Source organism: Kineosporia sp. R_H_3, assembly GCF_002198675.1.
Lineage (GTDB): Bacteria > Actinomycetota > Actinomycetes > Actinomycetales > Kineosporiaceae > R-H-3.
Map to the genome: position 1 here is coordinate 1 of NZ_MWLL01000129.1, position 42,999 is coordinate 42,999.

Below are 42,999 nucleotides of genomic sequence, written 5' to 3' on the forward strand. Positions count from 1 at the left end.
CTTCGTCGTCGTGACCACCGAGCTGACGGTCTTGACGACCGTCGTCACCGCGGCGGTCGTCCTCGGCGCGGTCGCGTTCGTCGTGCTCGGCGGCGGCGGTGACGACCTCACGGCGACCGGTGCCACGGCGGCCCGCTCGACGCGCAGCGCGACGGCGACCGGGACGGCGGTCCCGACGACCGGCACCGTCCGCCCCGCCAACCGCAACCCGTTCTCGGGCAAGGCCGCGGCCGCCGGCACCGGCTCGGCCGGGACGACGGCGACCACGACGACGACGCCCGCCGCGGTGACGACGGTCGTCAAGACCGTCAGCTCGGTGGTCACGACGACGAAGACGTCGACCCGGACGACGACGAGGACGCGGACGAAGACCGCGACGGCCACCGTCACCGAGACGCCGACCTACGTGTACCTGCTGTCGCTGACCGGCGCGGCGGGCGACGCGGTCTTCGTCGTCAACGGCGAGGAGCAGGCGGCGGCCTCCCCGAACGACACGGTCGTGACCGACCTGGAGTACACCGGGACCTCGAGCGCCACCTGCGCGAAGGTGTCCTGGAAGTCCGGCGCTGCCCAGACGATCTGCGTCGGGGCGGGCACCCGCGTCGACGCCTGACCCGGTGGGCGTGGGAGGATCGCTCCCATGCTTCGCTGGCTCACGGCGGGGGAGTCCCACGGCCCCGCACTCGTCGGCGTCCTCGAAGGTCTGCCCGCCGGTGTGCGGGTGACCAGCGACGACGTCCAGGCTGCGCTCGAGCGCCGCCGCCTCGGCCACGGCCGCGGCGCGCGCATGAAGTTCGAGCAGGACGCCGTCCGGTTCCTCGGCGGGCTGCGGCACGGCCTGACCCAGGGCGGCCCGGTCGCGGTCGAGGTCGGGAACACCGAGTGGCCCAAGTGGGAGACGGTCATGTCGGCCGACCCGGTGCCGCAGGACGTCCTCGACGCGCAGGCCCGCAACGCCCCGCTGACCCGGCCCCGGCCGGGTCACGCCGACCTCGTCGGCATGCAGAAGTACGGCTTCGACGACGCCCGCCCGGTGCTCGAGCGGGCCAGCGCCCGCGAGACCGCGGCCCGGGTGGCGCTCGGCGCGGTGGCCTCGGCGTTCCTCGAGCAGGCCGCCGGCGTCCGGCTCGTCAGCCACACCGTGGGGATCGGCCCGGTCGAGGTGCCCGAGGGCAGCGACCTGCCCGGCCCGGACGACGTCAAGGCGCTCGACGCCGACCCGGTGCGCTGCCACGACGCCGCGACGAGCGCCGCGATGGTCGCCGAGATCGACGCGTGCCGCAAGGACGGCGACACCGTCGGCGGGATCGTCGAGGTCGTCGCCTACGGGCTGCCGCCGGGCCTGGGCAGCCACGTGCACTGGGACCGCCGCCTCGACGCCCGGCTCGCCGGCGCCCTCATGGGCGTCCAGGCGATCAAGGGCGTGGAGGTCGGGGACGGCTTCACGACCGCCCGGCGCCGCGGGTCCGCCGCGCACGACGAGATCGAGCGCGTGGACGGCGTCCTGCGGCGCCGGACCGGCCGCGCCGGCGGCACCGAGGGCGGCATGAGCACGGGTGACGTGCTCCGCGTGCGCGCCGCGATGAAGCCGATCTCGACCGTCCCGCGCGCGCTCGACACCGTCGACGTCGCGACCGGCGAGGCCGCCGTCGCGATCAACCAGCGCTCCGACGTGTGCGCCGTCCCGGCCGCCGGGGTCGTCGCGGAGGCGATGGTCGCGCTCGTACTCGCCGACGCCGTCCTGGAGAAGTTCGGCGGCGACAGCGTCGCCGAGACCGCCCGCAACGTCCGCTCCTACCTCGACGCGCTGCCGGACCTGCTCCGCAGCGAGGGCTCGTGAGCGGCGCGGCACCGGACGACGCCGCAGCGGTGCGCCCCGCCGTCGTGCTCGTCGGGCCGATGGGGTCGGGCAAGTCGACGGTGGGCCGGCTCGTCGCCGGTCGTCTCGGGCTCGCCCTGCGGGACACCGACGCCGACGTCGAGACGGTCGCCGGCAAGTCGGTCTCCGACGTGTTCGTCGACGACGGCGAGCCGGTGTTCCGGGACCTCGAGCGGGCCGCCGTCGCGACCGCGCTCCGCGAGCACCCCGGGGTGCTCGCGCTCGGCGGCGGCGCCGTCATGGACCCGCTCACCGAGGAGGCCCTGCGCGGCCACACCGTCGTCTTCCTCGACGTCCAGGTCACCGACGCGGCCCGCCGGATCGGCCTCAACCGGGACCGGCCGCTGCTCCTCGGGAACCCGCGCGCGCAGTGGCTGCGGATCATGGAGCGCCGGCGGCCGGTCTACGAGCGGGTCGCGACCGCCGTCGTCGCGACCGACGGGCGCAGCCCCGACGAGGTCGCGGACGCCGTCCTCGACGCGCTCGGCCTGCGGGCGGACGCGTGAGCGCCGCGACCCGGCTGCGCGTCGGCCCCGGGTCCGCGGGCGACCCGGCCGGCCCGAACGCCTACGACGTCGTCGTCGGGCACGACCTGCTCGGCGCGCTGCCGGGCCTGCTCGCGGGCGCGCAGCGGGTGCTCGTCGTCCATCCCGCGGGCCTGCGCGCACGCGGCGAGGCGGTCCGGGCGGACCTGCTCGCGGCCGGCTTCGAGGCCTACGTCACCGAGGTCCCGGACGGCGAGGCGGCCAAGACCGCGGACGTCCTCGCCGACTGCTGGGGCGTCCTCGGGCGGGCCGGCTTCACCCGGACCGACGCGGTCGTCGGCGTCGGCGGGGGAGCGGTGACCGACCTCGCGGGCTTCGTCGCGTCGACGTGGCTGCGCGGGGTGCGGGTCGTCCAGGTGCCGACGACGCTGCTCGCGATGGTGGACGCGGCGGTGGGCGGCAAGACCGGCATCAACACCGCCGAGGGCAAGAACCTCGTCGGCGCGTTCCACCCGCCGGCCGGTGTGCTCTGCGACCTGTCGGCGCTGTCGACGCTGCCGCCGGACGACCTCGTCGCCGGCCTCGCCGAGGTCGTCAAGACCGGTTTCATCGCCGACCCGCGGATCCTCGACCTCGTCGAGGCCGACCGCGACGCCGCGACGTCCTGGGACTCCCCGGTGCTGCGCGAGCTCGTCGAGCGCAGCGTCGCCGTCAAGGCCCGCGTCGTCACCGAGGACCTCAAGGAGTCCCACCTGCGGGAGATCCTCAACTACGGCCACACGTTCGCCCACGCCGTCGAGCAGGTCGAGGGGTACACGTGGCGGCACGGCGCGGCGGTGAGCCTGGGCATGGTGTTCGCCGCCGAGCTCGGGCGGCTCGCCGGGAGCACCCCGCCGGCCCTCGTCGACCGGCACCGCGAGGTGCTCGGCACCCTCGGGCTGCCGCTGACCTACCCGGCGGGCCGCTGGGAGACCCTGCTCGACGTCATGCGCCGGGACAAGAAGACCCGCGGCGACCTGCTGCGCTTCGTCGTCCTCGAGGACGTCGGCCGGCCCGCCCGGCTCGAGGGCCCCGGCCCGGACCTGCTCGTCGGGGCGTACGCGGCCGTCAGCGCGTAGCCGGCACCTCGACCCGCCCGGCCGAGGTCGGCGGCCGGGGGACCGCGGCGAACGGCGACCGGGCGAACCACCCGGGCAGCGCGCGCCGGACGCCGGACGGCGCCTCGACGTCCACCGTGCCGGACCGCACGAGGGCGGGCCACGACAGGTCGCCGTTCCACCAGCGCGTGACGCCGCGCAGCGACCCGGTGACGGACGCGGCGACCGGGTGCCCCGGGTCGGCGTCGCAGACGTCCACGTCGTCCGGGCTGATGACGAGCCACCAGTCCCGGTCGACGACGCCGGGGTCGGTGAACCGGAACCGGACGACGGTCCGGCGCGACGGCACCGCCGCGAGGTCGACGTTGCGGTGCATGTCCCACAGCAGCAGCTTCGGGTCCAGGTCCGCGTCGCCGATCTCGCCGATCCAGCGCGTGCCCCAGGCGCCGAGCGCCTCGACGACGGGGCGCAGCTCCCGGCCCGCGTCGGTGAGCACGTAGCGGACGTCCGCGCCGTCCTCGACCCGGCGGACGACGCCCGCCCGGGCGAGCTGCTGCAGCCGCCGGGAGAGCAGCGTCGGCGACATCCGGGGCAGCCCGCGCCGCAGGTCGTTGAACCGCTCGCTGCCGGTCACGAGCTCTCGGACGAGCAGGAGCGTCCAGCGCTCGTCGAGGAGCTCCATCGCCTTCGCCACCGGGCAGAACTGGTGATAGGGGGCACCCATCGCTCCACGGTACAGATCGAGGTACAGATCGTGTACTAGGTGCGGTACCGACCGGTTCGTACGGTGGCCGTATGTCCACCAACACCGCGCAGCAGAGCGCACAGCAGACGGCACAGCAGACCGCGTACCACGTCGGCGACGACGCCGACCGGGCCCTCAAGGCCCGTCACGCCGCGATGTGGGCGCTCGGGGACTTCCCGTCCGTCGCCCACCGCGTCATCCCGCACCTCGGCGCCGACCTCGTCGAGGCCGCCGGCGTCCGCGCCGGGCAGCGCGTCCTCGACGTCGGCGCCAGCGCCGGCAACGCGGCGATCCCGGCCGCCGTCCGCGGCGCGACCGTCGTCGCGTCCGACCTCACGCCCGAGCTCCTCGACGCGGGCCGGGCCGAGGCGGCCGCGCTCGGCGCCGACGTCGCGGCCCGCCTCGACTGGCAGGTCGCCGACGCCGAGGCGCTGCCCTACGGCGACGGCGACTTCGACGTCGTCCTGTCGAGCGTCGGCGTCATGTTCGCCCCGCACCACCGGGACGCCGCCGCCGAGCTGCTGCGGGTCACCCGCCCCGGCGGCACGGTCGCCCTGGCGAACTGGACGCCGCAGGGCTTCATCGGGCGGCTCTTCACCGCCATGAAGCCGTTCGCGGCCCCGCCGCCGCCCGGCGCGCAGCCGCCGCCGCTGTGGGGGGACGAGGACCACGTGCGGTCCCTGCTCGGCGCCGGGGTGACCTCCCTGCACCTCGAGCGGCGCCAGGTGGTCGTCGAGGGCTTCACCTCGGGTGTGCAGTGGCGCGACCTCTTCAAGGCCGCCTACGGGCCGACGGTGGCCGCCTACGCGGCCCTGGTGGACCGGCCGGACGACGTCGCGGCCCTGGACGCCGCCCTGGCGGCCCTCGGGGACGACGCCCTCGCCGACGGCGTCATGGAGTGGGAGTACCTGCTCGTCGTGGCGGAACGGGGCCGTTAGGCTCGGCGGCCGTGAGCAGCCCGCGCGTCCTCGTCCTCAACGGCCCCAACCTCGGCCGGCTCGGCACCCGGGAGCCGGAGGTCTACGGCCACGAGACCATCGAGGACCTCGCGGAGCGCTGCCGGGGCGTGGCCGCCGAGCTGGGCCTGGCCGCGGACGTCCGGCAGACCGACGACGAGGCCACGCTCGTCGGCTGGCTGCACGAGGCCGTCGACACCCGCTCGCACGTCGTGCTCAACCCGGCGGCGTTCACGCACTACAGCTACGCCGTCCGCGACGCCTGCGCGCAGGTCACGAGCGCCGGCCTGACGCTCGTCGAGGTGCACCTGTCGAACCCCGCGGCGCGCGAGACCTTCCGCCACACGAGCGTCGTCGCCGGGGTCTCGACGGGCACCGTCGCGGGGTTCGGCCTCGGCTCCTACGACCTCGCGCTGCGCGCCGTCGCCGCGCGCGCCCGGTAGGATCTGACGGTCCGCCAGACCCCTGGCACAGACCCTTGACACCTCCGACGGGTGCACGCGTGCCCGCGACACCGATGAAGGCAGAACCGTGGCCACCACCAACGACCTGAAGAACGGCCTCGTGCTCAACCTCGACGGCAACCTCTGGGCCGTCGTCGAGTTCCAGCACGTCAAGCCCGGCAAGGGCGGCGCGTTCGTCCGCACGAAGCTGAAGAACGTCCTGTCCGGCAAGGTCGTCGACAAGACGTTCAACGCGGGCACGAAGGTCGACACCGCCACCGTCGACAAGCGGGACATGCAGTACCTGTACAAGGACGGCACCGACTACGTGTTCATGGACACGAACACGTTCGACCAGCTGCTCGTCCCGGAGACCACGGTCGGGGACGCCGCGCACTTCCTCCTGGAGAACATGGAGGCCATGGTCGCGACGCACGACGGGATCCCGCTGTACGTCGAGATGCCGACCTCGGTCGTCCTGGAGATCACCTACACCGAGCCGGGCCTGCAGGGCGACCGCTCGACGGGCGGCACCAAGCCGGCGACGGTCGAGACCGGCTACGAGATCCAGGTGCCGCTCTTCCTCGAGACGGGCACGAAGGTCAAGGTCGACACCCGCGACGGCAGCTACCTCGGCCGGGTGAACTGAGCTCTTGGGCGCCCGGAGCAAGGCCCGCAAGCGGGCCCTCGACATCCTCTTCGAGGCCGACCAGCGCGGGCTCGCGGCCCTCGACGTGCTGCGCGAGCGGCGCGAGGCCGCCGAGCCCCCGGTCGGGGACTACTCGGCGCAGATCGTCGAGGGTGTCGTGGCCGAGCGCGAGCGGATCGACGAGCTGCTCTCGACCTACTCGCACGGCTGGACCCTCGAGCGGATGCCCGGCGTCGACCGCTGCGTGCTGCGGATCGGCGCCTGGGAGCTGCTCTACAACGACGACGTCCCGGACGCCGTCGCGATCGACGAGGCCGTCGAGCTCGCCCGGTCGCTGTCGACCGACGAGTCGCCGTCCTTCGTGAACGGCCTGCTCGGCCGGCTGCTCACCGTGGCGGGACGCCCCGCCTGACACCGGTGGGCAGACCCCGGCGGGGGCGCCCGGACAAGCTGACGGCCCGGACGGCCCCCGCGCAGGCGGGGCGTCCGGGCCGTTCCGCTGCTGTCAGTCCTCGGCGGCGACGGCGCGTCGCGCGTCGGCGTTGAGGACGCCCCACGCGATGAGCTGCTCGGCGAGGACGGCCGGCGGCACGTCGTAGATCACGGCGAGCGTGCGGAGGTCGTCCGTGCGGATGGAGAGCACCTTGCCGTTGTAGTCGCCGCGCTGGCCCTGGATCGTCGCGGCGTACCGCGCGAGGGGACCGGCCTTCTCGGCGGGCACGGACTGCAGGCGCTCGAGGTCGAGGACCAGCTTCGGCGGCGGCTCGCTGCTGCCTGTCGGGGCTGCGTCGGGCAGGAGCGCCTGCACCGGCACGCCGTAGAAGTCGGCGAGTTCGGCGAGCCGCTGGACGGTCACGGCGCGGTCACCTCGCTCGTAGGAGCCGACGACGACCGCCTTCCAGCGGCCCTCGGACTTCTCCTCGACACCGTGCAAGGACAGACCCTGCTGGGTGCGGATCGCGCGGAGTCGGGCGCCAAGTGCCCGGGCGTAGTCGGAGGCCATGCGCTGATGGTCACGGAGAGTTACGTTTCTCGTCAAGCAGGATCGCCGAACTCGTCGTGATCTCCACCCGAACGGCGTAGATTTTCTTCGGTTCTGCCCCGATATGTCGCCCACCGAATGGTGGACACCACCCGACCACTCTTGACCGGTCGCGGCGCGGCGTGGCCCGGTTGCGGGGTCACGCTACGGGCCCGCGGGCCCCCTGCTAGCCTCGACGGTGCAGGACGCCGGACGCTCTCGGGGCAACCCGCGGACCCCCGCCCGACCTGCGACGACCGCCCCCTTTAACGACCCGTCCCGAGAGGCGGGGAAGGAGGTCGGCTGCGTGACCGCGCGCCGAACCGTGCTCGAAGCCGCTGAGATCCGCCGGGCGCTGACCCGGATCGCCCACGAGGTCCTCGAACGCAACAAAGGTGCCGACGACCTCGTCCTCCTCGGGATCCCGACACGCGGGGTGACCCTCGCGACGCGGCTCGGCCGCCGGCTCACCGAGATCGAGGGCCGCCCCGTCCCCGTCGGCTCGCTCGACGCGACGATGTACCGCGACGACCTGCGCCGCCAGCCGGTCCGGACGATCGCCCCCACCGAGCTGCCCGACGGCGGCATCGACGACAAGGTCGTCGTGCTCGTCGACGACGTGCTCTTCTCCGGGCGGACCATCCGGGCCGCGCTCGACGCGCTCTCCGACCTCGGGCGGCCGCGCGCCGTCCGGCTCGCGGTCCTCGTCGACCGCGGCCATCGCGAGCTGCCGATCCGGGCGGACCACGTCGGCAAGAACCTCCCGACGTCGCTGTCCGAGCGGGTCCGGGTCGCGCTCGAGGAGGTCGACGGCACCGACGAGGTGCGGATCGAGTCGGACGCCGCGGAGGTGTCCGCGTGAGGCACCTGCTGTCGGCGGCCGACCTCGACCGGGCGCAGGCCGTGACCGTCCTCGACGTCGCCGAGCAGATGGCCGCCACGCAGCGGCGCGAGATCAAGAAGCTCCCGACGCTGCGCGGACGGACCGTCGTCAACCTCTTCTTCGAGGACTCCACCCGGACCCGGATCTCCTTCGAGGCGGCGGCCAAGCGGCTCTCGGCGGACGTCATCAACTTCTCCGCCAAGGGCTCCAGCGTCTCCAAGGGCGAGTCGCTCAAGGACACCGCGCTCACCCTCGAGGCGATGGGCGCGGACGCCGTCGTCGTCCGGCACCCGGCGTCCGGCGCACCGCACCGGCTCGCGCACGCCGGCTGGACCCGGGGCGCCGTCGTCAACGCCGGCGACGGCACCCACGAGCACCCCACGCAGGCGCTCCTCGACGCGTTCACGATGCGTCGCCACCTCGTCGAGAACGCGACGGGAGCCGACCTCGCGGGACGCCGGGTCGCCGTCGTCGGCGACGTCCTGCACAGCCGGGTCGCGCGCTCGAACGTGCTGCTGCTCAACACCCTCGGCGCGCACGTCGTCCTCGTCGCACCGCCGACCCTGCTGCCGGTCGGGGTCGAGGGGTGGCCGTGCGAGGTCTCGTACGACCTCGACGCGACGCTCGCGGGCGCCCACGGCGACCTCGACGCCGTGATGATGCTGCGGGTCCAGGCCGAGCGGATGAACGCGTCGTACTTCCCGAGCGTGCGCGAGTACTCGCGCCGCTACGGGCTCGACGCCCGTCGCGTCGGGCTGCTGCCCGACCACACGGTCGTCATGCACCCCGGGCCGATGAACCGCGGCCTGGAGATCTCCGCGGACGCCGCCGACTCGCCGCGCTCGACGATCGTCGAGCAGGTGACGAACGGCGTCGCCGTCCGGATGGCCGTGCTCTACCTGCTGCTCGCCGGGGCGCGCGACCTCGCGCCCGCCGGCCCGCCCGCCGACGAAGTCGCTCTCACCGAAGGGGTCCTCCCGTGACCAGCACGACGGCCGGCACGACCTGGTTGGTCCGGCGCTCGCGTGTCCTCGGCGGCCAGCCGACCGACGTCCTCGTCGAGAACGGCGTCGTCGCCGAGATCGGCCCGGGCCTGTCCGCCGCCGGCGCGAGCGTGCTCGACGCCGATGGCCTGGTCCTCCTGCCGGGGCTCGTCGACCTGCACACCCACCTGCGCGAGCCGGGCCGGGAGGACGCCGAGACCGTCGAGACCGGCTCCCAGGCGGCCGCCCGCGGCGGCTTCACCGCCGTCCACGCGATGGCGAACACCGACCCCGTCGCGGACACCGCGGGCGTCGTCGAGCAGGTCTGGCGGCTCGGCAGGCGATCCGGCTGGGTCGACGTCCGCCCGGTCGGCGCCGTGACGGTGGGCCTGGCGGGGGAGCGGCTCGCCGAGCTCGGCGCGATGGCCGACTCCGCGGCCGGGGTCCGGGTCTTCTCGGACGACGGGAAGTGCGTGAGCGACGCGGTCCTCATGCGCCGCGCCCTGGAGTACGTCAAGGCGTTCGACGGGGTCGTCGCCCAGCACGCGCAGGAGCCGAGGCTCACCGACGGCGCGCAGATGCACGAGGGCGCGGTCTCCGCGGTCCTCGGGCTGCGCGGCTGGCCGGCGGTCGCCGAGGAGGCGATCATCGCCCGCGACGTCCTGCTCGCCGGGCACGTCGGCTCCCGGCTGCACGTGTGCCACCTGTCGACGGCCGGCTCGGTCGAGATCGTCCGGTGGGCCAAGGGCCGCGGCATCGACGTCACCGCCGAGGTCACGCCGCACCACCTGCTCCTCACCGACGAGGAGGTCCGCAGCTACGACCCGGTCTTCAAGGTGAACCCGCCGCTGCGCACCGCCGAGGACGTCATGGCGCTGCGCGAGGCCCTCGCCGACGGCACGATCGACATCGTCGCGACCGACCACGCCCCGCACCCGGTCGAGGACAAGGACTGCGAGTGGGCAGCGGCCGCCATGGGGATGACCGGGCTGGAGACGGCGCTGTCCGTCGTCCAGCACACGATGGTCGAGACCGGGCTGCTCGACTGGGCCGGTGTCGCGCAGCGGATGTCCGCGGCCCCGGCCCGGATCGGCCGGGTGGCCGACCAGGGCCGCCCGCTCGTCGTCGGCGAGCCCGCCCACCTCACGCTCGTCGACCCGGCCGCCCGCTGGACCGTCGAGCCGCACACGATGGCGACGATGGGCCGCAACTCGCCGTTCCGCGGCCGTGAGCTGCCCGGCCAGGTCGTCGCGACCTTCTACGCCGGCCACCCGACCGTCCTCGACGGCAAGCTCGCCGCGCCGCGCCCGAGCACGACCCCCGGGAGGGACGCATGACCGCCACGACCGACGCGACGACCGGCGCCACGACCGGAACGACCACGGGCCCCGCCCCGGCGGTGCTCGTCCTCGAGGACGGCCGCACGTGGCGCGGCCAGGCCTACGGGGCCGTCGGCGCCACGGTCGGGGAGGCGGTCTTCTCGACCGGCATGACCGGCTACCAGGAGACCCTCACCGACCCGTCGTACCACCGGCAGGTCGTCGTCATGACGGCGCCGCACATCGGCAACACCGGCGTCAACGACGAGGACGGCGAGTCCCGCCGGATCTGGGTCGCGGGCTACGTCGTCCGCGACCCCGCCCGGCGGGCGTCCAGCTGGCGCTCCCGCCGCGAGCTCGTCGACGAGCTCGCCGCCCAGGGCGTCGTCGGGATCAGCGGCGTGGACACCCGCGCGATCACCCGGCACCTGCGCGAGCGCGGCGCGATGCGGGTCGGCGTCTTCTCCGGCGCCGCCGCGCAGCGGTCCGACGACGCGCTGCTCGCCGAGGTCCGGGGCGCCCCGCAGATGACCGGCGCCGACCTGGCCGGCGAGGTCTCGACCGACGCCGCCTACGTCGTCCCGGCGATCGGCACGAAGCGCTTCACGGTCGCCGCGGTCGACCTCGGCATCAAGTCGATGACCCCGCACCGGATGGCGCAGCGCGGCATGGAGGTGCACGTCCTGCCCTCGACCGCGACGATCGAGGACCTCCTCGCGACCGGCGCCGACGGGGTGTTCTTCTCCAACGGCCCCGGTGACCCGGGCGCCGCGACGCACCCCGTCGAGCTGCTCCGCGAGGTGCTCGGCCGCCGGATCCCCTTCTTCGGCATCTGCTTCGGCAACCAGATCCTCGGCCGGGCACTGGGCTTCGGCACGTACAAGCTCGGCTACGGCCACCGCGGGATCAACCAGCCGGTCATGGACCGCACGACCGGCAAGGTCGAGGTCACCGCGCACAACCACGGCTTCGCCGTCGACGCCCCCGTCGACGGCCCGGCCGACACCCCCTTCGGCCGCGCCGAGGTGAGCCACGTGTGCCTCAACGACGGCGTCGTCGAGGGCCTGCGCTGCCTCGACGTTCCGGCGTTCTCGGTGCAGTACCACCCGGAGGCGGCCGCCGGGCCGCACGACGCCGCGTACCTGTTCGACCGGTTCGCCGACCTCATGGCGGACCAGACCGGGAAGAAGGCCTGATGCCCCGCCGCACGGATCTCAAGAGCGTCCTCGTCATCGGCTCCGGCCCGATCGTCATCGGCCAGGCCTGCGAGTTCGACTACTCCGGCACCCAGGCGTGCCGGGTGCTGCGCGAGGAGGGGCTGCGCGTCGTCCTCGTGAACTCCAACCCGGCGACGATCATGACCGACCCGGAGTTCGCCGACGCGACGTACGTCGAGCCGATCACCCCCGAGGTCGTCGAGGCGATCATCGCCAAGGAGCGGCCCGACGCGCTGCTCGCGACGCTCGGCGGCCAGACGGCGCTCAACACCGCGATGTCGCTGCACGCCGCGGGCGTCCTGGAGAAGTACGGCGTCGAGCTCATCGGCGCCAACGTCGCCGCGATCGAGGCCGGCGAGGACCGCCAGCAGTTCAAGGGCGTCGTCGACCGGGTGGCCGAGAAGTACGGGCTCGACGCCTCGACGGCCCGCTCGTCGATCTGCCACACGATGGACGAGTGCCTCGCCGTGACGGCCGAGCTGGGCTACCCCGTCGTCGTCCGGCCCTCGTTCACCATGGGCGGCCTCGGCTCCGGGATCGCGTACGACGAGGCGGACCTGCGCCGGATCGCCGGGGCCGGGCTGCAGTACTCGCCGACGACCGAGGTCCTCCTCGAGGAGTCGATCATCGGCTGGAAGGAGTACGAGCTCGAGCTCATGCGGGACCGCAACGACAACGTCGTGGTCGTCTGCTCGATCGAGAACCTCGACCCGATGGGCGTGCACACCGGCGACTCGATCACCGTCGCGCCGGCCCTGACGCTCACCGACCGGGAGTACCAGCGGCTGCGGGACATCGGCATCGCGGTCATCCGCGAGGTCGGCGTCGACACCGGCGGCTGCAACATCCAGTTCGCCGTCGACCCGGCGGACGGCCGCGTCGTCGTCATCGAGATGAACCCGCGGGTCTCCCGCTCGTCGGCGCTGGCGTCCAAGGCGACGGGCTTCCCGATCGCGAAGATCGCGGCGCGCCTGGCCGTCGGCTACACCCTCGACGAGATCCCCAACGACATCACGCGCAAGACGCCGGCGTCCTTCGAGCCGACGCTCGACTACGTCGTCGTCAAGATCCCGCGATTCGCGTTCGAGAAGTTCCCCGCCGCCGACACGACCCTCACGACGACGATGAAGAGCGTCGGCGAGGCGATGGCCATCGGGCGCTGCTTCACCGAGGCGCTGCAGAAGGCGCTGCGGTCGCTGGAGAAGCGCGGGGCGTCCTTCCACTGGACCGGCCCGACCCCCACCTCCGCCGAGGTCGACGCCCTCGTCGAGGCCGCGCGCCGGCCGACCGACGAGCGGCTGCTCCAGGTGCAGCAGGCGATCCGCGGCGGCGCGGGCATCGAGCGGCTGCACGCGGCGACCGGCATCGACCCGTGGTTCCTCGACCAGATGCTGCTCATCGACGAGGTGGCGGCGAAGGTCGCCGGCGCCCCGGCGCTCACGCCCGACCTGCTGCGGGAGGCCAAGCGGCACGGCTTCTCCGACGTCCAGATCGGTGAGCTCCGCTCGATGCCCGAGGACGTCGTCCGCGGGGTGCGGCACGCGCTCGGCGTCCGCCCGGTCTACAAGACCGTCGACACGTGCGCGGCCGAGTTCGCGGCCACGACCCCGTACCACTACTCGTCGTACGACGAGGAGGACGAGGTCGCGCCGTCCGCGCGGCGCAAGGTGATCATCCTCGGCTCCGGCCCGAACCGGATCGGCCAGGGCGTCGAGTTCGACTACTCCTGCGTCCACGCCTCGTTCGCGCTGCGCGACGCCGGGTTCGAGACCGTCATGGTCAACTGCAACCCCGAGACCGTCTCGACGGACTACGACACGAGCGACCGGCTCTACTTCGAGCCGCTCACCCTCGAGGACGTCCTCGAGGTCGTGCACGCCGAGCAGGGCTCGGGCGAGCTCGTCGGCGTCATCGTCCAGCTCGGCGGGCAGACCCCGCTCGGGCTCGCGGCCCGGCTCAAGGCCGCGGGCGTCCCGATCGTCGGCACGAGCCCGGAGGCGATCCACCTCGCCGAGGAGCGCGGCGCGTTCGGCCGGGTGCTCGCCCAGGCCGGGCTGCCGGCGCCGAAGCACGGGATGGCGAGCAGCTTCCTCGAGGCCAAGGAGATCGCCGACGAGATCGGCTACCCGGTGCTCGTGCGGCCCTCGTACGTCCTCGGCGGGCGCGGCATGGAGATCGTCTACGACGAGGAGATGCTCGGCGACTACATCGGCCGGGCCACCCAGGTCAGCCCGGAGCACCCGGTGCTCGTCGACCGCTTCCTCGACAACGGCATCGAGATCGACGTCGACGCGCTCTACGACGGCACCGAGATGTACCTCGGCGGGATCATGGAGCACATCGAGGAGGCCGGCATCCACTCCGGCGACTCGGCGTGCGTCCTGCCGCCGGTGACCCTCGGCGACAAGGACGTCGAGCGGGTCCGGCGCAGCACCGAGGCGATCGCGAAGGGCGTGGGCGTCCGCGGGCTCCTCAACGTCCAGTTCGCCCTCGCCGGCGGCGTCCTCTACGTCCTCGAGGCGAACCCCCGGGCCAGCCGGACGGCGCCGTTCGTCTCCAAGGCGACCGCCGTCCCGCTCGCGAAGGCCGCGGCCCGGATCATGCTCGGTGCCACCGTCGCCGACCTGCGGGCCGAGGGGATGCTCCCGGCGACCGGCGACGGCGCGACCCTGCCGGACGACGCGCCGGTCTCGGTCAAGGAGGCGGTGCTGCCGTTCAAGCGGTTCCGGACGCCGGAGGGCAAGGTCGTCGACAGCCTGCTCGGCCCGGAGATGCGCTCGACGGGCGAGGTCATGGGGATCGCGTCGGACTTCCCGCGGGCCTTCGCGAAGTCGCAGTCCGCGGCGTTCGGCGGGCTGCCGGACGCCGGCCGGGTGTTCGTCTCGGTCGCGGACACCGACAAGCGGGCCGTCGTCTTCCCGGTGAAGCGGCTCGTCGACCTCGGGTTCGAGGTCCTCGCGACCGCGGGCACCGCGACCGTCCTGCGCCGCAACGGGATCCCGAGCACCGTCGTCCGCAAGCACTCCAGCGGCCGCGGGCCGGACGGCGAGCCGACGATCGTCGACCGGATCACGGCCGGCGAGGTCGCCATGGTCGTCAACACCCCGGAGGGGCCGGCGGCCCGGCTCGACGGCTACGAGATCCGGGCGGCGACGACGGCCGTCGACGCCCCGATCATCACGACCGTCCAGCAGCTCGCGGCGGCCGTCCAGGCCATCGAGGCCGCCCGCGACGAGCCGATCCACGTCGCCTCGCTCCAGGAGCACGCGCTGCGGGTGCGGCCCGAGCTCGGGACCCGGGCGTGAGCGCCGTGACGGGGCCCGCGCCCGCCGGCGTCCCGGCCGCCGAGACCCTGGGCGCCCGCGACCGCCGTCCGGACCCGGTCCAGGTGCGCTGCGCCGTCCTCGCGAACGAGCCGGACGGTGCCTACCGGCGGCTCGTCCTCGACGCGGGCGAGGCCGCCCGGCGCGCGCTGCCCGGCCAGTTCGCGGCGCTCGCGGTGGGGGAGCCGCCCACGGCGATGCTGCTGCGGCGCGCGGTCTCGATCCACGCCGCGACCCCGGGCGACCGGCGGTTCGACGGTGCGGACACCCTCGAGATCGTCGTCGCGCCGCACGGCCCGGGCACCGAGTGGGTGACCCGCCGCCGGGCCGGCGACGTGCTCGACGTCGTCGCGCCGCTCGGCCGGCCCTTCCCCGCCCCCGAGGTCGGGGCGCCCACGGTCCTCGTCGGCGGCGGCTACGGCTCGGCGCCGCTGGTCTGGCTCGCCCGGGACCTGCGCGACGCCGGGCACCGGGTCGACGTCGTCCTCGGGGCCGCCTCGAGGGACAAGCTCTTCGGCCTCGAGGAGGCCGCCGCCGTCGTCGGCCCCGACCTCGTCCACGTGACGACGGACGACGGGTCCGCCGGGCTGCGCGGCCGGGTCACCGACGCGCTCGCACCGCTCGCCCGGGACGGGGTCGTCGTCTACGCGTGCGGCCCGATGGCGATGCTGCGGGCGGTCCACGAGGTCGCGGCCGGTGCCGGCGGCACCTCGTGGCTCGCCGTCGAGGAGTCGATGGCCTGCGGCATCGGGGTCTGCATGACGTGCGTGCTGCCCGTGCGCGGCGAGGACGGCGTGACCCGGATGACGCGCTCGTGCGTCGAGGGCCCGACGTTCGACGGCGACCGGGTGCGCTGGGACGCGATCAGCATCGGCCCGGGCGGCGCGACGAGCGCCGTGCCGGCGGACTGCCTCGGCGCGCCGGTCGCGGCCGGGAAGGGGCACTGATGACGACCACCGCCACCTCCGCCGGCAGCGCGGGTCCGGCCGTCGGCTTCGACCCGCGGACGGCGATCGGCACGCTGGAGCTGAAGAACCCGGTGCTCACGGCGTCCGGCTGCGCCGCCGCCGGCCGCGAGCTCGGTCGGCTCTACGACGTCGCGGCGCTCGGCGCCGTCGTCACGAAGTCGATCCTGCGCGACGCCCGCTCCGGGCGGCCGACCCCGCGGATGGCCGAGACGCCGTCCGGGATGCTCAACTCGATCGGCTTGCAGGGCCCCGGCATCGACGCGTTCCTCGCCCACGACCTGCCGTGGCTGCGCGACCACGGCGCGACCGCCGTCGTCTCGATCGCCGGCAACGACGCCGCCGAGTTCGCCGAGCTCGCCGGCCGTCTCGTCGACGAGCCGGGCGTCGGCGCCGTCGAGGTGAACATCTCCTGCCCGAACGTCGCCAACCGCGGGCTCGTCTTCGCGTGCGACCCCGGGTCCTCGGCCGAGGTGGTCTCGGGGGTCGTCGACGTCGTCGGCGGCCGGGTGCCGGTGCTCGCCAAGCTCTCGCCGGACGTCACCGACATCGTCGCGATCGCCCGGGCGTGCCTCGACCACGGCGCCGACGGCCTCGCGATGGTCAACACGACGCTCGGCATGGTCGTCGACACCGACACGATGCGCCCGGTCCTCGCCGGGGTCACCGGGGGGCTGTCCGGCCCGGCGATCCGGCCGATCGCCGTCCGCTGCGTCTGGCAGGTGCACGCCGCGATGCGGCGCGGCGACCTGCGGACGGCGCCGATCGTCGGCATCGGCGGCATCCTCACCGGTCTCGACGCGCTCCAGTTCGTCCTCGCCGGGGCGAGCGCCGTCCAGGTCGGCACCTCGACATTCCACGACCCGTCGGCGCCGCTGCGCGTCGGCGCCGAGCTCGCGCAGGCGCTCGCCGCACGCGGGTTCGCCGGCGTGGCCGACGCCGTCGGCCACGCGCACACCGTCCTGGCCCGGGAGGGCGCCCGATGAGCACGTCGACGAGCAGGTCCCCGTTCGGCACCCGGCTGCACGAGGCCATGGCGGCCCGCGGGCCGCTCTGCGTGGGGATCGACCCGCACCCGGGGCTGCTCGCCGAGTGGGGTCTGGCCGACGACGTCGGCGGGCTGGAGCGGTTCTCGCTCACCGTCGTCGAGGCGCTCGCCGACCGGGTCGCCGTCCTCAAGCCGCAGGCCGCGTTCTTCGAGCGGCACGGCTCGCGCGGGGTCGCGGTCCTCGAGCGGGTCCTCGCCGAGGCGGCGCAGGCCGGCGCGCTGACGATCGCCGACGCCAAGCGCGGCGACATCGGCTCGACGATGGCCGCCTACGCCGACGCGTTCGTCGGCGAGGGCTCCGCGCTCGCCGCGGACGCCGTGACCGCCTCGCCGTACCTCGGCGTCGGCTCGCTCGCGCCGCTGCTCGAGCTCGCGGCCAAGACCGGCCGGGGCGTCTTCGTGCTCGCGCTGACCTCCAACCCGGAGGGCCCGCAGGTGCAGCACGCGCGCGTCGCGGACGGCCGGACCGTCGCCCAGGCGGTGCTCGACGACCTGCGGGCGCTCAACGCGCCCGAGCTCGCCGCGGGCGCCCCGCTGGGCAGCGTCGGCGCCGTCGTCGGCGCGACGATCGGCGGCTCGGGGCAGGTGCACGACCTGGCGGTCGGCGGCCCGCTGCTCGCACCGGGGATCGGCGCCCAGGGCGCCACCGCGGACGACCTGCGCTCGGTCTTCGGTGCCGCGCTGCCCGCCGTCCTGCCGAGCTCGAGCCGCGAGGTGCTCCGCGGCGGGCCCGACGTCGCCGGGCTCCGGGCCGCGGCCGCACGCACGCTCGACGAGGTCGGTCGCGTGCTCGCCGGGGCCTGACAGCCTGCGAACGGTCACATCTGAAACGTTGCGTGATCGAAGCGTCACGCACCGTAGATTCGAGTTGTGCCGACCTACCTGGGCCCCGACGGGACCGCGCTGCACCACGAGGTGCGCGGCGGAGGTCGGCCCACCGACCCGCCCGTCGTCGTCCTCGCGGGCGGTGCGGGGCGGCACCCGGACTACCTCGGCGACCTCGCGGGCCTCACCGACGTCGCCGACCTCGTCGTCCCGCACCTGCGGGGCGTGGGGGAGTCGCCGGCCCCCGCGGACTCGGAGGTGGGGTCGTACTGGCGCCAGGCGGACGACCTGGAGGCCCTGCGCGCCGCGCTGGGGGCCGAACGGCTCGTCCTGGTCGCCCACTCCGCGGGGACCCGGCTGGCGGTCTCCTACGCCGCCCAGCACGCCGACCACCTCGCAGCGATGGTGCTCGTCTGCCCGCCGACCGGCTACCTCGTCGACGAGCCCGGCGACGCGGCGGTGCTCGCCGCGGCGCGGGCGGGGGAGCCCGCCTTCGACGACGCGTGGGCGGCGCTGCACGACGGGCCCGACACGACCGACGACGCGGCCTTCAACGCCTGGGAGCGGCGCACGGCGCCCGCGGCCTGGGCGACCTGGGACGACACCGCGCGCACGCATGCCCTCGTCGGGCCGTGGAGCCTCGCCGCGGCCCAGGCCTGGTTCGCGACGCTGCCGCCCGCCGACCTCGCCGCCCGGCTCTGGGACGTGCGGGCGCCGGTCCTCGTCGTCGGCGGGGACCGGGACTGCCTCACGGGCGTGGCGCCCGTCCTCGCCCTCGCCGACCTCTTCCCGGACCGGACGTCGGTCATCCTCCCGGGCTGCGGGCACCACCCGTGGGTCGAGGCGCCGGCCGCCTTCCGGGCCGCCGTCGACCCGTTCCTCGACGCCGCGACCGTCCGCGCTTCGGACTCGGGGCGGGCCGCGTTGCTCCGGAACGGGCCGAGTGGGTAGGTTCGCTGCGCTGGTCGTGCCCCCTGCCGACCGGTGGCGACGGACCTTTCCTGGCGACGGGCCCAACGGCTGCCAGACGATCGACCGAGGTGACGTGAGTGGCACTTCCTCCCCTGTCCGACGAGCAGCGTGCAGCAGCCCTCCAGAAGGCGGCCGAGGCCCGGCGTGCGCGCGCCGAGGTGAAGAACCGCCTCAAGTACTCCCAGGGCTCCCTCGGTGACGTGATCCGTGAGGGCCAGCAGGACGAGATCGTCGGCAAGATGAAGGTCTCGGCCCTCCTCGAGGCGCTCCCGGGCGTCGGCAAGGTGCGGGCGCGCCAGATCATGGAGGAGATCGGCATCTCCGAGTCCCGTCGCGTGCGCGGCCTCGGCTCCAACCAGGTCGCGGCGCTCATCGAGCGCTTCAGCCGCTGACGCCGACGTCGTGACCGAGGGGGGAACCACGGCGCGACGGCTCACCGTCCTGGCAGGTCCGACGGCGGTGGGCAAGGGCACCGTGTCCGCGGACATCCGGCAGCGCTACCCGGAGGTGTGGCTGTCGGTGTCCGCCACGACGCGGGCCCGGCGGCCCGGTGAGGTGGACGGCGTCCACTACCACTTCGTGACGCCGGAGCGCTTCGACGAGATGGTCGCGGGCGGCGAGCTCCTCGAGTGGGCCGTCGTCCACGGCGTCAACCGGTACGGCACTCCGCGGGCCGCCGTCGAGGAGGCGCTGCGGCAGGGCCGGCCCGCCCTGCTGGAGATCGACCTCCAGGGCGCGCGGCAGGTCAAGCAGACGATGCCGGAGGCGTTCTTCGTCTTCCTCGCGCCCCCGTCGTGGGACGAGCTGGTCCGCCGGCTCGTCGGCCGCGGGACCGAGGGCGAGGAGGAGCGCGAGCGCCGGCTGAGCACGGCGCGCGTCGAGCTGGCGGCCGAGCCGGAGTTCGACAAGACGATCGTCAACGACGATGTCAACCGGGCGACGGACGAACTCGTACAATGCATGGGGCTGATCCCTCACCCGCTGGCCGACAGGCCGGTCTGAGGCAGTCCAGGGCCGACCGGCCCGTCCGACGAAACCAGCTCCCTGAGGAGACGCGTGTCCGGCATCACCGCGACGCCCGAAGGCATCACCAACCCCCCGATCGACGACCTGCTCAAGGTCGCCGACTCGAAGTACGCCCTGGTCATCTACGCGTCGAAGCGCGCGCGGCAGATCAACGCGTACTACTCCCAGCTCGGCGAGGGCCTGCTCGAGTACGTCGGCCCGCTCGTGGAGACGCACGTCCAGGAGAAGCCGCTCTCGGTCGCCATGCGCGAGATCAACGAGGGCCTGCTCGTCGCCGAGCCCACCGAGGGCTGACGGCTCCGCCGAGCCGGCCCCGATCGCAGCCACGACGCTGAGCGACACCCTCCCGACGGACGACGCGCGGCCGCGCGTCGTCCTCGGCGTGTCCGGGGGGATCGCCGCCTACAAGGCGTGCACGCTGCTGCGGATCCTCACCGAGACGGGGCACGACGTCCGGGTGGTCCCGACCCGGGCCGCGCTGGAGTTCGTCGGCGCGCCGACGTGGGCCGCGCTGTCCGGGCACCCGGTGAGCGCGTCGGCGTGGGACGACGTCCACGAGGTGCCGCACGTGCGGCTCGGCCAGCGGGCCGACCTCGTCGTCGTCGCGCCGGCCACCGCGGACCTGCTCGCCCGGGCCGCGCACGGCCTCGCCGACGATCTGCTCACGAACGTGCTGCTCACCGCGCGCTGCCCGGTGCTGCTCGCCCCGGCGATGCACACCGAGATGTGGCAGCACCCGGCGACCCGGGCGAACGTCGCGCTGCTGCGCGCGCGGGGCGTCGTCGTCCTCGAGCCGGCGAGCGGGCGGCTCACCGGGGCCGACACCGGCCCCGGCCGGCTTCCCGAGCCGGAGGCGATCGCGGCGGCGGCCGTCCGGCTGCTCGCCCGCGGCGGCGCGGACGCCGGCGACCTCGCCGGGCTGCGCGTCGTCGTCTCGGCGGGCGGCACCCGGGAGCCGCTCGACCCGGTGCGCTACCTCGGCAACCGCTCCTCGGGCAAGCAGGGGTTCGCGCTGGCCGGTGCGGCCGCGGCGCGCGGCGCCCACGTGCGCCTCGTCGCCGCGAACACCGTGCTGCCGGTGCCCGGCGGCGTCGAGGTGACGGCCGTCGGGACGGCGCTCGAGCTGCGGACGGCGATGCTCGCCGCGGCCGGTGACGCGGACGTCGTCGTCATGGCGGCGGCGGTCGCGGACTTCCGGCCCGCGCAGGTCGCCGAGCACAAGATCAAGAAGACCGACGACCCGGACGACTCGCCCGTCGTGCGGCTCGTCCGCAACCCCGACATCCTCGCCGAGCTCGTCGCCGGCCGGCGGCCCGGCCAGGTCGTCGTCGGATTCGCCGCCGAGACCGGCGACGAGTCCGCCGACGTCCTCACCCACGCCCGTCGCAAGCTGGCCCGCAAGGGCTGCGACCTGCTCGTCGTCAACGACGTCTCGGGCGGGCAGGTCTTCGGGCAGGAGCACAACGCCGTGACGGTCCTCGACGCCGCCGGCGGCGCGGTCCCCGTGCCGCTGTCGACGAAGGAGGCCGTCGCGGACGCCGTCTGGGACGCCGTCCGGCGCCGCCTCGACACCGGCGCGCCCGACGACGACGACGCCGGTGAGAGCGACGTCGACGTCCTGTGAACGGCACGTCGCCGTGCCTTCACGGGACCGTTCCGGCGGTGCCCGCACGACATGTCCCGTCGGTGCACCTGGCTACAGTTGGTGCGCCGGACCACACCGCACGCACGTCCGTCTGACAGGAGCATCGTGAGCAAGCGCCTCTTCACCTCGGAGTCGGTCACCGAGGGCCACCCGGACAAGATCTGCGACCAGATCAGCGACGGCATCCTCGACGCGCTGCTCACGCAGGACCCGAAGAGCCGGGTCGCCGTCGAGACGATGGTGACGACCGGTCTCGTGCACGTCGCCGGCGAGGTGACCACCGCCGGGTACGCCGAGATCCCCGCGATCGTCCGGCAGACGATCCTCGACATCGGGTACGACTCCTCGACGAAGGGCTTCGACGGCAGCACCTGCGGCGTCGAGGTCTCGATCGGGTCGCAGTCGCCCGACATCGCCCAGGGCGTCGACTCCGCCTACGAGGCGCGGGTCGAGGCCGGCGAGGACCCGCTCGACCTGCAGGGCGCGGGCGACCAGGGCCTCATGTTCGGGTACGCCTGCGACGACACGCCCGAGCTGATGCCGCTGCCGATCTGGCTCGCGCACCGGCTGGCGCAGCGGCTGTCCGAGGTGCGCAAGTCCGGCGAGGTCCCGTACCTTCGGCCGGACGGCAAGACCCAGGTCACCATCGCGTACGACGGCGACCGCGCCGTCGCGCTCGACACCGTCGTCGTGTCCTCGCAGCACGCGGGCGACATCTCGCTGGAGAACCTGCTCCAGCCCGACATCGCCGACAAGGTCGTCAAGCCCGTCCTCGACGAGGTCTCGATCGACTCCTCGAGCTACCGCCTGCTCGTGAACCCGACCGGTCGGTTCGAGATCGGCGGCCCGATGGGCGACGCCGGGCTCACCGGGCGCAAGATCATCGTCGACACCTACGGCGGCATGGCCCGCCACGGCGGCGGCGCGTTCTCCGGCAAGGACCCGTCGAAGGTCGACCGCTCCGCCGCCTACGCGATGCGCTGGGTGGCGAAGAACGTCGTCGCCGCGGGCCTGGCCCGCCGCTGCGAGGTCCAGGTCGCCTACGCGATCGGCAAGGCGCACCCGGTCGGGCTGTACGTCGAGACCTTCGGCACCGAGACGGTGCCGCTCGAGCGGATCCAGAAGGCCATCGACGCGGTCTTCGACCTACGTCCGGCCGCGATCATCCGCGACCTCGACCTGCTGCGGCCGATCTACCAGCAGACCGCCGCCTACGGCCACTTCGGCCGCGAGCTCCCCGACCTCACGTGGGAGCGGACCGACCGGGTCCAGGCGCTGCAGTCCGCCGTCGGCTGACCGGCAGGCACCGCACCGGGTGAGCGAGGACGCCGCCGCACGGGACGACGCGCCCGCCGACCGGCCCGACGACCGGCCGGGCGAGCAGCTGAGCCTCATCCGGGCGGCGGTGCGGGCCCGGCCGCGGGCGAAGGCGGCCCCGCCGCCGGTCGCCGCCGAGCTGCCGGTCGCCCGGGTCGTCGTCGACGTGCCGCTGCCGCATCTCGACCGGGTCTTCGACTACGCCGTGCCTGAGCCGCTGTCCGCAGCGGCCCGGCCCGGCACCCGGGTGCGGGTGCGGTTCGCCGGGCAGGACGTCGACGCGTACGTCGTCGAGCGCGCCGCGACGACGGACCACACCGGGGCGCTCACCCCGCTGCGCAGGGTCGTCTCCGCCGAGCCGGTGCTCACCCCCGAGGTGCTCGCGCTCTGCCGGGCGGTCGCCGACCGGTACGCCGGGAGCCTCGTCGACGTGCTGCGCCTGGCCGTCCCGCCGCGGCACGCCGCGGCGGAGAAGGCCGCGCCGGCGGCGCCCGACGAGCCGGCCGGGGCGGTTCCCGGACCGGTCGACGAGGGTCCCTGGCAGGACTACGTCGCGGGCCCGGCGTTCGTCGCCCGGCTCGCCGCGGGCGGCTCCCCGCGCGCGGTCTGGACGGCGCTGCCCGGCCCGGGGTGGACCCGCGCCGTCGCGACGGCGGTCGCCGCGACGGCCGCGTCCGGCCGGGGCAGCCTCGTCGTCGTCCCGGACCACCGCGACGCCGACGCGGTGGAGGTCGCGCTCGGCGAGGTGCTCGGCCCCGGCCGACACACCCGGATCGGTGCCGACCTCGGCCCGGCCGCCCGATGGACGGCGTTCCTCGCGGCGCTGCGCGGCGGCGTCCGTGTCGTCGTCGGCACCCGGGCCGCGATGTTCGCCCCGGTCGCCGACCTAGGTCTCGTCGTCCTCTGGGACGACGGCGACGACTCCCACGCCGAGCCGCACGCGCCGTACCCGCATGCCCGGGAGGTGCTCGTCCTGCGCGCCGAGCAGGCCGGTGCGGGGGCGCTGCTCGGCGGCTGGTCGCGGACGACGGAGACCGCGCTGCTCCTCGCCGACGGCTGGGCGCGCCCCGTCGAGGCGTCGCGCGCCGTGGTCCGGGCGAGGTGGCCGCGGGTCGTCCTCGCCGACGAGGCCGCCCGGCCCGACGAGGCCGCGGCCCGGGCCGCCCGGATGCCCGCACCGGCCTGGCGGGCCGTCCAGGAGGGGCTGCGCCGGGGGAGCGTGCTCGTCCAGGTGCCGCTCGTCGGGTACGTGCCACGGGTCGCGTGCCAGACGTGCCGGCGTCCGGCGCTCTGCGCGCACTGCCACGGTCCGCTGCGGCTGCCGCACGCCGCGCCCGGGCTCGTCGCGGCGGCCCCCGAGTGCACCTGGTGCGGCCGCCCGGCCGTCGCGTGGCAGTGCCCGCACTGCAGCGGCCGGGCGCTGCGGGCGAGCCGGATCGGCGTGGACCGTACCGCCGAGGAGCTCGGCCGGGCCTTCCCCGGCGCGAAGGTCGTCGTCTCCCGGCCGACCCGGACGCTGCCCGCCGTGCCGCCGTCCGGGGCGATCGTCCTCGCGACACCCGGCATCGAACCGGGCGCGCCCGGCGGCTACGCCGCGGCCGTGCTCCTCGACGGCGACACGCTCCTGGCCCGGCCGGACCTGCGCGCCGGCGAGGAGGCGCTGCGCCGCTGGCGGGCCGCGGCGGCGCTCGTGCGGCCCGGGGGCGAGGGCGGCCTCGTCGTCGTCGTCGCGGATCCGGCGGCCGCGGCGGTCGAGGCGTTCCTCCGGGGCGACCCCGCGCACTTCGCCGCGCGCGAGCTCGAGGAGCGGGCGGGGCTGCGGCTGCCGCCCGCGGTCACGGCGGCGACGCTCGACGGGCCCGCGGCCGCGGTGGCCTCGCTGCTCGCGGTGGCGACCCTGCCCGACGGGGCGGAGACGCTGGGGCCCGTCCCGCACGAGGCGCGGACCCGGGCGCCCGCGGCGCCGGCCCGCGCCCGGCCGGCCCCGGGCAAGCAGCCCGTCGGTGCGCACCGGGCACCGCCCGCGCGGGCCACCGCCACGGTCGCGCCGCCGACGCTCGACGGCGGCGAGGAGCACGTCCGCCTCATCGTCCGGGCGCCGCGCGCCGCCCGGGCCGAGCTCGCGCGGACCCTCCACGCCGCGGCCGCGGTGCGCAGCGCCCGCCGTGAGCCGGGCGCCGTCCGGGTCAGGCTCGACCCGGACGACCTGGGCTGACGTCGCACGCGCCGTCGGCGCAGACGAGGGCCGGGTCCGGGGTGACGATCCCTCGGGCCACGAGGACGCGGTGCACCTGGCACCCCAGGCAGACCCCGAGCACGGCCTCGAGCCACATGAGCGTGAGGCAGAGCAGGCAGACGCTGCGCGGGAGCCAGCCCGTGACGCCGGCGTTCGTGATCCCCGTCATGGCGACCGACATGCCCAGCCCGAGCGACCAGGCGAACCGCTTGGGGCGCAACGACACCGGCTCCGGCGGCAGTCCCCGGACCAGCAGCCCGGCGACCGCGCCGACCGGGGACCGGTGCGGTCCGGCAGTGACGCGCAGCGCGAAGTCGACCGCGAAGAAGGCCGTGACGAGCCGCAGCGGCACGTAGTCCTGCGCGAGGAGGGCCTCGGAGAAGGCGACGGCACCGAGCACCAGCGTGAGGCCGGCGGCGGCGCGGACGGCCCGCTCGTCGACGAGGGCCGGTGGGCTGACGGTGAGGGTCGGTTGCATGGGTGCAGGGGACACCGGTCACGTCAGCACGGCGTCAGAGCGGGCTCAGCCCGCGAGGTGCGACCAGCGGCCCTCGAGCTCGGACCAGGTGCCCTGGTCGACGGCCCGGCCGCCCTGGAGGACGACGACGCGGTCGGCCCGGACGAGCGCCGCGCGCTTGGACGTCGACCCGACGACGGTCACGCCGTGGTCGCGCAGCGCCTGCCACAGGGCCAGCTCGGTCTGCACGTCGAGCGCGGACGACACGTCGTCCGCGACGAGCAGCTCCGTCTGCGGTGCGAGCGCGCGGGCCAGGGCGAGCCGCTGGAGCTGGCCGCCGGAGAGCCGGGTGCCCTTGTGACCGATGACGAGCCCGAGGCCGCCGCCCGCCGCCGCGAGGTCGTGGTCGAGCTGGGCCGTCGAGACGGCGTCCACCGGGTCGACCTCGTGCCCGAGCCGGATGTTGTCCGCGACCGTGCCGGAGAGCACCCGGGGGAGCTGGGCGACGTAGCCGACCTGGTTCGGCCGCAGGAACGCCTCCGGGTCGACGACGGGGTCGCCGTTCCACCGCAGGTCGCCCACGTGGTGGACGATGCCCGCGAGCGCGCGCAGCAGCGAGGACTTGCCCGACCCGACCGGCCCGACGACGAGCACGAGCTCGCCGCGGCGGACCGTGAGGTCGAGCCCGCGGACGCCGACCGTGCCGTCCTCGTGGACCGCGCCGAACCCGACGAGGTCGAGCCGGCGCAGCGGGCGGCGCGGCGCCGGCACCGGGGCGGGCGCCGTGCCGGCCGAGATGTCGACGCCCGGCACGGCGGCCGAGTACTGCGCGACCCCGGCCATGGCGACCGTCCGCCGGGTCCACACCCGGGCCGAGGGCATCGAGGACACGAGCGAGGCCGTCGTCCATGCGAACCAGTTCGCCGCGGCGAGCGTCGACACCGCGACGAGGGTCGCGGCCGCCGACAGGTCGCCGGCGAGGTAGAGCGCCCAGGCCCCGATGGGCAGCAGGCCGCTCGTCGCGGACGGCGTCGAGCGGGCCCACACCTGGGTCGCGATCTCGCGGCGCTGCCGCTCGCTGCGGTCGGCGTCGAGCCGGGCCAGGTGGTCGAGCACGGGGCCGGTCGCGCCGGCGAGCTTGACGGTCCGGGCCGCGGAGAGCGTCGAGACGAGCGCGGTCGCGAAGGCGGCGCGCGCCGCGACGGTCCGGCGCGCGGAGCGGGCGAGCCGGGGCCCGAACGCCGTCGCGGCCAGGCCGGAGACGGCCATCGTGCCGAGGAAGAACATCGCCGGGACGGGCGTGCCCGCGACGACGGTCATGGCGACGGCCGCGGCCAGCGCGATGCCGGTGTCGATGACGTTGTCGCCGAGCATGACGACGCGCTCGGTGTCGCCGGCCTGGGCGACGACCTCGGCCGGGGTGTGCGCGCTGACCCGGCGCGGCCCGGTCTGGCCCTGGACGAGCCGCAGTCCGATCCGGAGCATCTGCCGCACCCACCACTCGGGGAACCAGCGGTTCGTCAGCCAGGGCGTCGGGGAGAGCAGCACGAGCGCTGTGACGATCCCGGCGGCCGGCCAGAAGACGCTCCCGGTGCCGTCGACGATGCCCGCCCAGAGCACGGGCAGCACCGAGCCGTCGAGGCCGACGACGACCATGACGGTCCAGACGCCGACGGACGCGAGGCCGTACCGCTTGTCGTTGAGCACGAGCCGGACGATCTCGCGCAGCGTCCGGGCGGGCGGCGGGTCCGGCAGCGGCGGCGGCTCGGCCTTGGCCGTCGGGCGCGGCAGCGGGACGGCGCCGGTCCGGGGCTCGCGGACGGCGAGCGCGGTGCCGCCGCCGGACGGCGCCGCACCGGTGCCGGGGCTCCCGGGCGGGTCGAGGGGGTCCGCGCCGCCGCCGACGAGCAGCGGGTCGGCCGGGGCGTCGTCCTCGTCGTCGAGCCGGCCGGCCGCGAGGAGCTCGGCGAAGCGCCGCGAGCGGGCGAGCGCCGTTGCCTCGAGCACCTTGCCGTCGCCGAGGACGACGACGTCGTCGCAGTGCGCGACGGTGGAGAGCCGGTGCGCGATGAGGATGCCGATCCGCCCCGCGAGCAGCCGCTCGGTCGCCTGCTGGACGCGTGCCTCGGTCGCCGGGTCGAGCCGCGCCGTCGCCTCGTCGAGGACGACGACGTAGGGGTCGCGGACGAGGATCCGGGCGAACGCGACGAGCTGCTCCTGCCCGGCGGACAGCACGTGGCCGCCGTCCCCGAGCCGGGTCGCGAGCCCGTCGGGCAGCTCGGCGACCCAGGCGTCGAGCCCGAGCTCGGACAGCGCCGCCCCGGCCCGGTCGAGCAGGGCGGGGTCGAAGAGCGCGACGTTCTCGGCGAGCGTGCCGGCGAGGATCTCGGTGCGCTGCGGGACGAGCGCGACCCAGCGGCGCAGCAGCTCGACGTCGAGGTCGACGAGGTCGTGGCCGCCGAGCAGCACGGTGCCGCGCGGGACGTCGACCGCGCGGGTGAGGACCTTGGCGAGCGTCGACTTGCCCGAGCCGGTGCGCCCGACGAGGGCGTAGGAGCGGCCTCGGGCGAAGTGCAGGCTGACGTCGTCGAGCACGGGGCCGCGGGCGGACTCCCCGGCGGCGTACCGGAAGGTGAGGTGCCGGACCTCGAGGTCGCCCTCGACCGGCGGCCGGCCGCCGACCGGCTCCTGCTCGGAGCCGGCGAGCTGCTGGATCCGGCTCCAGGCGCCGAGCGTGCTCTGCAGGTCGGGGAGCATCCGGGTGACGTGCTCGACGGTGACGCCGAACGAGACGGCGAGCAGCCACACCGAGGTGAGCTGGGCGCCGTCCACGCGGCCGGCCGCGAAGGCCCAGGCGCCGCCGACGACGAGCCCGGCGATGGCGAGCCGGGACGCCACCGAGGCGATCGTCGTGACGTGCGCCGAGAGCCGCCAGACGGTGCGGCCGCGGGAGAGCACCTCGCTCGCGCGGCGCGCGTAGAGGCGCAGGACGTAGGGCTGGGCGAGCGTCGTGCGGACGTCGTCCTGGCCGTGGATGCCCTCCTCCATGACGGCGGCGACGTCGGACCAGGCCTCCTCCTCGGACATCCGGGCCGGGGCGATCGCGCCGATCCGGCGGCGCAGCGCGAGCGAGAGCCCGGCGACGAGCAGGAGCATCGTCACCCCGGCCGGCCACCAGACGACCGTCGCGGCGACGACGGACAGCACGGCGCCGGTCACCGACTGGGCGAGCCGGACGCCGGAGCCGCGCAGCTCGGAGCCGACCTGGTAGACGTCGCCGTCGATCCGGTCGAGGAGCTCGCCGACCGGGGTCGCGTCGAGCGCCGGCATCGGCTGCAGGAGCGCGACGCGGCAGAGCCGGCGCCGGACGTCGGCCGACCAGTCGGCGGTGAGCGCCGCTGCGACGAGGCCGACGAGCACCTGGCCCGCGACCTTGAGCACGAGCGCGCCCGCGAGGACGAGGAAGAGCACCGTGGACCGGTCGACGAGGACCGGACCGGCGAGGGCCGCACCGGCCGCCTCCCCGATCGCGCCGAGGACGATCAGGCAGGCGATCGCCGCGGTCGAGCGCGGCGAGGTGGCCCACAGATCGCGCAGGAGGCGCACGTGGGGTCCTTTCGGGTCGTGGGGGTCCGCTGCGACGCAGACACCTCAACGCTCCCGCCGGGACCATGATCGGCTCAACTCGTTTTCGGTGCCGCGCGAGGCCGACGACCAGTCTCCACCACGGGCCCGCCGGTGCGGACGGCGGTCAGCAGGCGTTGAGCTCGACCCGCCAGCCCGTGCCCTGCCGGTACCGGGCGGTGAAGGCGATGCCGCCGAGCTCGTCGATCGTGCTCGCGGGCCCGACCCGGCCGTCGAACGTCACGTCGTCCCAGCCCGGCACCTCGCCCCAGACGACCCGCAGCGACGGACCCGGGCGCGGCGCGTACCCGCCGCACGTGTCGCACCCGCCGTTGGCGATGTCCACGTAGGCGGCGCGGATCGCGACGTCCGCGGCGGCCCGCGACGACGGGGCCCGGACGACGAAGGCAGGGGTCCGGGCCGCGAGCCGCCGAGCGGCCGCCAGGTCGGCGGCGAAGTTGGCCGCCGGGGTGGCCCCGTTCCTCAGGCACCCGAGGATGTCCCGGGCCTCTTCGGAGGTCCGGGGCAGCGGGCCGTTGCCGGAGTATTCGGTGAAGCGGACGAGGGAGCTCCGCCGGGAGACGAGGTTGGCGTACAGGCCCAGCGCAGACCGCTGCAACTCGACGGGGGTCCCCGCCGGGATCGCCCGCGCGACGTCGGTGACGTCGAGGCGGGTCACCGCGCGGTCCGCAGCGGCCGACGGGTCGATGACGTCCGTGCCGATGTCCTGGTTGACGCGCCGGGCCACGGCCCGCACCCGGGCGTCGGCCGCGACGACGACCCGGAAGAACCGGGCCAGCTGCGCGGAGGCGCCGGGTGTCGCGGTCGTCGCGGCGGTGGTCGGCCCGGCGTCCGGAGGTGTGGTCGGAGGTGTGGTCGGAGCGGTGCTGGTCGTGCCGCCGAACGAGCCGGTGGCCGACGTGTCCGGGCCCGCCGGCCCGGAGCCGGTCCCGCACGCAGCGACGACGAGGACCGCGCAGACCGCGGCCGTCGTCCGGAACGTCCGTCTCATGACGCACCCCCGCGGGGAGCAGCCCGGGACGGGCCGACGCGACACCGTCCGCTGCCGCCTCGTCCCTCCAGACCATCACCCGGGCCGCGTCGCGGCCAGGGGCGAAGGCCACCGGCGGCCCGGTCCCGGGGGCGGTCCTGCGTCGCGCGGCCTACGGTGCGGGGATGACTGTCGTCGAGGTCGTCGGGGTCTACGACGCCGACCACACCCTGCGGGGCGAGGTCGCCTACGTCGTCGGCAAGCTCCTCGGGCGGCGGCACTGCGCCCTGTGCGACGTCACGCACTCGCCGGTGCGGCGCAAGCGGGAGTGGGACGCGCTCGTCGCGGGGTCCGCCGTCCCGGTGCGCGCCGTGCACCGGGACGAGCGCGACGCCGCCCTCGTCGCCGCCACGCCCGTGCTGCCCGTCGTCGTCGGCCGGCTGGACGCGGGCGGCTGGGTGACGCTGCTCGACGCGGACGCCCTCGAGGCCGCGGGCGGCAGCGTCGAGCGGTTCGGCGCGCTGCTCCGCGCCGCGCTGGCGGAGGTCGGCGCGTGATGCTCGTCGTCCTCGCGGGCCGGCCGGGGACCGGCAAGACGACGCTGTCCCGGCTGGTCGCCGGCCGGCTCGGTGCGGCGCTGCTGCGGGTGGACGCCGTCGAGGCGGTCGTCGTCCGGTGCGGCCTCGCCGAGCCGCCGGTCGGGGTCGTCGGCTACGCCGTCGCGCACGAGGTCGCCGCGTCGACGCTGCGCGTGGGGACCCCGGTCGTCGTCGATGCCGTGAACCCGGTGCCGCAGGCCCGGTCGGGCTGGCGCGGGCTCGCGGCCGAGGCCGGCGCCCGGCTCGTCGTCGTCGAGCTGACGACCTCGGACGTCGCCGAGCACCGGCGCCGGGTCGAGGCCCGGGTGAGCGACCTCGACGGGCTCACCGTGCCGACGTGGCAGGAGGCGTCCGAGGGCGGGTACGTGCCGTGGGACGAGGAGCGCGACGGACCGCGGCTGCTGCTCGACACGTCCGCCGGGGTCGAGCGTCTCGTGGCGCAGGTCCTGGAGGCGTGCGCCCGGCCGTGACTGTCAGCCGGGCGCCGCGACCCGCGGCGGGTGCAGCACCGCGAAGGCGTCGGTGACCTCGAGGGTCGGGTGCCGGAACCGGTACACGGCCGCCGGCCGGCCGCCGGAACGGCCCGAGCGCAGGACGTCGCCGGTCGGCTCGATCTGGTCGCGGCGGGCGAGGATGCGCTGCAGGTTCGTCACGTCGACCTCGTGGCCGAGGCAGGCGCGGTAGTACCGGGCGAGCTCGCTCATCGTGAAGGTCGGCGGCACGAGGGCGAAGCCGAGGTTCGTGTACGACAGCTTGGAGCGCAGCCGGGAGCGACCGGCCTCGACGACGTCGGCGTGGTCGAACGCGAGGCGGGGGAGCGCGTCGACCGGGTGCCAGCGGGTGTCCGCGGGCACGTGCGGGTCGACGTGGCCGGGGACGAGCCCGAGATAGGTCGTCGCCACGACCCGCTCGCCGGGCACCCGGCGCGGGGCGCCGCGGCTGTCGAGCTGCTCGAGGTGGGAGAGCTCGCGGACGTCGACCTTCTCGGCGAGCTGGCGCCGGATCGACTCCCGGAGGTCCTCGGCCGGGCCGAGCGTGCCGCCGGGCAGGGACCAGCGACCGGCGTGGGGGGCGAGCGCTCGCCGCCACAGCAGGACGTGGAGGACGTCGTCCCGCACCTGGAGCACGACGCCGAGCACCTCGTGCCGCGACGGCTGCGCTGTTCCGTGCGCCACGTCGGGCGGTCCGGGCTCGGGCGGTCGGGTCAGGCTCACGGGGCTCATGTTATCGTCCTCCCAGCAGTTATCGACGACCAGTCGATAACCAGAGCGTCCGGCAGGCGGAAACCTGATGGTCAGGACCGCGCCGGGAACGACGGAGGAGCCATGAGCCAGGCGATCGCAGCAGCGGCCGGCACGGCGTCGCAGGAGTGGTTCCGCGAGGTCCGCGAGCTCGCGGCCCGGCGGGACGCGCTGATCCTCGCGCACAACTACGTGCGCCCCGAGATCCAGGACGTCGCCGACCACGTGGGGGACTCGCTCGCGCTGTCCCGGGTCGCGGCGACCGCACCGAACCGCGAGATCGTCTTCTGCGGCGTCCACTTCATGGCCGAGACCGCGAAGATCCTCAGCCCCGACAAGACCGTCCTCATCCCGGACGCCGCCGCCGGCTGCTCGCTCGCCGACACGATCCACGTCGAGGAGCTGCGCGCCTGGAAGGCGCTGCACCCGGGGGCGGTCGTCGTCGCGTACGTCAACACGAGCGCCGCGGTGAAGGCCGAGAGCGACATCTGCTGCACGTCGTCCAACGCCGCGGACGTCGTCCGCTCCGTGCCCGCGGACCGCACGATCCTCTTCCTGCCGGACCGGCACCTCGGCGAGCACGTCCGCCGGGTCACCGGCCGCGCGGACATGGAGATCTGGCAGGGCCAGTGCCACGTCCACGAGGGGATCGGCGGGGACGTGCTGCGCGCCCGGGTCGAGGCGGAGCCGGACGCCGACGTCCTCGTGCACCCCGAGTGCGCCTGCGCGACGTCCGCCCTGAGCCTCGTCGCGAGCGGGGCCGTGGCGAAGGACCGGGTCCGGATCGTCTCGACCGGCGGCATGGTCGACGCCGCCCGGCGGACCGGTGCCGGCCGGGTGCTCGTCGCGACCGAGACGGGGATGCTCCACCAGCTCCGGCGGGCCAACCCGGGCACGGTGTTCGAGGCCGTGAGCGACCGGGCGGTCTGCCCCTACATGAAGATGACGACGCCGGAGAACCTGCTCACCGCGCTGCGCGAGGGCCGGGACGTCGTCGAGGTCGACTCCGCGGTCGCGGTGAAGGCCCGGCTCGCCGTCGAGCGGATGATCGCCATCGGCTCGCCGAGCGCGGGCGGGGAGTGAGCGCGGTGGCCACGACCGTCCCCGTGCAGCGGTCCGACCGGGCCGGGCGGGCGCGTCCGGTCGTCGGGCGGACGGCGTCCGCACCCGTCGTCGCCCGGCTCGCCGCACCGGCCGCGACCACGACGCTCGAGACCGACGTCCTCGTCGTCGGCACCGGGATCGCCGGCCTCGCCGTCGCGCACGACCTGGCGGGCAGCGGCCTGCGCGTCGACCTCGTGACGAAGGCGTCCGTCGGCGAGGGCAGCACACCCTGGGCGCAGGGCGGGATCGCGACCGGGGGCGCGCCGGACGACGCGCCGGCCCTGCACGTCGCCGACACCCTCGCCGCCGGGGCCGGCCTGGCCGACGAGGCGGCCGTGACGACGCTCGTCGCCGAGGCGCCCGTGGCGGTCGGGGCCCTGCTCGCCGCCGGCGCCCGGTTCGACACCGACGCCGACGGGGCCCTCGCGTGGACCCGGGAGGGCGGCCACAGCCGCTCCCGGATCATCCACGCCGGCGGCGACGCGACCGGGCTCGAGGTGCAGCGGACGCTGCAGTCCGCGGTGCTCGGCACGGGCGCGGCCCGGGTGCACGAGCGCACCTTCCTCCTCGACCTGCTCACGGCGGACGACGGCACGGTCGTCGGCGCGCTGCTCGCCCGGCTCGGGCCGGACGGCGGCTGCCGCGAGGTCGTCCGGGTGGCGGCCCGGGCCGTCGTCCTCGCCTCGGGCGGCCACGGCCAGGTCTTCGACTCCACGACGAACCCGGCCGTCGCGACCGGTGACGGGCTCGCCGCCGCCGTCCGCGCGGGGGCCGCCGTCGCGGACGCCGAGTTCGTCCAGTTCCACCCGACGGCGCTCGCCGCCCGCCGCCCCGGGCAGACCGGCGCCCAGCGCCCGCTCGTCTCCGAGGCCGTCCGTGGCGAGGGGGCCGTGCTGCTCGACGCCGGCGGCACCCGGTTCATGGCCGGCCGGCACCCGCTCGCCGACCTCGCCCCGCGGGACGTCGTCGCCGCGGCGATCGGCGAGCGGATCGCGGCCACCGGCGCCGGGCACGTGCTCCTGGACGCCCGGCACCTCGGTGCCGCCCTGCTCGAGCGCCGCTTCCCGACGGTCCTCGCGTCCTGCCGGGCCGCCGGGGTCGACCCGGTCACCGAGCCGGTCCCGGTCCTGCCGGCGGCGCACTACGCGTGCGGCGGGGTCGTCGCGGACCTGTCCGGGCGGACCAGCATCGCCGGGCTGTTCGCCGTCGGGGAGGTCGCGCGGACCGGCGTCCACGGTGCGAACCGGCTCGCGTCGAACAGCCTCCTCGAGGCGCTCGTCGTCGGCCGCCGGCTCGCCGCCCTGCTCCGGGCGGACCTGCCGCCGCGGCGCCGTGCCGACGCACCGGGAGCGGGCGCCGGCCGGACGCCGTCCGGCGGGCTCGTCGCGTCGGGCGCCCGGGCGGCGCTCACCGCGGGGATGAGCCGCGACGCCGGCGTCCTGCGCGACCCGGTGGCCCTGGCCTCCCGGGCGGCGCTGCTCGCCGACCTGGTGCGCCCGACCCCGACCGAGGTCGGCGTGCCCGGCCTCGCCGACTGGGAGACGACCAACCTGCACGCCGTCGCCTCCGTGCTCGTCGCCGCCGCGCTGCTGCGCGAGGAGAGCCGGGGCTGCCACCGGCGCACGGACGTCACCGCCCCGGACGACGCGTGGCTCCACCCCGTCGTCGCCCACGCGCCCGGGACGCCGGGCACCGTCCGCCTGGAGGTCCGGCCATGAGCACGCACGCACTCGCCCCCGAGGAGTGCCGCCGGCTCGCGGCGCTCGCCCTCGACGAGGACCTCGCCGGCGGCACCGACATCACGACCCTCGCGACGGTCGCCGCGGACGCCGTCGCCACCGGTGACCTCGTCGCGCGCCGCGCCGGGGTCGTCGCCGGGCTGCCCGTCGCCCGCGCGGTCTTCGAGCAGGTCCTCAGCGGCGCCGGCCTGGCGCCCGAGCAGGCGAGGGCCGCCGTCGTGGAGCACGTCGCCGACGGCACCCGCGTCACCCCGGGCGACGTCCTGCTCACGGTCACCGGCCCGGCGCGCGCGGTCCTCACCGGGGAGCGCAGCGCGCTCAACCTCGTCGGCCAGCTCTCCGGGGTCGCGACCCTCACGTCCGCCTGGGTCGAGGCCGTCGAGGGCACGGGCGCGGTCGTCCGCGACACCCGCAAGACCGTCCCCGGGATGCGCGCCGCCCAGAAGTACGCCGTCCGCTGCGGCGGCGGCAGCAACCACCGGATGGGCCTGGCCGACCAGGCCCTCGTCAAGGACAACCACGTGCTGGCCGCCGGGTCCGTGACCGCGGCGCTGGCCGCCGTCCGCGCCGTGCACCCGGACGTCGTGTGCGAGGTCGAGTGCGACACCCTCGAGCAGGTCGTCGAGGCGGTGGCCGCCGGGGCGACGCTCGTCCTGCTCGACAACATGGACCTCGCGACGACCCGGGCCGCCGTCGAGGTCGCCCGCTCGGCGGGCGCACGGACCGAGTCGAGCGGCTCGCTGAGCCTCGACCGGGCGCGCGACGTCGCGATGACGGGGGTCGACTTCCTCGCCGTCGGCGCCCTGACGCACTCGGCGCCGGTCCTCGACATCGGCCTCGACCTCAGGGAGCCCGCCGCACGCCCGTAGACTGCGGTCTCACCGTCTGACGAGGAGCGTCCGTGTCGATCAAGCCCATCCGCCTGTTCGGGGACCCGGTGCTCCGGGAGAAGGCCCAACCGGTGAAGGACTTCGACAAGGAGCTCCGGATCCTCGTCAAGGACCTCCAGGACACGATGATGGAGGCGCCGGGCGCCGGCCTCGCGGCCCCGCAGATCGGCGTCGGCCTGCGGGTGTTCACGTACTACGTGGACGGCGTCCTCGGCCACCTCATCAACCCCGACCTCGACCTCTCCGAGGACCTGCAGGACGGCGAGGAGGGGTGCCTGTCCTTCCCGGGCATCTACTACGACACCCCGCGGGCGCTGCGCGTCGTCGCGAAGGGGTTCGACGAGAACGGCGAGCCGGTGACGATCGAGGGCAGCGAGCTGCTCGCCCGGGCGATCCAGCACGAGACCGACCACCTCGACGGCATCCTCTTCATCGACCGGATGGACCGCGACCAGCGCAAGCTCGCCCTCAAGGCGATCCGCGAGGCGGAGTGGGCCGGGCAGGCCCCGGTCGTCAAGCAGAGCCCGCACGCCACCTTCGGGCGCGCGCTCTGAGATGAGAGTCGTCTTCGCGGGCACGCCCGCGGTCGCCGTCCCGTCCCTCGAGGCGATCGCCGCGTCGTCCCACGAGGTCGTCGCCGTCGTGACCCGCCCCGACGCGCCCGCCGGGCGCGGCCGCAAGGTCGTGCGGTCGGACGTCGGGCAGTGGGCCGACGCGCACGACGTCCCGGTGCTCGTGCCGGGGCGGCCGTCCGAGCCGGAGTTCCTCGACGCGCTCCGGGAGCTGTCGCCGGACTGCTGCCCGGTCGTCGCCTACGGCGCGCTCGTGCCGCGGCCGGTTCTCGACGTGCCGAAGCACGGCTGGGTCAACCTGCACTTCTCGCTGCTGCCCGCGTGGCGCGGCGCCGCTCCCGTGCAGCGTGCGGTGATGGCCGGCGACCCGGTCACCGGGGCGTCGACGTTCCTCCTCGAGGAGGGCCTCGACACCGGGCCGGTCTACGGCGTCCTCACCGAGACGGTGCGGCCGCGGGACACCTCGGGCGACCTGCTCGACCGGCTCGCGCAGGCGGGCGCCGGGCTGCTCGTCGCGACCCTCGACGGGATCGAGGACGGGTCCTTGTCCGCGGTGCCGCAGAGCGGGGACGGCGTGAGCCTGGCGCCGAAGGTGAGCGTCGAGGAGGCACGCGTCGACTGGTCGCTGCCGGCCTTCGTCGTCGACCGCCGGGTCCGTGGCTGCACGCCCGAGCCCGGGGCCTGGACGACGCTGCGCGGCGAGCGGGTCAAGCTCGGACCCGTGTCACCGGTGCCGCAGGAGCAGTCTCCCGCGGACGCGCCCGACCCGGCTGCCGGCGGTGCCCGCCCGGGCACGCTCGTCGTCGGACGCAAGGACGTGCACGTCGTCACAGGGGGAGGGGTCGTGAAGCTCGGGCTGGTCCAGCCGCAGGGCAAGCGACCGATGCCGGCGGCCGACTGGGCGCGCGGTCTGCGGATCGACGCCGGAGAGGTCTTCGAATGAGCCCCCAGGAACGCCCGCGCCCGGCCGGCCGCAGGTCCGGCGGCCCGCGCGGGGCAGGTGCCGCGCCCGCGCGCGCCAAGACCCGTAACGTCGCGCGCCGCGAGGTCGACCCGGCCCGCGTCGTCGCGTTCGAGACGCTCGTCGCCGTCCAGGCCGACGACGCCTACGCCAACCTCGTGCTGCCGCGGCTGCTCCGCGAGGCGAAGCTGCACGGCCGGGACGCCGGCTTCGCGACCGAGCTCGCCTACGGCACGCTGCGCGGGCGCGGCACCTACGACGCCGTCCTCGCGGCGTGCGTCGACCGGCCGCTCACGGACGTCGACCCCGCGGTGCTCGACGCGCTCCGGCTCGGGGCGCACCAGCTCCTCGGGATGCGGGTGCCCGCGCACGCCGCGGTCGACGCGACCGTCGACCTCGTGCGGTCCGAGATCGGCCAGGGCGCAGCGGGTTTCGCGAACGCGGTGCTCCGCAAGCTCGCGCTGCAGGACCTCGACAGCTGGCTCGACCAGGTCGCCGGGCCGCAGGCTGCCGCGGCGGACGCGGACGGTGCGCTCGGCGTCCGGTACTCGCACCCGGTGTGGATCGTGCGCGCCCTGCGGGACGCGCTGCGGTTCAACGGGCGCGACGCGGCGGACCTCGAGCAGGTGCTCGCAGCCGACAACGCGCGGCCGGTCGTCACGCTCGCGGCCCTGCCGGGGCTCGTGACGACCGACGAGCTCCGGGCGCAGCTGCCCGGCGCCGCCGACGACACGCCGGAAGGCGTTGCGGGGCAAGCGGTCGCGGACACCGCCCGGGAGCCGTACTCGCCGTACGCGGTGCCGATGACGGGCGTCCCGGCGGACGTCAAGGCGGTCCGCGACGGCCGGGCACGCGTGCAGGACGAGGGCAGCCAGCTCGTCGCGCTCGCCCTCGCGTCCGCACCGCTCGACGGCCCGGACGGCGGCCGCTGGCTCGACCTGTGCGCCGGCCCGGGCGGCAAGTCCGCCGTCCTCGGTGCGCTGCTCGGCGGCCGCCGGGAGGCCGGTGCCCTGCCGGCCGGTGCGCGGCTCGTCGCGAACGAGGTCACGCCGCACCGCTGCGAGCTCGTCCGCGGATCGGTCGCGGCGGTCGTCCGGCGCTGGCCGGGAGCGGTCGACGTCCGGCTCGGGGACGGGCGGGAGCTCGCCGACGAGGAGGCGGACCTCTACGACCGGGTGCTCGTCGACGCGCCGTGCACCGGGCTCGGCGCGCTGCGCCGCCGTCCGGAGGCGCGCTGGCGGCGCACCCCCGCAGACCTCGCCGGGCTCGCCCCGCTGCAGCGGGACCTGCTCCGCTCGGCGCTGGCCGCCGTCCGGCCCGGGGGCGTCGTGGCGTACGTGACGTGTTCGCCGCACCCGGCCGAGACCGGTCTCGTCGTCGACGACGTGCTCCGCAAGCGGAGCGACGTCGAGCGGCTCGACGCCCGCGCCGTCCTCGGCGAGGCCACGCAGGGGCGGCTGTCCGACGCCGGGCCCGGGCCCGCCGTCCAGCTCTGGCCGGACGTGCAGGGCACCGACGCGATGTTCGTCGCGCTGCTGCGCCGCACGGCCTGACCCGCGGGGCGCCTCGCGGGTCGAGGAGCCCTGCCGGGCGCCGCCGGTAGGCTCCCGGCGTGGCCCTGCAGATCTCGCCGAGCATCCTGTCCGCCGACTTCGCGCGCCTCGCGGAGGAGCTGGACCGCATCGCCGACGCCGACTGGGCGCACGTCGACGTCATGGACAACCACTTCGTCCCGAACCTCACGCTCGGGGCCCCGGTCGTCGAGGCGCTCGTGAAGGTGTCCCCGATCCCGGTCGACACCCACCTCATGATCGAGGACCCGGACCGCTGGGCGCCGGCCTACGCGGACGCGGGGGCGCGCAGCGTGACGTTCCACGCGGAGGCCGCGCGCGCCCCGGTCCGGCTCGCCCGTGAGCTGAGGGCGCTCGGCGTCCGGGCCGGTCTCGGGCTCAAGCCGGCGACGCCGATCGAGCCGTACCTCGACCTGCTGCCCGAGTTCGACATGATCCTCGTCATGACGGTCGAGCCCGGGTTCGGCGGCCAGCCGTTCCTCGACGTCTGCCTGCCGAAGATCCGGCGGACCCGGGAGGCGATCGCGTCGTCCGGCCTCGACGTGTGGCTGCAGGTCGACGGCGGGGTCTCCGAGGACACCATCGAGCGCTGCGCCGACGCCGGCGCGGACGTGTTCGTCGCGGGCTCGGCGGTCTACGGCGCGGACGACGCGGCGGGCCAGATCAAGCGCCTGCGCGAGCTCGCGGCCGCGGCCTGCGCGCACTGAGCGGCGGGACAGGCGTGCCCACCCGGATCCGCCCGGCGACCCCGGACGACGCCCCGGCCATCGGTGAGGTCGACCCGCTCTCGCGCGGGGCCGACGTCGCCCGCGCGACCCTCGTCGAGGACGCGCTCCACGGCCGGCGGGACAACCTCTGCCTCGTGGCCCCGGCGGGTGAGGGGCCCCGGCTCGCAGGCTTCGCCGTCCTGCGGCACGGGCACTTCTTCGGCCGCGACTTCGTCGACCTGCTCGTCGTCGCGCCCGCCGCGCGCCGTCAGGGCGTCGGCTCGGCGCTGCTCTGCGCGGCCGTCGGGGCCGGGGTGAGCGAGCGGGTCTTCACGTCGACGAACCGGTCGAACGTCGCGATGCGGGCGCTGCTCGCCGGGCAGGGCTGGGAGATCTCCGGGAGCCTCGGCGGCCTCGACGAGGACGACGACGAGATCGTCGCGTGGACGGGGCGCGGTGCCGCTGCGGCCCTCCTCGTGGGCCTCGCACGGGGGCCGAAGCGGCTGTTCCACATCGCGCTGCGGGAGGACTGGGACCGGGCCCGCCGGGCGGGGGAGTACCGGGTCTCGACGATCGGGCACAGCCTCGACGAGGTCGGGTTCGTGCACGCGTCGTTCGCGCAGCAGGTCGCGGCGACGGCCGCGCGGCACTACGCCGGGGTCGACGCGCCGCTCGTCCTGCTCGTCGTCGAGCGGTCACGGCTCGGCGCAGCGGTCCGGGTCGAGCCGGCGCCGGGCTCGGACGAGGTGTACCCGCACGTGTACGGGCCGGTGCCCGTCGCCGCCGTCACCGAGGCGGTCGAGCTGCGGCGCGACGCCGCGGGGCGGCTGGTGCTGCCGACGCTGTGACGCGGCGGGCCGTGGGAGCGGTTCGCGGACGGCGGGTGCCTGTCGGCGTACCGGGCGCGGGGTCGCCGGGGGACCGGCGGTGAGCGCGACCGCCCTCGCGCTCGTGCTCGCGGCCGCGGTGGCCCACGCGCTGTGGAACCGCCTCGTGCACGGCATCGAGGACCGGGTCGCGGTGCTGTCGGTCGCCGGGTTCGCCGGGGCCGCGGTGCTCTCGCCCGCCCTCGTGCTGCGCCCGCCGGTCGGCGCCGGACCCGTGGCCGGCGGGGTGCCCGGCGGCTGGCCGGCGGCGGTGTGGGGTCTCGCGGTGCTCTCCGGGGTGGCCGAGGCGGTGTACTGCGGGCTGCTCGCCGCGGCGTACCGGCGCGGGTCGCTCGCCGTGACGTACCCGGTGGGCCGTGGGACGGCGCCGCTGCTCGTCACGGCCGGCGCCTGGTTGCTGCTGGGCCAGGCCCCGGGTCTCGCCGCCGTGGCCGGCGCGGTGACCCTCGCTGCGGGACTCGTGCTCGTCGCCGGCGTGGCGCGCGACCTCGGGGAGCACGCGTCGCTGGGCTGGGCGCTCGGGGTCGGCGTCGCGATCGCGACCTACAGCGTCATGGACGCTGCGGCGGTCCGGCGTCTCGCCGACGCGGCGGGCGCAGCGGGCGCGGCGCCGCCGCTCGCCGCGGCGGGCTACCTGTCGGTGACGCTGTTCCTCCAAGGACTGTTCCTCGCCCTGGCCCTGCGGTCGTGGTCGAGGCTGCGGGCGGCGCTGCGGACCGGCGCGCTCGTCGGGGTCGGCGTCGTGCTGGCGTACCTGCTCGTCCTGCTCGCCTTCCAGCGCGCCGACGCCGGCCGCGTCGCCACGCTGCGCGAGGCGTCGGTGCTCCTCGCGGTCGCGCTGACACCGGGGCCCCGTCCGAGGACGGTGTGGCTCGGTGCCGGGCTCGTCGCGCTCGGGGCGGTCCTCGTCGCGGTGTGACGGGCCGCCGCCCGGGCGCTACGCGTCGACGATGTCGACCGAGATCTCCACGGCCGTGACGCTCCCGGTGTTCTCGAGCCAGTGGAGCGTGGTGCGGTCCTCGGGCCAGCCGGGGCCGGGCCCGTACTGCGTCGCGACGCCGTCCCGGTGGTCGGTGATCGTCCCCCGGAGCACGTAGACGAGCCCGGGTCTGCCGACGTGGTCGTGGAGCGGGCCGAAGACGCCGCCGGGCTCGATCGTCACCTTCCGCATCCGGAGCCGGCGGCCTGCCATCCCCTCGATCTCAGGACCGAGGTCGACCGTCCCCAGGAGGTCGACGGTGACGCCCTTCGTCGCGTGGGTCGTGCTGTCGTCGTCCATTGGGCGTCCTCTCGTGCTCGATGCCTCTGACCCCGTGCCGTCGACGGGACGGTGCGCTCGGTGGGTGCACCGGTCTGGATACCCCGGTGGGCCGGGCACGAACCAGCCCGGTCCGAGCCGTCGCCGGGCAGCCCGCAGACCTGTGCGGTACTCCCGCATCTGCGGTGGCGCCACGAAGGGCGCGGCAGAAGGCGCTTGGCCGCGCGGGCGAGCGCTGCGACAGTGCGGCGATGGACCTGATCCCTACCTGGCGCGGCGAGTTCACCAACGCCGAGGTCAACGCCCTGCACGCCGAGGCGTTCGGGACGCGGGTGTTCGGCGACGACGAGTGGGACTGGGAGCGACTCGTCGTGGCCCACAGCCTCGGCTGGGTGACCGCACGCGACGTCGACGGCCTGGTCGGGTTCGTCAACGTGCTCTGGGACGGTCTCACGCATGCCTGGCTGCAGGACGTCATGGTGGCCCACAGGCTGCGGCACCGGGGCGTCGGCCGGGACGTCGTCGACGTCGCCGTGACGAACGCGCGAGCAGTCGGTTGCGAGTGGCTCCACGTCGACTTCACCCCGGACCTGGCCCCGTTCTACCTCTCCGCGTGCGGTTTCGAGCCCGCGCAGGCCGGACTGCTGCGACTCTGAGCATCGGCCGGGCGCGCCCACGCTGACCGGGGAGCCGACACCGGGCCCCCGCCGTCACAGGTGTGGAGAAGGAGGTGGCCGATGTCCGAGAAGGTGTTCGGGTTCCGGAACACGCGTCAGCGGTGGTCGCTACCGATCGGCTTCGCAGCCATGGCCGCCGGCGCCGTGAGCATGGGCGTCTCCGCCGTGCGAGGCACGGTGCCCGCGGGCTTCGTGGCCATGTTCGTCGCGGTCCTGGCCTGGAACGGCCTCTGGTTCCTCTGGCTCATGGGTCACACGGTGGATGTCGTGGGTGACCGGGTGGTCTGGCGAGCGGTCCTCCGTCGGCGCGAGCTCGCGGTGGCGGACTTCGACGGCAACGGCAACCTGATCCCCGGGTTCGGCTGGCTGACTCTGCGCGGCGGCGGCCGGTTGTGGGTCCTCACCGACGGCAGGGGCTGGCCACAGTTCCTGGCGGCGCTCAACGAGGTCCACCCTGATCGGCCGTTCACCCCGGCCTGGGGTGAACGATTCGCTCAACGCCAGCTCGCCGGTCGCCGATCCGGCTTCTACGAGCGCTAGCAGGAGGCGCTGGCGACGCAGACGCCTAGAACGGTGGAGGGTCGTCTGCCACGGGTGACGCCGGCGTCGCGAGCCGTGGCAGCGGGGTGTGCGGGAGTGCTGTGTAGGCGCGTCCGGTGCGGGTGGTCCAGGTCGTGGTGCCGGGTG

General features: G+C 75.6%; 42 protein-coding genes and 1 pseudogene. 36 read left to right on the plus strand and 7 right to left on the minus strand.

Annotated features, from left to right (window positions below; all coding sequences use genetic code 11):
* The 4 genes and pseudogenes from ECOMGDLI_RS34620 to aroB all read left to right on the plus strand — a co-directional run.
* Positions 1 to 613, plus strand: a pseudogene (locus ECOMGDLI_RS34620) (hypothetical protein); the annotation flags it as partial.
* Positions 614 to 640: 27 nt separating this feature from the next.
* Positions 641 to 1,840, plus strand: coding sequence for a chorismate synthase (gene aroC / locus ECOMGDLI_RS12875; RefSeq protein WP_088317234.1), 1,200 nt, complete (start codon positions 641 to 643; stop codon positions 1,838 to 1,840).
* 59 nt (positions 1,841 to 1,899) lie between these two features.
* Positions 1,900 to 2,385, plus strand: a complete 486-nt coding sequence (locus ECOMGDLI_RS12880; protein ID WP_088317265.1) for a shikimate kinase — start codon at positions 1,900 to 1,902, stop codon at positions 2,383 to 2,385.
* Entirely contained in the window at positions 2,382 to 3,482 is a 1,101-nt protein-coding gene (aroB, locus tag ECOMGDLI_RS12885) for a 3-dehydroquinate synthase (protein ID WP_088317235.1), read from the plus strand. The genes ECOMGDLI_RS12880 and aroB overlap by 4 nt, the downstream gene beginning before the upstream one ends.
* Here aroB and ECOMGDLI_RS12890 read toward each other — a convergent pair.
* Complete coding sequence (locus ECOMGDLI_RS12890) at positions 3,472 to 4,185, minus strand: helix-turn-helix domain-containing protein (RefSeq protein WP_088317236.1); 714 nt, start codon at positions 4,183 to 4,185, stop codon at positions 3,472 to 3,474. The two genes, aroB and ECOMGDLI_RS12890, sit on opposite strands and share 11 nt — an antisense overlap.
* Positions 4,186 to 4,361: 176 nt before the next feature.
* Between ECOMGDLI_RS12890 and ECOMGDLI_RS12895 the strand changes: the two genes are divergently transcribed.
* The 4 genes from ECOMGDLI_RS12895 (at position 4,362) to nusB (ending at position 6,666) form a co-directional block, all read left to right on the plus strand.
* Positions 4,362 to 5,144, plus strand: a complete 783-nt coding sequence (locus ECOMGDLI_RS12895; RefSeq protein WP_088317266.1) for a class I SAM-dependent methyltransferase — start codon at positions 4,362 to 4,364, stop codon at positions 5,142 to 5,144.
* An 11-nt stretch (positions 5,145 to 5,155) separates the two neighbouring features.
* On the plus strand, positions 5,156 to 5,605 hold the full coding sequence (locus tag ECOMGDLI_RS12900) for a type II 3-dehydroquinate dehydratase (protein ID WP_088317237.1): 450 nt from the start codon (positions 5,156 to 5,158) through the stop codon (positions 5,603 to 5,605).
* A gap of 88 nt (positions 5,606 to 5,693) precedes the next feature.
* Positions 5,694 to 6,254, plus strand: coding sequence for an elongation factor P (gene efp, locus ECOMGDLI_RS12905; RefSeq protein WP_088317238.1), 561 nt, complete (start codon positions 5,694 to 5,696; stop codon positions 6,252 to 6,254).
* Between the two features lie 4 nt (positions 6,255 to 6,258).
* Entirely contained in the window at positions 6,259 to 6,666 is a 408-nt protein-coding gene (gene nusB / locus ECOMGDLI_RS12910; RefSeq protein WP_088289295.1) for a transcription antitermination factor NusB, read from the plus strand.
* Positions 6,667 to 6,759: 93 nt separating this feature from the next.
* On the opposite strand, the gene ECOMGDLI_RS12915 is transcribed toward nusB, so the two are convergent.
* A complete protein-coding gene (locus tag ECOMGDLI_RS12915) occupies positions 6,760 to 7,257 on the minus strand; it encodes a transcriptional regulator (protein WP_088289294.1) in 498 nt (165 codons plus the stop codon).
* 325 nt (positions 7,258 to 7,582) lie between these two features.
* Between ECOMGDLI_RS12915 and pyrR the strand changes: the two genes are divergently transcribed.
* From pyrR to ECOMGDLI_RS12990, 15 genes are all read left to right on the plus strand, one after another.
* Positions 7,583 to 8,137, plus strand: a complete 555-nt coding sequence (pyrR, locus tag ECOMGDLI_RS12920; RefSeq protein WP_088289293.1) for a bifunctional pyr operon transcriptional regulator/uracil phosphoribosyltransferase PyrR — start codon at positions 7,583 to 7,585, stop codon at positions 8,135 to 8,137.
* On the plus strand, positions 8,134 to 9,141 hold the full coding sequence (locus ECOMGDLI_RS12925; RefSeq protein WP_088317239.1) for an aspartate carbamoyltransferase catalytic subunit: 1,008 nt from the start codon (positions 8,134 to 8,136) through the stop codon (positions 9,139 to 9,141). Before pyrR ends, ECOMGDLI_RS12925 begins: the two co-directional genes overlap by 4 nt.
* The gene (locus ECOMGDLI_RS12930; RefSeq protein ID WP_088317240.1) at positions 9,138 to 10,478 is read left to right on the plus strand and encodes a dihydroorotase; all 1,341 of its coding nucleotides are present in this window, start codon (positions 9,138 to 9,140) and stop codon (positions 10,476 to 10,478) included. Before ECOMGDLI_RS12925 ends, ECOMGDLI_RS12930 begins: the two co-directional genes overlap by 4 nt.
* Complete coding sequence (gene carA, locus ECOMGDLI_RS12935) at positions 10,475 to 11,656, plus strand: glutamine-hydrolyzing carbamoyl-phosphate synthase small subunit (protein WP_088317241.1); 1,182 nt, start codon at positions 10,475 to 10,477, stop codon at positions 11,654 to 11,656. Before ECOMGDLI_RS12930 ends, carA begins: the two co-directional genes overlap by 4 nt.
* A complete protein-coding gene (gene carB / locus ECOMGDLI_RS12940) occupies positions 11,656 to 14,982 on the plus strand; it encodes a carbamoyl-phosphate synthase large subunit (protein WP_088317242.1) in 3,327 nt (1,108 codons plus the stop codon). Before carA ends, carB begins: the two co-directional genes overlap by 1 nt.
* A complete protein-coding gene (locus ECOMGDLI_RS12945) occupies positions 14,979 to 15,947 on the plus strand; it encodes a dihydroorotate dehydrogenase electron transfer subunit (protein ID WP_198954815.1) in 969 nt (322 codons plus the stop codon). The genes carB and ECOMGDLI_RS12945 overlap by 4 nt, the downstream gene beginning before the upstream one ends.
* On the plus strand, positions 15,947 to 16,951 hold the full coding sequence (locus tag ECOMGDLI_RS12950) for a dihydroorotate dehydrogenase (protein ID WP_088317243.1): 1,005 nt from the start codon (positions 15,947 to 15,949) through the stop codon (positions 16,949 to 16,951). The genes ECOMGDLI_RS12945 and ECOMGDLI_RS12950 overlap by 1 nt, the downstream gene beginning before the upstream one ends.
* Positions 16,948 to 17,817 (plus strand): orotidine-5'-phosphate decarboxylase, encoded by an 870-nt coding sequence (pyrF, locus tag ECOMGDLI_RS12955; protein ID WP_088317244.1) that lies wholly within the window; start codon positions 16,948 to 16,950, stop codon positions 17,815 to 17,817. Before ECOMGDLI_RS12950 ends, pyrF begins: the two co-directional genes overlap by 4 nt.
* A gap of 66 nt (positions 17,818 to 17,883) precedes the next feature.
* Positions 17,884 to 18,789 carry an alpha/beta fold hydrolase gene (locus ECOMGDLI_RS12960; RefSeq protein ID WP_088317245.1) on the plus strand — a complete coding sequence of 302 codons (906 nt, stop codon included), beginning with the start codon at positions 17,884 to 17,886 and terminating at the stop codon, positions 18,787 to 18,789.
* A gap of 98 nt (positions 18,790 to 18,887) precedes the next feature.
* The gene (mihF, locus tag ECOMGDLI_RS12965) at positions 18,888 to 19,202 is read left to right on the plus strand and encodes an integration host factor, actinobacterial type (protein ID WP_088289285.1); all 315 of its coding nucleotides are present in this window, start codon (positions 18,888 to 18,890) and stop codon (positions 19,200 to 19,202) included.
* A 10-nt stretch (positions 19,203 to 19,212) separates the two neighbouring features.
* On the plus strand, positions 19,213 to 19,812 hold the full coding sequence (gene gmk, locus ECOMGDLI_RS12970) for a guanylate kinase (protein WP_198954816.1): 600 nt from the start codon (positions 19,213 to 19,215) through the stop codon (positions 19,810 to 19,812).
* Positions 19,813 to 19,866: 54 nt separating this feature from the next.
* Positions 19,867 to 20,130, plus strand: coding sequence for a DNA-directed RNA polymerase subunit omega (gene rpoZ, locus ECOMGDLI_RS12975; RefSeq protein WP_088289283.1), 264 nt, complete (start codon positions 19,867 to 19,869; stop codon positions 20,128 to 20,130).
* 22 nt (positions 20,131 to 20,152) lie between these two features.
* Positions 20,153 to 21,460 carry a bifunctional phosphopantothenoylcysteine decarboxylase/phosphopantothenate--cysteine ligase CoaBC gene (gene coaBC, locus ECOMGDLI_RS12980; protein WP_369812742.1) on the plus strand — a complete coding sequence of 436 codons (1,308 nt, stop codon included), beginning with the start codon at positions 20,153 to 20,155 and terminating at the stop codon, positions 21,458 to 21,460.
* A gap of 126 nt (positions 21,461 to 21,586) precedes the next feature.
* Positions 21,587 to 22,777: a methionine adenosyltransferase gene (gene metK, locus ECOMGDLI_RS12985; protein WP_088317247.1), complete on the plus strand. Its 1,191-nt coding sequence runs from the start codon at positions 21,587 to 21,589 to the stop codon at positions 22,775 to 22,777.
* Positions 22,778 to 22,796: 19 nt separating this feature from the next.
* On the plus strand, positions 22,797 to 25,013 hold the full coding sequence (locus ECOMGDLI_RS12990; protein ID WP_088317248.1) for a primosome assembly protein PriA: 2,217 nt from the start codon (positions 22,797 to 22,799) through the stop codon (positions 25,011 to 25,013).
* Here ECOMGDLI_RS12990 and ECOMGDLI_RS12995 read toward each other — a convergent pair.
* From ECOMGDLI_RS12995 to ECOMGDLI_RS13005, 3 genes are all read right to left on the minus strand, one after another.
* Positions 24,985 to 25,512 (minus strand): DUF4395 domain-containing protein, encoded by a 528-nt coding sequence (locus tag ECOMGDLI_RS12995; protein ID WP_088317249.1) that lies wholly within the window; start codon positions 25,510 to 25,512, stop codon positions 24,985 to 24,987. The two genes, ECOMGDLI_RS12990 and ECOMGDLI_RS12995, sit on opposite strands and share 29 nt — an antisense overlap.
* Before the next feature lie 45 nt (positions 25,513 to 25,557).
* Positions 25,558 to 29,097: an ABC transporter ATP-binding protein/permease gene (locus tag ECOMGDLI_RS13000; RefSeq protein WP_088317250.1), complete on the minus strand. Its 3,540-nt coding sequence runs from the start codon at positions 29,095 to 29,097 to the stop codon at positions 25,558 to 25,560.
* Between the two features lie 145 nt (positions 29,098 to 29,242).
* Entirely contained in the window at positions 29,243 to 30,127 is an 885-nt protein-coding gene (locus ECOMGDLI_RS13005; protein ID WP_088317251.1) for a hypothetical protein, read from the minus strand.
* 164 nt (positions 30,128 to 30,291) lie between these two features.
* On the opposite strand from ECOMGDLI_RS13005, the gene ECOMGDLI_RS13010 reads away from it, so the two are divergent.
* Both ECOMGDLI_RS13010 and ECOMGDLI_RS13015 read left to right on the plus strand, forming a co-directional pair.
* A complete protein-coding gene (locus tag ECOMGDLI_RS13010) occupies positions 30,292 to 30,663 on the plus strand; it encodes a hypothetical protein (RefSeq protein WP_088317252.1) in 372 nt (123 codons plus the stop codon).
* Positions 30,663 to 31,175: an ATP-binding protein gene (locus tag ECOMGDLI_RS13015; RefSeq protein WP_088317269.1), complete on the plus strand. Its 513-nt coding sequence runs from the start codon at positions 30,663 to 30,665 to the stop codon at positions 31,173 to 31,175. The genes ECOMGDLI_RS13010 and ECOMGDLI_RS13015 overlap by 1 nt, the downstream gene beginning before the upstream one ends.
* Positions 31,176 to 31,178: 3 nt before the next feature.
* On the opposite strand, the gene ECOMGDLI_RS13020 is transcribed toward ECOMGDLI_RS13015, so the two are convergent.
* Entirely contained in the window at positions 31,179 to 31,880 is a 702-nt protein-coding gene (locus ECOMGDLI_RS13020) for an NUDIX domain-containing protein (protein WP_369812743.1), read from the minus strand.
* Between the two features lie 150 nt (positions 31,881 to 32,030).
* Here ECOMGDLI_RS13020 and nadA point away from each other — a divergent pair, with 150 nt between their 5' ends.
* The 9 genes from nadA (at position 32,031) to ECOMGDLI_RS13065 (ending at position 41,296) form a co-directional block, all read left to right on the plus strand.
* Positions 32,031 to 33,029 carry a quinolinate synthase NadA gene (gene nadA / locus ECOMGDLI_RS13025; protein WP_088317254.1) on the plus strand — a complete coding sequence of 333 codons (999 nt, stop codon included), beginning with the start codon at positions 32,031 to 32,033 and terminating at the stop codon, positions 33,027 to 33,029.
* A gap of 5 nt (positions 33,030 to 33,034) precedes the next feature.
* A complete protein-coding gene (locus tag ECOMGDLI_RS13030; RefSeq protein WP_198954818.1) occupies positions 33,035 to 34,768 on the plus strand; it encodes an L-aspartate oxidase in 1,734 nt (577 codons plus the stop codon).
* On the plus strand, positions 34,765 to 35,658 hold the full coding sequence (nadC, locus tag ECOMGDLI_RS13035; protein WP_088317255.1) for a carboxylating nicotinate-nucleotide diphosphorylase: 894 nt from the start codon (positions 34,765 to 34,767) through the stop codon (positions 35,656 to 35,658). Before ECOMGDLI_RS13030 ends, nadC begins: the two co-directional genes overlap by 4 nt.
* A 32-nt stretch (positions 35,659 to 35,690) precedes the next feature.
* On the plus strand, positions 35,691 to 36,233 hold the full coding sequence (gene def / locus ECOMGDLI_RS13040) for a peptide deformylase (RefSeq protein WP_088317256.1): 543 nt from the start codon (positions 35,691 to 35,693) through the stop codon (positions 36,231 to 36,233).
* Between the two features lies 1 nt (position 36,234).
* Positions 36,235 to 37,194, plus strand: a complete 960-nt coding sequence (gene fmt, locus ECOMGDLI_RS13045; RefSeq protein ID WP_088317257.1) for a methionyl-tRNA formyltransferase — start codon at positions 36,235 to 36,237, stop codon at positions 37,192 to 37,194.
* Positions 37,191 to 38,765, plus strand: a complete 1,575-nt coding sequence (locus ECOMGDLI_RS13050; RefSeq protein WP_088317258.1) for an RsmB/NOP family class I SAM-dependent RNA methyltransferase — start codon at positions 37,191 to 37,193, stop codon at positions 38,763 to 38,765. The genes fmt and ECOMGDLI_RS13050 overlap by 4 nt, the downstream gene beginning before the upstream one ends.
* Before the next feature lie 59 nt (positions 38,766 to 38,824).
* Positions 38,825 to 39,490: a ribulose-phosphate 3-epimerase gene (gene rpe / locus ECOMGDLI_RS13055; RefSeq protein ID WP_088317259.1), complete on the plus strand. Its 666-nt coding sequence runs from the start codon at positions 38,825 to 38,827 to the stop codon at positions 39,488 to 39,490.
* A 14-nt stretch (positions 39,491 to 39,504) separates the two neighbouring features.
* The gene (locus ECOMGDLI_RS13060) at positions 39,505 to 40,338 is read left to right on the plus strand and encodes a GNAT family N-acetyltransferase (protein WP_158220994.1); all 834 of its coding nucleotides are present in this window, start codon (positions 39,505 to 39,507) and stop codon (positions 40,336 to 40,338) included.
* A gap of 79 nt (positions 40,339 to 40,417) precedes the next feature.
* On the plus strand, positions 40,418 to 41,296 hold the full coding sequence (locus tag ECOMGDLI_RS13065; RefSeq protein ID WP_088317261.1) for a hypothetical protein: 879 nt from the start codon (positions 40,418 to 40,420) through the stop codon (positions 41,294 to 41,296).
* A gap of 18 nt (positions 41,297 to 41,314) precedes the next feature.
* On the opposite strand, the gene ECOMGDLI_RS13070 is transcribed toward ECOMGDLI_RS13065, so the two are convergent.
* Entirely contained in the window at positions 41,315 to 41,656 is a 342-nt protein-coding gene (locus ECOMGDLI_RS13070) for a cupin domain-containing protein (protein WP_088317262.1), read from the minus strand.
* 230 nt (positions 41,657 to 41,886) lie between these two features.
* Between ECOMGDLI_RS13070 and ECOMGDLI_RS13075 the strand changes: the two genes are divergently transcribed.
* Both ECOMGDLI_RS13075 and ECOMGDLI_RS13080 read left to right on the plus strand, forming a co-directional pair.
* Positions 41,887 to 42,291, plus strand: coding sequence for a GNAT family N-acetyltransferase (locus ECOMGDLI_RS13075; RefSeq protein WP_088317263.1), 405 nt, complete (start codon positions 41,887 to 41,889; stop codon positions 42,289 to 42,291).
* Between the two features lie 81 nt (positions 42,292 to 42,372).
* A complete protein-coding gene (locus ECOMGDLI_RS13080) occupies positions 42,373 to 42,852 on the plus strand; it encodes a hypothetical protein (RefSeq protein ID WP_088317264.1) in 480 nt (159 codons plus the stop codon).
* The last annotated feature ends 147 nt before the right edge of the window (positions 42,853 to 42,999 follow it).

Excerpts from the sequence above, each read along its gene's own strand:
- aroC (WP_088317234.1), top strand. The coding sequence starts at position 641 with ATGCTTCGCTGGCTCACGGCGGGGGAGTCCCACGGCCCCGCACTCGTC.
- ECOMGDLI_RS12880 (WP_088317265.1), top strand. The coding sequence starts at position 1,900 with ATGGGGTCGGGCAAGTCGACGGTGGGCCGGCTCGTCGCCGGTCGTCTC.
- ECOMGDLI_RS12890 (WP_088317236.1), bottom strand. The coding sequence starts at position 4,185 with ATGGGTGCCCCCTATCACCAGTTCTGCCCGGTGGCGAAGGCGATGGAG.
- ECOMGDLI_RS12895 (WP_088317266.1), top strand. The coding sequence starts at position 4,362 with ATGTGGGCGCTCGGGGACTTCCCGTCCGTCGCCCACCGCGTCATCCCG.
- ECOMGDLI_RS12915 (WP_088289294.1), bottom strand. The coding sequence starts at position 7,257 with ATGGCCTCCGACTACGCCCGGGCACTTGGCGCCCGACTCCGCGCGATC.
- carA (WP_088317241.1), top strand. The coding sequence starts at position 10,475 with ATGACCGCCACGACCGACGCGACGACCGGCGCCACGACCGGAACGACC.
- carB (WP_088317242.1), top strand. The coding sequence starts at position 11,656 with ATGCCCCGCCGCACGGATCTCAAGAGCGTCCTCGTCATCGGCTCCGGC.
- ECOMGDLI_RS12950 (WP_088317243.1), top strand. The coding sequence starts at position 15,947 with ATGACGACCACCGCCACCTCCGCCGGCAGCGCGGGTCCGGCCGTCGGC.
- pyrF (WP_088317244.1), top strand. The coding sequence starts at position 16,948 with ATGAGCACGTCGACGAGCAGGTCCCCGTTCGGCACCCGGCTGCACGAG.
- ECOMGDLI_RS12995 (WP_088317249.1), bottom strand. The coding sequence starts at position 25,512 with ATGCAACCGACCCTCACCGTCAGCCCACCGGCCCTCGTCGACGAGCGG.
- ECOMGDLI_RS13005 (WP_088317251.1), bottom strand. The coding sequence starts at position 30,127 with ATGAGACGGACGTTCCGGACGACGGCCGCGGTCTGCGCGGTCCTCGTC.
- ECOMGDLI_RS13010 (WP_088317252.1), top strand. The coding sequence starts at position 30,292 with ATGACTGTCGTCGAGGTCGTCGGGGTCTACGACGCCGACCACACCCTG.
- ECOMGDLI_RS13015 (WP_088317269.1), top strand. The coding sequence starts at position 30,663 with ATGCTCGTCGTCCTCGCGGGCCGGCCGGGGACCGGCAAGACGACGCTG.
- nadA (WP_088317254.1), top strand. The coding sequence starts at position 32,031 with ATGAGCCAGGCGATCGCAGCAGCGGCCGGCACGGCGTCGCAGGAGTGG.
- nadC (WP_088317255.1), top strand. The coding sequence starts at position 34,765 with ATGAGCACGCACGCACTCGCCCCCGAGGAGTGCCGCCGGCTCGCGGCG.
- fmt (WP_088317257.1), top strand. The coding sequence starts at position 36,235 with ATGAGAGTCGTCTTCGCGGGCACGCCCGCGGTCGCCGTCCCGTCCCTC.
- ECOMGDLI_RS13050 (WP_088317258.1), top strand. The coding sequence starts at position 37,191 with ATGAGCCCCCAGGAACGCCCGCGCCCGGCCGGCCGCAGGTCCGGCGGC.
- ECOMGDLI_RS13070 (WP_088317262.1), bottom strand. The coding sequence starts at position 41,656 with ATGGACGACGACAGCACGACCCACGCGACGAAGGGCGTCACCGTCGAC.
- ECOMGDLI_RS13075 (WP_088317263.1), top strand. The coding sequence starts at position 41,887 with ATGGACCTGATCCCTACCTGGCGCGGCGAGTTCACCAACGCCGAGGTC.
- ECOMGDLI_RS13080 (WP_088317264.1), top strand. The coding sequence starts at position 42,373 with ATGTCCGAGAAGGTGTTCGGGTTCCGGAACACGCGTCAGCGGTGGTCG.